The organism is Synechococcus sp. MU1625, from assembly GCF_020514205.1.
In the GTDB taxonomy this organism is placed as follows: Bacteria; Cyanobacteriota; Cyanobacteriia; order PCC-6307; family Cyanobiaceae; genus Parasynechococcus.
The window spans coordinates 1-48290 of sequence record NZ_VTLA01000012.1; the positions used below are offsets into that span (position 1 = coordinate 1).

General features: G+C 62.1%; 48 protein-coding genes and 2 pseudogenes. 24 read left to right on the top strand and 26 right to left on the bottom strand.

Annotation, left to right across the window (positions count from 1 at the left end; genetic code table 11):
• Positions 1-130: 130 nt before the first annotated feature.
• From FZX13_RS12610 to FZX13_RS12625, 4 genes are read right to left on the bottom strand one after another with little or no spacing between them, the layout of a single operon-like run.
• A complete protein-coding gene (locus FZX13_RS12610) occupies positions 131-934 on the bottom strand; it encodes an inositol monophosphatase family protein (protein ID WP_226409838.1) in 804 nt (267 codons plus the stop codon).
• Complete coding sequence (locus tag FZX13_RS12615; protein ID WP_226409839.1) at positions 928-2742, bottom strand: TolC family protein; 1815 nt, start codon at positions 2740-2742, stop codon at positions 928-930. The genes FZX13_RS12610 and FZX13_RS12615 overlap by 7 nt, the downstream gene beginning before the upstream one ends.
• 24 nt (positions 2743-2766) lie before the next feature.
• Positions 2767-4164: a TIGR03279 family radical SAM protein gene (locus FZX13_RS12620; RefSeq protein WP_226409840.1), complete on the bottom strand. Its 1398-nt coding sequence runs from the start codon at positions 4162-4164 to the stop codon at positions 2767-2769.
• Between the two features lie 19 nt (positions 4165-4183).
• Positions 4184-5047 (bottom strand): undecaprenyl-diphosphate phosphatase, encoded by an 864-nt coding sequence (locus FZX13_RS12625; RefSeq protein WP_226409841.1) that lies wholly within the window; start codon positions 5045-5047, stop codon positions 4184-4186.
• 111 nt (positions 5048-5158) lie between these two features.
• Between FZX13_RS12625 and FZX13_RS12630 the strand changes: the two genes are divergently transcribed.
• The 3 genes from FZX13_RS12630 (at position 5159) to nadB (ending at position 8119) form a co-directional block, all read left to right on the top strand.
• Positions 5159-5869, top strand: coding sequence for a DUF3120 domain-containing protein (locus FZX13_RS12630; protein ID WP_226409842.1), 711 nt, complete (start codon positions 5159-5161; stop codon positions 5867-5869).
• Between the two features lie 112 nt (positions 5870-5981).
• Positions 5982-6389 carry a photosystem II complex extrinsic protein PsbU gene (psbU, locus tag FZX13_RS12635; protein ID WP_115025434.1) on the top strand — a complete coding sequence of 136 codons (408 nt, stop codon included), beginning with the start codon at positions 5982-5984 and terminating at the stop codon, positions 6387-6389.
• A gap of 71 nt (positions 6390-6460) precedes the next feature.
• On the top strand, positions 6461-8119 hold the full coding sequence (gene nadB / locus FZX13_RS12640; RefSeq protein ID WP_226409843.1) for an L-aspartate oxidase: 1659 nt from the start codon (positions 6461-6463) through the stop codon (positions 8117-8119).
• 1 nt (position 8120) lies between these two features.
• Here the strand turns inward: nadB and FZX13_RS12645 are convergent, their stop codons facing one another.
• Complete coding sequence (locus FZX13_RS12645) at positions 8121-9050, bottom strand: vitamin K epoxide reductase family protein (RefSeq protein ID WP_226409844.1); 930 nt, start codon at positions 9048-9050, stop codon at positions 8121-8123.
• Between the two features lie 85 nt (positions 9051-9135).
• On the opposite strand from FZX13_RS12645, the gene rimO reads away from it, so the two are divergent.
• Positions 9136-10512 (top strand): 30S ribosomal protein S12 methylthiotransferase RimO, encoded by a 1377-nt coding sequence (rimO, locus tag FZX13_RS12650; protein WP_226409845.1) that lies wholly within the window; start codon positions 9136-9138, stop codon positions 10510-10512.
• Positions 10509-11732, top strand: a complete 1224-nt coding sequence (locus FZX13_RS12655; RefSeq protein ID WP_226409846.1) for an MFS transporter — start codon at positions 10509-10511, stop codon at positions 11730-11732. The genes rimO and FZX13_RS12655 overlap by 4 nt, the downstream gene beginning before the upstream one ends.
• On the opposite strand, the gene FZX13_RS12660 is transcribed toward FZX13_RS12655, so the two are convergent.
• On the bottom strand, positions 11725-11817 hold the full coding sequence (locus FZX13_RS12660) for a cytochrome B6 (RefSeq protein ID WP_115025429.1): 93 nt from the start codon (positions 11815-11817) through the stop codon (positions 11725-11727). The two genes, FZX13_RS12655 and FZX13_RS12660, sit on opposite strands and share 8 nt — an antisense overlap.
• Before the next feature lie 144 nt (positions 11818-11961).
• On the opposite strand from FZX13_RS12660, the gene FZX13_RS12665 reads away from it, so the two are divergent.
• The gene (locus tag FZX13_RS12665) at positions 11962-13536 is read left to right on the top strand and encodes a B12-binding domain-containing radical SAM protein (RefSeq protein ID WP_226409847.1); all 1575 of its coding nucleotides are present in this window, start codon (positions 11962-11964) and stop codon (positions 13534-13536) included.
• A 3-nt stretch (positions 13537-13539) separates the two neighbouring features.
• Here the strand turns inward: FZX13_RS12665 and FZX13_RS12670 are convergent, their stop codons facing one another.
• The 4 genes from FZX13_RS12670 to FZX13_RS12685 form a co-directional block, all read right to left on the bottom strand.
• On the bottom strand, positions 13540-13947 hold the full coding sequence (locus tag FZX13_RS12670; RefSeq protein WP_226409848.1) for a DUF4346 domain-containing protein: 408 nt from the start codon (positions 13945-13947) through the stop codon (positions 13540-13542).
• A 9-nt stretch (positions 13948-13956) separates the two neighbouring features.
• On the bottom strand, positions 13957-15132 hold the full coding sequence (locus FZX13_RS12675) for a GNAT family N-acetyltransferase (RefSeq protein ID WP_226409849.1): 1176 nt from the start codon (positions 15130-15132) through the stop codon (positions 13957-13959).
• 78 nt (positions 15133-15210) lie between these two features.
• Positions 15211-15885: a dihydrofolate reductase family protein gene (locus FZX13_RS12680; protein WP_226409850.1), complete on the bottom strand. Its 675-nt coding sequence runs from the start codon at positions 15883-15885 to the stop codon at positions 15211-15213.
• 8 nt (positions 15886-15893) lie between these two features.
• Positions 15894-16814, bottom strand: a complete 921-nt coding sequence (locus FZX13_RS12685; RefSeq protein ID WP_166018522.1) for a 6-carboxytetrahydropterin synthase — start codon at positions 16812-16814, stop codon at positions 15894-15896.
• Between the two features lie 51 nt (positions 16815-16865).
• Here FZX13_RS12685 and FZX13_RS12690 point away from each other — a divergent pair, with 51 nt between their 5' ends.
• Positions 16866-17441 (top strand): shikimate kinase, encoded by a 576-nt coding sequence (locus tag FZX13_RS12690; protein ID WP_226409851.1) that lies wholly within the window; start codon positions 16866-16868, stop codon positions 17439-17441.
• Positions 17442-17443: 2 nt separating this feature from the next.
• Here the strand turns inward: FZX13_RS12690 and FZX13_RS12695 are convergent, their stop codons facing one another.
• The gene (locus FZX13_RS12695; RefSeq protein WP_115025422.1) at positions 17444-17707 is read right to left on the bottom strand and encodes a chlororespiratory reduction protein 7; all 264 of its coding nucleotides are present in this window, start codon (positions 17705-17707) and stop codon (positions 17444-17446) included.
• Between FZX13_RS12695 and FZX13_RS12700 the strand changes: the two genes are divergently transcribed.
• Positions 17706-18383 (top strand): DUF6816 family protein, encoded by a 678-nt coding sequence (locus FZX13_RS12700; protein WP_226409852.1) that lies wholly within the window; start codon positions 17706-17708, stop codon positions 18381-18383. The genes FZX13_RS12695 and FZX13_RS12700 overlap by 2 nt on opposite strands.
• Here FZX13_RS12700 and FZX13_RS12705 read toward each other — a convergent pair.
• Complete coding sequence (locus FZX13_RS12705; protein ID WP_226409876.1) at positions 18349-19074, bottom strand: glutathione S-transferase family protein; 726 nt, start codon at positions 19072-19074, stop codon at positions 18349-18351. The two genes, FZX13_RS12700 and FZX13_RS12705, sit on opposite strands and share 35 nt — an antisense overlap.
• 59 nt (positions 19075-19133) lie before the next feature.
• Here FZX13_RS12705 and FZX13_RS12710 point away from each other — a divergent pair, with 59 nt between their 5' ends.
• The 5 genes from FZX13_RS12710 (at position 19134) to FZX13_RS12730 (ending at position 23385) form a co-directional block, all read left to right on the top strand.
• Complete coding sequence (locus FZX13_RS12710) at positions 19134-19340, top strand: DUF751 family protein (RefSeq protein WP_226409853.1); 207 nt, start codon at positions 19134-19136, stop codon at positions 19338-19340.
• Positions 19340-19744 (top strand): 30S ribosome-binding factor RbfA, encoded by a 405-nt coding sequence (gene rbfA / locus FZX13_RS12715; RefSeq protein ID WP_115025419.1) that lies wholly within the window; start codon positions 19340-19342, stop codon positions 19742-19744. Before FZX13_RS12710 ends, rbfA begins: the two co-directional genes overlap by 1 nt.
• Positions 19725-21326 carry a glycoside hydrolase family 3 N-terminal domain-containing protein gene (locus tag FZX13_RS12720; RefSeq protein WP_226409854.1) on the top strand — a complete coding sequence of 534 codons (1602 nt, stop codon included), beginning with the start codon at positions 19725-19727 and terminating at the stop codon, positions 21324-21326. The genes rbfA and FZX13_RS12720 overlap by 20 nt, the downstream gene beginning before the upstream one ends.
• A 65-nt stretch (positions 21327-21391) precedes the next feature.
• The gene (locus FZX13_RS12725) at positions 21392-22594 is read left to right on the top strand and encodes a glycosyltransferase (protein WP_226409855.1); all 1203 of its coding nucleotides are present in this window, start codon (positions 21392-21394) and stop codon (positions 22592-22594) included.
• A complete protein-coding gene (locus FZX13_RS12730; protein ID WP_115095389.1) occupies positions 22591-23385 on the top strand; it encodes a uroporphyrinogen-III synthase in 795 nt (264 codons plus the stop codon). The genes FZX13_RS12725 and FZX13_RS12730 overlap by 4 nt, the downstream gene beginning before the upstream one ends.
• Here FZX13_RS12730 and FZX13_RS12735 read toward each other — a convergent pair.
• The 3 genes from FZX13_RS12735 to zds are packed head-to-tail and all read right to left on the bottom strand — an operon-like array spanning position 23364 to position 25751.
• Complete coding sequence (locus tag FZX13_RS12735) at positions 23364-23873, bottom strand: hypothetical protein (RefSeq protein ID WP_226409856.1); 510 nt, start codon at positions 23871-23873, stop codon at positions 23364-23366. The two genes, FZX13_RS12730 and FZX13_RS12735, sit on opposite strands and share 22 nt — an antisense overlap.
• Positions 23848-24285, bottom strand: coding sequence for an SRPBCC family protein (locus tag FZX13_RS12740; RefSeq protein WP_226409857.1), 438 nt, complete (start codon positions 24283-24285; stop codon positions 23848-23850). Before FZX13_RS12740 ends, FZX13_RS12735 begins: the two co-directional genes overlap by 26 nt.
• Complete coding sequence (gene zds, locus FZX13_RS12745) at positions 24285-25751, bottom strand: 9,9'-di-cis-zeta-carotene desaturase (protein WP_115095392.1); 1467 nt, start codon at positions 25749-25751, stop codon at positions 24285-24287. The genes FZX13_RS12740 and zds overlap by 1 nt, the downstream gene beginning before the upstream one ends.
• A 70-nt stretch (positions 25752-25821) precedes the next feature.
• Between zds and FZX13_RS12750 the strand changes: the two genes are divergently transcribed.
• The 4 genes from FZX13_RS12750 to FZX13_RS12765 all read left to right on the top strand — a co-directional run bounded on the left by FZX13_RS12750 (position 25822) and on the right by FZX13_RS12765 (position 28263).
• Positions 25822-26214 (top strand): iron-sulfur cluster assembly accessory protein, encoded by a 393-nt coding sequence (locus FZX13_RS12750; protein WP_226409858.1) that lies wholly within the window; start codon positions 25822-25824, stop codon positions 26212-26214.
• A 49-nt stretch (positions 26215-26263) separates the two neighbouring features.
• Positions 26264-26683, top strand: coding sequence for a hypothetical protein (locus FZX13_RS12755; protein ID WP_115095394.1), 420 nt, complete (start codon positions 26264-26266; stop codon positions 26681-26683).
• Between the two features lie 141 nt (positions 26684-26824).
• A complete protein-coding gene (locus FZX13_RS12760; RefSeq protein WP_226409859.1) occupies positions 26825-27994 on the top strand; it encodes a lipid-A-disaccharide synthase-related protein in 1170 nt (389 codons plus the stop codon).
• Positions 27991-28263: a hypothetical protein gene (locus FZX13_RS12765; RefSeq protein ID WP_226409860.1), complete on the top strand. Its 273-nt coding sequence runs from the start codon at positions 27991-27993 to the stop codon at positions 28261-28263. Before FZX13_RS12760 ends, FZX13_RS12765 begins: the two co-directional genes overlap by 4 nt.
• Here FZX13_RS12765 and FZX13_RS12770 read toward each other — a convergent pair.
• Positions 28211-29140, bottom strand: a complete 930-nt coding sequence (locus FZX13_RS12770) for a TIGR01777 family oxidoreductase (protein ID WP_226409861.1) — start codon at positions 29138-29140, stop codon at positions 28211-28213. The genes FZX13_RS12765 and FZX13_RS12770 overlap by 53 nt on opposite strands.
• 81 nt (positions 29141-29221) lie before the next feature.
• Between FZX13_RS12770 and FZX13_RS12775 the strand changes: the two genes are divergently transcribed.
• Positions 29222-29476: an NAD(P)H-quinone oxidoreductase subunit O gene (locus tag FZX13_RS12775; RefSeq protein ID WP_115025407.1), complete on the top strand. Its 255-nt coding sequence runs from the start codon at positions 29222-29224 to the stop codon at positions 29474-29476.
• Here FZX13_RS12775 and FZX13_RS12780 read toward each other — a convergent pair.
• The 4 genes from FZX13_RS12780 to FZX13_RS12795 all read right to left on the bottom strand — a co-directional run bounded on the left by FZX13_RS12780 (position 29455) and on the right by FZX13_RS12795 (position 34945).
• Positions 29455-31521, bottom strand: a complete 2067-nt coding sequence (locus FZX13_RS12780; protein WP_226409862.1) for a glycosyltransferase family 39 protein — start codon at positions 31519-31521, stop codon at positions 29455-29457. The two genes, FZX13_RS12775 and FZX13_RS12780, sit on opposite strands and share 22 nt — an antisense overlap.
• Positions 31518-32186, bottom strand: coding sequence for a J domain-containing protein (locus tag FZX13_RS12785; RefSeq protein ID WP_226409863.1), 669 nt, complete (start codon positions 32184-32186; stop codon positions 31518-31520). Before FZX13_RS12785 ends, FZX13_RS12780 begins: the two co-directional genes overlap by 4 nt.
• Complete coding sequence (gene cysK, locus FZX13_RS12790; protein ID WP_226409864.1) at positions 32183-33151, bottom strand: cysteine synthase A; 969 nt, start codon at positions 33149-33151, stop codon at positions 32183-32185. Before cysK ends, FZX13_RS12785 begins: the two co-directional genes overlap by 4 nt.
• Positions 33152-33265: 114 nt before the next feature.
• Positions 33266-34945, bottom strand: a complete 1680-nt coding sequence (locus FZX13_RS12795; protein WP_226409865.1) for an iron uptake porin — start codon at positions 34943-34945, stop codon at positions 33266-33268.
• Here FZX13_RS12795 and FZX13_RS12800 point away from each other — a divergent pair.
• Entirely contained in the window at positions 34931-35308 is a 378-nt protein-coding gene (locus FZX13_RS12800; RefSeq protein ID WP_226409866.1) for a hypothetical protein, read from the top strand. The two genes, FZX13_RS12795 and FZX13_RS12800, sit on opposite strands and share 15 nt — an antisense overlap.
• Here FZX13_RS12800 and FZX13_RS12805 read toward each other — a convergent pair.
• The 3 genes from FZX13_RS12805 to FZX13_RS12815 form a co-directional block, all read right to left on the bottom strand.
• A complete protein-coding gene (locus FZX13_RS12805; RefSeq protein WP_226409867.1) occupies positions 35298-36965 on the bottom strand; it encodes an iron uptake porin in 1668 nt (555 codons plus the stop codon). The genes FZX13_RS12800 and FZX13_RS12805 overlap by 11 nt on opposite strands.
• Positions 36966-37186: 221 nt before the next feature.
• A complete protein-coding gene (locus FZX13_RS12810; RefSeq protein ID WP_226409868.1) occupies positions 37187-38701 on the bottom strand; it encodes an iron uptake porin in 1515 nt (504 codons plus the stop codon).
• A gap of 219 nt (positions 38702-38920) precedes the next feature.
• On the bottom strand, positions 38921-39061 hold the full coding sequence (locus tag FZX13_RS12815) for a hypothetical protein (RefSeq protein WP_226409869.1): 141 nt from the start codon (positions 39059-39061) through the stop codon (positions 38921-38923).
• 70 nt (positions 39062-39131) lie between these two features.
• On the opposite strand from FZX13_RS12815, the gene FZX13_RS12820 reads away from it, so the two are divergent.
• The 4 genes from FZX13_RS12820 to FZX13_RS12835 are packed head-to-tail and all read left to right on the top strand — an operon-like array spanning position 39132 to position 44805.
• Entirely contained in the window at positions 39132-40727 is a 1596-nt protein-coding gene (locus tag FZX13_RS12820) for a glycosyltransferase family 39 protein (RefSeq protein WP_226409870.1), read from the top strand.
• 23 nt (positions 40728-40750) lie between these two features.
• Positions 40751-41881: a glycosyltransferase family 2 protein gene (locus FZX13_RS12825; protein WP_226409871.1), complete on the top strand. Its 1131-nt coding sequence runs from the start codon at positions 40751-40753 to the stop codon at positions 41879-41881.
• Complete coding sequence (locus FZX13_RS12830; RefSeq protein ID WP_226409872.1) at positions 41844-43379, top strand: glycosyltransferase family 39 protein; 1536 nt, start codon at positions 41844-41846, stop codon at positions 43377-43379. The genes FZX13_RS12825 and FZX13_RS12830 overlap by 38 nt, the downstream gene beginning before the upstream one ends.
• A complete protein-coding gene (locus FZX13_RS12835) occupies positions 43357-44805 on the top strand; it encodes a DUF2079 domain-containing protein (RefSeq protein ID WP_226409873.1) in 1449 nt (482 codons plus the stop codon). Before FZX13_RS12830 ends, FZX13_RS12835 begins: the two co-directional genes overlap by 23 nt.
• 7 nt (positions 44806-44812) lie before the next feature.
• On the opposite strand, the pseudogene FZX13_RS12840 reads toward FZX13_RS12835, so the two are convergent.
• Positions 44813-46303: pseudogene (locus FZX13_RS12840) on the bottom strand (DUF2079 domain-containing protein); the annotation flags it as partial.
• 29 nt (positions 46304-46332) lie between these two features.
• Complete coding sequence (locus FZX13_RS12845) at positions 46333-47268, bottom strand: hypothetical protein (RefSeq protein WP_226409874.1); 936 nt, start codon at positions 47266-47268, stop codon at positions 46333-46335.
• Positions 47269-47400: 132 nt separating this feature from the next.
• Between FZX13_RS12845 and FZX13_RS12850 the strand changes: the two genes are divergently transcribed.
• A complete protein-coding gene (locus FZX13_RS12850) occupies positions 47401-48096 on the top strand; it encodes a hypothetical protein (RefSeq protein WP_226409875.1) in 696 nt (231 codons plus the stop codon).
• Between the two features lie 51 nt (positions 48097-48147).
• On the opposite strand, the pseudogene FZX13_RS12855 reads toward FZX13_RS12850, so the two are convergent.
• Positions 48148-48290: pseudogene (locus tag FZX13_RS12855) on the bottom strand (photosystem II D2 protein (photosystem q(a) protein)); the annotation flags it as partial.

The following is a 48290-nucleotide window of genomic DNA, read 5'->3' on the forward strand; positions in this document are numbered from 1 at the left end:
TGATCTTGTAAGTCGCCTCAGACACATCAAGGCTTTCGCCTTCAGCGCTTCGGCTTGCGCGCTCGCCTCTCGGCTCCCGCGCAAGACAAAACCATAACACCACAGCTCCACCTCTCGCAACAGGCACCCTTTAGGGCTGCACCAGAGCCTCTCCCCATGGAAGAAAACGAGCTAGATGAGCCCACGAACCGGCCGCCAGCATGGGGAAACCACGTTCAGCAACGTCCTCACCTGGAGAGAGCTGCGCTGGATCCGCACCCAACCAGCGAATCGGACAACCGAGTTCGTCGAGCACCAACCAGGCAGCTGCCAAATCCCAGATCTTGGGAGTGGCCTCTAATGAAGCGATGGTCTGCCCCATCGCCACGCTGACCAGATTGAGGCTGGCGACACCAAGCAGACGAATCTTTCCAGGAAAGCGCTGATCTGGTTTGCGCTGCAGCACACGGATCGAACGACTGCAAAGCGAAACACAGGCACTGGTCGCCAACGCTCGGGTCTCAGAGGTCAACGGTTGGTTATTTCGGGTGGCGCCGCGGCCACGCAGAGCGACAAAGCGTTGCCCCAGTGCTGGCACATCCAGAAAGACCTCACTGGGTCGACCGTCAACAAAACGCGCCACGGAAATCGCCCAATAGGGAATACCAGCCGCAAAATTGGTGGTCCCATCCAAAGGATCCACCACCCAGTACGCCCTGCTGTTCGGGACTGTTTTGGATCCTTCCTCGCTCAGGACGCCCTCCCCAGGAGCAATGCTGGCCAAGCCCTCGACGAGAGCTGCATCACTCCAGCGGTCACAGTCGGTGATCAAGGAACCATCGGGCTTCACATCGGAACCGATCTGGCCAAAGTCCTGGAGCTGACGAGCACGGATGCGATCCAGCAACAGATGAACGGAGCTCAGTTGATCGTCACTGAGCACCAACGTCACCACAGAGGCTGTACAGGACTGCTCTCAGTCTGATTCACCGTCGAACCTGCGGAAGCTACAGATGGACAGGCTGACTTGAGCGGCGTTGGCTCAATAGGAATCAATTGTTGATCTGATTCCGGCTTGGCTGCCGGCAGCGACACGGCATTACAAGCCACCAAGGCATCCAAACCAGTTCGGCGCCTCAGCTGCGCCAGATTGGTGTTGTATTCGCGAATTGCGCCGGCGTATCGCAGCTCAGCGTTGGTGAGATCACGTTGGTTATTCACCACTTCCCGCTGGGTGCTGACGCCAGCTTGGACCCGAAGCTGCGACAGACGCAGGGATTCTCGAGATGAGACCACCTCACTAGACGTGGTCTCAATGCTCTGAATAGCTGTTCGCAGACCGACGAAGCTTTCCTCAACTTCAAGCCGGATCTGATCACGGGTATCGGCGAAATTGAATCGGCTCTCGTCTGCGGCCTGCTTGGAGCGCCGGTATTCGGCGCGGGCTCGTCCGCCATCAAACAAGCGCCAGGTTGCCGTCAACGCCGTGCTGTTCTGAAAGCCGTATGTGAAATCGCCCGTATCAATATCGTTCGACGTCTGACCGGTCTGACCTTGCGTCCGGGTCGTCGTCGTGGAATTGACAAAACTGAGCACGGGCTGAACAGCGGCGAGAGAAGCATTCGCTTGGCTGTTGTTAATGGAGATATCGAGGATTAATTGGTCGAGCTCCTCGCGGTAGTTGTAAGCAGCAACGATGCTCTCTTCGAGCGATGGCTCCCACAAGCCCAATGGGCGAGCAGGTGTCGCTGCAGTTGGAGTCACATCCTGTGGAAGATCGAGCAGCGATGCCAACCGACGACGCGAAACGCTTTGCTCACCCAAACGAGTGGTGAGCAGATTGCGGTCGCGAGCCAACTGAGTCTCTGCCTCCAAAACCTCCAATTTGGTATTGACGCCGGCGTTGTAGCGGGCCCGTGCATCACGCAAACTCACCAACGAAGCCTGAACCGAGACTTGGCCAATGCGGACACCTTCATCAGCTTCTTGCAAATTGAAGTAGGCAGTTGCTGAGTTAAGACGCAGATCTCGCAAAGCGATGAGATAAGAATCGCGCGCCCGCTCAAACCGATCCCGAGCTGCAGCGATCTGGGGAACACGTGCGGGATTAATCAGGTCCCAGCTGACCTGCAAGTTGACATTGAGACGCCACTCCCTGGCGTATCGCTCGTTGTATCCATCCTTTTCAACCGGTCGGGTGAGCGGCTCACCGGTGATGGCATTCACCGATGTCTCCTTACCCGTGAGGGGGCTAATCCGTGTCGTGGGTTTCCGAACAACCCGATCAGGGACGAAATCTGGATTTTGGTAGGAATACGACTTGAAATATTCGGGTAGTCCGCTGGCCGAGAGATCGACGGTGGGGTACCAAGCAGAAATCGCTGCGCGGAGCGCAGACTTGGCCTGATCAACCTGACTGGCAGCAGCCTTGAGCTTCGGACTGTTGAACTCGGCCAGCTGTAGAGCTTCCTCCAGGGTGAGAGGACGCAGCTCATGAATGCGCACCTGTGACGGCGAATCAGGGAGCGCCAGGCTGGGGGGAGCGGCCAAAGGAATGAGGGGAGGCGGCAAAACGTCGAGAGCCGGAGCTACGACAGATGGATCAGCCTTTGGGCGTGCGCCCTTCAAATCGATCGCATCGGGAAGCGTGTTCTGGTCGACCAATGCCGACTCAGACTGCTCATTCTCCTGACTTAGTGCAGAGGGAACACCGGTGGAGACGACGCCCGCAACGAGACAGATACCCGCGGTGATCCGGCGCACAGCAATTAAAAACTTTTGCGGAGCTTAGGAAATTTTTCCTACGGCACTCAAAACTGAGGCCACGACGTCAGCCGCCCCATGAACAATCCGGATGGGGACCGGCAGCTGCGCGGCGACGGCCTCCAAGGTCATGTCATCGAGGAACACAGGCTGCCCCTGCCGCAACATCACCGACGGCAGCAGCAGCTCATCGCCAAGATCTCGCCCCTGCAACCCACTGAGCAGATCCTGTCCAGTCAGCAATCCGGTCACCACTTGGTCCTGCCCCCAATAGGGACTCGGCAGTCCGATCAGGTGAAACTCGACACCTTCAACGCCATTCAACCGTTCTGCCACGGGCTGCAATGCCTGGGCGACGATCTGACCCACCACCCAGCTGCAACGACGGGGCTGCGGAACCGCTCTGGGCAGGTCTTCAGTCGCGGCATCCAGAGCTTCGAGGAAGGCGCGAATGCTGCCCACACCGTTCTCCTGCTGCGGAAGATCCTCGTAGTCATCCCGAGGCGGCAACGGCAACCCAGCCATCAAGTACCACTCATCCGAGAGCCAGGCAAAGCGGGTGCCCAAGGCCGCCTGGAAGTTCTGCTGCATGGGTTCCACCTGGGCAATCACCTGCCGGGCACAGGCCGGATCCACAGGGACAAGGCCATCTTCAGCCGGCCTGAACCGGGTAAGCCCCACCGGCACCACCGCTGCGGACAGCACCGCCGGCCAGGGGCCAGACGCGAAGGACGCCAGATCGTTCAAGGTCCTCTCCAGGGCAGGACCGTCATTAAGCCCTGGGCAGACCACCACCTGGGCATGAAGCTGCAGATCACGCTGGTCAAACCAGGCGAGCTGATCCATCACCTGGGCAGCACGCGGGTTCACCAGCAGCCTGGAGCGCAGGTCGGGCTCCGTGGCATGCACCGATACAAACAATGGAGATAAACGCTGCTCCTCAATCCGCTGCCAATCCGCCTCGCCCAGATTGGTCAGGGTCAGATAGGAGCCATAGAGAAAGCTCAGCCGGTAATCGTCGTCTTTTAGATAAAGACTGTCGCGCCGCCCCGGGGGCTGCTGATCAATGAAACAGAACGGGCAATTGTTATTGCACTGACGCAAGCCATCAAACAAGGCCTCGGTGAAGGCCAGGCCAAGCCCGTCATCAGCCTCCTTTTCCAACTCCACCTGATGCAGAGCACCCGCTGCATCACGCACCTCAAGGCAAAGCTCCTCATCCACGCAGAGGTAGCGGTAATCGATCAGATCTCGTGGTCGAATGCCATTGATACTGAGCAACTGATCGCCCGGCTCAAAACCCAACTCCTCCCCGATCGAGCCGGCCTCTACGGCCGCCACCACCGCAGGCTGCGGCTGGCGACCACTGCTGGTTGGATCCAGAGCTGCTACGGCAACTCCAGCGGATGGCTCATTCCACACAAGCCGACTTCATCTGAACTCAGTGTGCGCCGTGAGCGCCCCACCAGACCAGCAGAAGCAGACCGAACAGCAGCCGGTAGGCAACAAAGATCCAAGTGCTGTGGCGCTGGAGGAACTTCAGCAACCAATCAATCGCCAGCCAGGACACCAGGGCAGCTGAAAAAATGCCTACCAACAACGGCAGGGGGCCGTTGCCAGCACTGGCATCCAAAGCATCCTTGAGTTCCACCAACCCCGCAATCGTGATCGAGGGAATGCCCAGCAGGAAAGAGAAGCGTGCGGCGTCGGCCCGCTGCCAACCATCGAATAGGGCAGCTGTGAGGGTGCTGCCAGAACGGGACACGCCTGGAATCAACGCCAACACCTGCGCCACACCCACCACCAAGCCATCACGCCCTGAAACATCCGGGAGCTGCTTACGACGGGTTCCAGCCCGTTCCGCTAAAGCAAGCAACAAAGCCATCACGATCGAGACGATCGCAATAGAAAGAACACTGCGCAGGGGCGACTGTTCATAACCCTGAGCCCAGAAGAATTTGATGCCCAGCCCGACCACCAGGATCGGCAGGGTTCCCACAGCCATGGCAAGTCCAAGACGCGCCTCCGGTTCCCGCCACTGACCATGGCGAATGGCGCGACTGATTCCCCGCAACACCTGACTGAGATCGCTGCGGAAATAGGCGATCACCGCAACGATGCTGCCCAGTTGAATTGCGGCGGTGACGGAGACGCCAGGGTCGCCCCAACCCAAGAGCACAGGCACAACCTTGAGATGAGCGGTGCTGCTGATCGGCAAAAATTCAGTGAGTCCCTGCACCACTCCCAGCACCAGATCACGCCAGCAGGCCTCAAGCAGGGTTATGGATGCAGAGGGGTCCGCCATCGAGACAACAGATGTCGCCTTGACGGTATCCCCGGCCCGCAAGGCAGGGATGTCGGCCGCGTCACTTGAAGATGTCTTCTAAGGTTCCGTGACTTTCTTCATGAAAAGGATTTGATCGGCGGCACCTGGCAAACCTCAGCCTCCGCACGATCGTGGTCCTTTCCGGTCGCGCGCATCGCTGCAGCAATGGTGGTGCTGCCGGTGTTTCTGCAGGCACCTTGGGTTCGTCTGGATCCTTTCTCAGCAACCCTTTTCACGGGTGTTCTGATTGCAGCCGGCCTGCTGTTGCATCAGAGCCGCTCCCAGACGGCATCCGACCTAGGTTCGCTTCTCGTTGGTTTCAGCGGAAGCTGGCTTGCGGGCTGCATTTTCTGGGGTTGGCTGCGGGCTCATCCCGTGCTGCACCTGCCCGTTGAAGCCTTCGCTGTGCCTGTTGCCCTGGGTGGCCTGCAGGGCCGCTGGCGGCTGGCGGCAACGTTTTATTTGTCATCTTTATTAGGTACAGCCTGCACAGACCTGGCCATGGCGGCCACCGGCGTGATGCAGTTCTGGCCCGCAGTGGTGACCGCTTCCCTGGATCAGGCTCCTCTGCTGCTGCATCAGGCGGGCCTGCATTTGCTGCAGCCCCTGCCCATGGCCACCCTGGTGATTGCTGCTGTGCTGGTCATGATTGTCGGACGCCGACTGAACCCGAATAACAGCAATTCCGACGGCGACACCGGAGCCATGGCAGCTGCTGTATTGATCACAACCCTGTGGGTAGACGGATTATTCCTGCTCTCCGCGTTGCTGCAGCCTGGGCTCAGCGGCCTAATCGAGTGAAACGAACTGCAAAAGCTGCGGCAAACTAAAGGCTTGAACGGGGCAACGACTTGTAGTCTTCCCGAGCCGGCAACGCCGGTCGTCCCGTTCTGACCCCTGATCGAGAGTTGAGATGAAGCGGCTTCTGAGCTGGCTGACCGGCGCACTGGTGATGGCAAGTCTGATGGCAGGCCTTGTGCTTCCCAACAGCGTTTATGCCGACGACGACCTTCGCAGCAAGTACTCCGGCAACGAGATCCGCAACGTTGTGGATGACAAGATCGCGGAACGTGAAGGCAAGGTTGACCTCAACAATTCCTCCGTGCGTCGCTTCCAGCAATTCCCTGGCATGTATCCGACCATGGCCGGGAAAATCGTTCTGGGCGGCCCCTACGACAGCGTTGACGACGTGCTGTCTCTCGATCTGACTGATCGTCAGCAGGAGCTGTTTGCCAAGTACCGCGACAACTTCACTGTCACACCCCCCTCCATTGCTCTGAATGAGGGCGACGACCGCATCAACGACGGCCAGTACCGTTGATCCTCTAATCCCGTCACAATGCCTGTGACTGCCTGAACCGCCGGACCACCGGCGGTTTTTTTGTCCCCGTGATGGCCCAGCCCCGCAGCTCTGATCCCATCCCCTCAGGTCCCTGGGACGTGGTGGTGATCGGTGCCGGGGCAGCTGGGTTGATGACCTGCCTTGATCTGCCCCCAGAGCTGAAGGTCTTACTGCTCAACCGCAACACGGGGCGGCGTTCCTCCAGCCGCTGGGCCCAGGGCGGCATTGCTGCGGTAACGCGGAAGGAGGACAGCGCCGAAAGCCATGCCGAGGACACCGTTCTGGCCGGAGCTGATCTCTGCGATGGCGATGCAGTCCGACTGCTGGTTCAGGAGGCACCGCATTGCGTGGAGCGACTTGACCAGCTGGGCATGGCCTTTGACCGGGATCAAGACGGTCTTGCCACCACCCTGGAAGCAGCCCACAGCCACCGGCGAGTCCTGCATGTGCAAGACCGAACCGGACGGGCTCTTGTGGATGTACTGCGGGATCGTGTCGAGCAACGGCCGGGGTTGCTACACCGCCGTGGCGTCCGGGTGACTCAGCTGCTGGTGCGCGATAGGCGCTGCTGTGGCGTGCAGGTGCTGGATGGGGCGAATCTTCACGGCATCGAAGCCCGCGCCGTGGTGCTGGCCAGCGGCGGGGGCGGCCATCTGTTCGCCAATACCACCAACCCTGCCCAGGCCTGCGGCGAAGGCATCGCCCTGGCCTGGCAAGCGGGGGCTGCAGTGGAGGATCTGGAATTCGTGCAATTCCATCCCACGGCCATCCGCCTGGATGACGCCCCCTGCTTTCTGATCTCCGAAGCCGTGCGCGGTGAAGGTGGAGTACTGGTGGATTCCCTCGGGGGAAGCCCTGTGGCCCATCTGCGCCAACGCGACCTCTCACCGCGGGATCAGGTGAGCCGCGCCTTAATGCAAGCCATGCAGCGGCAGCAGGTGAAACAGATGTGGCTGGACTTCGCCGCCATCCCGCGCGACCAAGCGGAGCGACGCTTCCCAACGATCCTGGACCGCTGCGATGAACTCGGACTCAATCCCTTGGAACGGCCGATTCCGGTGGCCCCGGCTGCCCACTACTGGATGGGAGGAGTCGCCACGGATCTGCAGGCCGCCACCACACTGCCGGGGCTTTATGCCGTGGGGGAGGTGGCCTGCACAGGCCTGCATGGGGCCAACCGTCTGGCCAGCAACTCCCTGATGGAGTGCCTGGTGTTCGCCAATCGACTCAAGGAGATCGAGCTCGGGCCAGCCCTGCCGACACCTACCACCGGCACAGCCCAACCCCTCGAGCTCGATCTAGACGGCAGCAGTAGTTCGCAGTTGATCGACGCGATCGAACAGCTGCGACAGCTCTGCTGGCGGCGGGCGGGTGTGGAGCGGTCCGCCTCCGGACTGCGCAGGGCCCTCACCAAGGTCAAGGAGGACGAACAGCGTCTGGAGCAGCAGGCTCTGCTTCAGGCCTTGCTGCGGCAGGACCACTGTGCTCCTCGCCTACTGGCGGAAAGCAGCCGACGCGATCTGAACCTGTTGCTGGATCTGCACCACCGGCTGTTGACCAGCCGTCTGATGCTGGAGGCCTGCCTGTTTCGCGGCGAAAGTCGAGGCGGTCATTACCGCAGCGATGCTCCGGCTCCGCTGCCGCAATGGCGGCAGCATTCCAGGCAGCAACGAGAGCAGGGCATCTTCACCCGAGCCGTGCGCCCCTGATTTAGAAGTCGGTGTCGCCCTCGTAGCCGCTGAGTTCCGCCAGGGTGCCGAGCCCTTTCACGCCGGAATCGATGCTGCCATTGATCTCCCAGCTGGGGAAACCCTCTAATCCTTTACTGCGGCAGAGGTCAGCCTGATTGTTTTCACCATCCGGCGCGCACTCCACCACCTTGAGCTGATCGGAAGCCTGCTTGCCGAAAAGCTCCTTCTGGTCATGGCAATGGGGGCACCAGTAAGCGGAATACATCACCGCACCACTGCTGGTGAGGTGCTCGGCCAAAGCGATTGACGCAGGCGTGCTCTCGGTCGTGACGAGCGGAGCAACGCCTCTACCGCTGGCCACGGTCTCGGGCCGATTGGGATCGACCACCGACGCCCAAATCAAGCCCCCCAGCAGCACGGCCAGGGCCAGGAGCACCCCGCGGAACAGCAGCTGACCCAGATCCTCCCAGCCGCCTCCGATGATGGAGAGCACCAACAAAGCCAGGGACAGCGCCGCGGAGAGAACGCAGAAGAAACAGAACGCCTGAATCTTGAGCAGCATCACGCCCAGCAGCACACCGCTGAAGACGGCCATCGCTAGGGACACCGTGAACAGGCCCCACCAGGTGCGTCGCGAGAGGTCGGCCTTGTTTTCCTGCAGACCTGGCAACAAGGGCAGCAGCGCCATCAGAAGTACCGCGCCATAGGCCAGCACTCCTATCAGCGAAAGAGGGATCTCAGCGAAGACCGTCCCCCAGGCGCTGTTGAGCACCTTGTCGCAACCGTCAGCCCCCATCGGACAGGTGAGGTTGCCAAGCAGGCCCCAACGCTTGAGGGTGATCGAACCGGTGTCGATCAGCCCAGCAGTGGCCAGCACCGCCATGGCGATGCGGGCCCATTTCGCGCCTGAATCTTGGCGTCGACGGCTAATGAGACGGGTGGTGCCCATCCTTGATCTTCAAGTGTTCGAATTCTGTCAGTTCCGGCGTGATCAAGCCGCTTCGTAGGCTGAGAGATGGCCTGCCGGCGACGTGATGACAAGCACCCCGACAAAACCGACGGTCGCGTTCGCCCACCTGGGGTGCGAGAAGAATCGGGTCGACACCGAACACATGGTGGGGCTGCTGGCGGAAGCGGGCTATGGCGTTAGCACCGATGAAAACGATGCCGCCGTGGTGGTGGTGAACACCTGCAGCTTCATCCAAGACGCCCGCGAGGAATCGGTGCGAACCCTGGTGGGACTGGCAGAACAGGGCAAGGAGCTGATCATCGCGGGATGCCTGGCCCAGCATTTCCAGGAGGAATTACTGGAGTCGATTCCGGAAGCCAAGGCCATTGTGGGAACCGGCGATTACCAGCACATCGTTGACGTGCTGCAGCGGGTGGAAGCAGGGGAGCGGGTTAACCAAGTGAGCGCCGTGCCCACCTTTGTGGGCGATGAACATCTACCGCGCCAGCGCACCACCGATCAGGCCGTGGCCTTCCTCAAGGTGGCTGAGGGCTGCGACTACCGCTGCGCCTTCTGCATCATTCCGAAGCTGCGGGGAGATCAGCGCAGCCGGCCGATTGAATCGATCGTGGCTGAAGCCCACCAATTGGCGGAGCAGGGAGTGCAGGAGCTGATCCTGATCAGCCAGATCACAACCAACTACGGGCTCGACCTCTACGGCAAACCCAAGCTGGCGGAGCTGCTTCGGGCCCTGGGGGAGGTGGAGATCCCCTGGATCCGGGTGCACTACGCCTATCCCACCGGCCTGACCCCGGATGTGCTGGCGGCATACCGGGACGTGCCGAATGTTGTGCCTTATCTCGATCTGCCGTTGCAGCACAGCCATCCAGAGGTGCTGCGATCGATGAACCGCCCCTGGCAAGCGGATGTGAACGACCGCCTGCTGGATCAGATCCGCGAGCGACTCCCCGACGCGGTGCTACGCACCACGTTGATCGTGGGATTCCCAGGTGAAACCGAGGAGCATTTTCAGCACCTCATGGGTTTCCTCGAGCGTCAGCGCTTCGATCATGTGGGAGTGTTCACTTTCTCGCCAGAGGACGGCACCGCAGCAGCCGACCTGCCTGATCACGTCGATCCAGAGGTGGCCCAGGCCCGCAAAGATGCCCTGATGGCGCTGCAGCAACCGATTTCGGCGGAACGCAACAGCCGCTGGGTGGGCCGCACCGTGGACGTACTGATTGAACAGCACAACCCCCAGACCGGCGAGATGATCGGCCGGTGCGCCCGTTTTGCTCCAGAGGTAGACGGCGAAGTGCGGGTCCAGCCCGGCGCAGACGGTCAACAGGCCGCACCCGGGAGCCTGGTGCCGGTGGAGATCACCGGAGCCGACATCTATGACCTCAGCGGGCGGATTGTCGGTGCCCGCGCCATGGTGGCCGCAGCGAGACGCCAGGGTTGACCCTTCTCAAACTGCGGGCCGAGCAGCAGCGCCAGCTTTTTCTGATCGCCTCTGGCGTCAGTACAGCAGGGTCTTTCGCCGGCATCACCGCCAAGGGCTGGATCCTGATGAAAGGGGGCGTGGATCCCTTCGTGCTGGCGCTGAACTTCGCCGCGCTGTCGCTGCCGACCCTGCTGGTGAGCGGACCAGCGGGAGTGCGCACCGACCGCGTGGGCTGTGAAGGGGTGCTGGTGCAGGCGCAATGGGCGCTGCTGGCCGCCTCGGGCCTGGGGGCACTGGCCATTCCTCTCTTGGAGGGCACACCCCAGGTGCTGCTTCTGCTCTGCAGCACCCTGCTGGTGGGCATCGCCGGCGCCTATGAGCTGACGGCCCGCAACAAGTACTGCTCGATCCTGGTGGAACGGCCAGAACAATTGGCGGGTTACCTCACCAGCTTTTCGGTGGTGTTCAACGTGGGAAAACTGGTGGGTCCTCCGATCGGCGGCTGGTTACTGGCGGCTACGGGCCCAGCCTGGGCCCTGGGGATTGATGCGGCCAGCTACCTGCTGCCGATTGCCAGCGTGATGTTTCTGCTGAACCCGAATCGGGCTCTGGAGGTGCGCAGCAGCGGCGGCAAGGACGCCAGCCTGCTCAACGCCTGGCGCCACTGCGGCAGCACCCTGCAGGGGGTGCTCAGTTTCACCGCGGTTCTCTGCCTGATTGGCTTCTATCACCCTGGGCTGGCCCCATTGATCGCCTTCGATCAGCTGGGGGACAAGCCCACGGATCTGGGCCTGTTCACCAGCGTTCTGGCGGGCGGAAGCATCGTGGGCGGTGTGGTGCTGCAGCGCAATAGCCAACGCTTCTGCCGGCGCCCGTTCCTCACCCTGGGGGGCTTCGGACTGATCACAGCGTTGGGTCAGCTGGGGATGGCCTGTACGCCTGGGCCGAGCTTGAGCCTGGCCATGGCCTTCCTGATCGGCACCGGCACAGCAGGGCTGCTGAGCAGCTGCAACCTGATCAGTCAAATCGGCTCACCGCAGGTGATGCGTGGTCGCATGGCCGGCCTAAGCCAGATCGCCTTCCTTGGCGGAGGCGGACTCAGTGGATTGCTGGTGGCACTGCTGGTGATGACCACCAGCTTGTCAACGGCCTTTGCACTCACCGGAGGTCTCAGCGCTGCTGTGGCTGTGCTCTGGATGCGAAAACGAGGGGCGAAGCGTCTGGAACAGCTCAGATGAGCTTGATTCCCTTGAGGATCTTGGTGAGCACAAAAGCCGTCACCAGACCAGAACCAACCAGGCCGAGATAGATGCCGACGCCCATGTGCAAGTACTGAGGTGACCACTATTAGATCAGACATTCGCCTGGGTTCATGCCATTGCGCTTAGGGTTTGTGAACAGCCGATACCTATTGAGAGGTATCTCTAACCGGGCCAACCGGACGTCCATCCATCAACGCCCGACGCCATGCGTACCCTTTTTGTTTACCCCGAGTTCCCAAAGACCTTCTGGAGTTACGAGAAGATCCTTGAGCTGGTGAACCGCAAGGTGTTGCTGCCTCCCCTGGGGATGTGCACGGTAGCTGCGCTGCTGCCCCAGGACTGGGAGATGAAGCTGGTTGACCGCAACGTGCGGGAGGTGACAGAAGAGGAATGGAGCTGGGCCGAGCTGGTCATCATTTCGGGAATGATCGTTCAGAAGGACGACATGGCCGTGCAGATCGGCAAGGCCAAGCAGCGAGGCCTACCAGTGGCCATCGGGGGCCCCTTCGCCAGCTCCACACCGGATGCACCCGAACTGGATATGGCGGATTTCAAGATCCTCGACGAGGGAGAAATCACCCTGCCGATGTTCCTGGAAGCCCTGGAACGGGGTGACACAAAGGGTCGGTTCACCTCAGAGGGAGACAAGCCGGACGTCACCGCCACACCGATTCCCCGCTTCGATCTGCTTCAGCTCGACGCCTACGACTCGATGAGCGTTCAGTTCTCCCGCGGCTGCCCCTTCAACTGCGAGTTCTGCGACATCATCGTTCTCTACGGCCGCAAACCCCGAACCAAAACCCCAGAGCAATTGGTGGCGGAGCTGCAGTACCTCTACGACCTGGGCTGGCGACGGTCGATCTTCCTGGTTGACGACAACTTCATCGGCAACAAGCGCAACGCCAAGCTGCTGCTACCTCAGATCCGCACTTGGCAGGAGGAGCGAGGGTACCCCTTCAGCTTCGCCACTGAGGCCTCCGTGGACCTGGCCGACGATGACGAGATGATGCGGATGATGCACGACGCGCGGTTCGAAAGCGTCTTCCTGGGCATCGAGACACCAGATGAAGCCAGCCTGGAAACAGCCCGCAAGGTGCAGAACACGCGCAACCCGCTCGATGCTGCTGTTGACCGGATCACGGCGAACGGCATCCGAGTCATGGCTGGCTTCATCATTGGTTTTGACGGCGAAAAGGATGGAGCAGGCCGCCGAATCGTGGACTTCGTGACCCGCACCGGCATTCCCGCCGCGATGATGGGCATGCTTCAGGCCTTACCCAAGACAGCCCTTTGGGCGCGGCTGGAGCGAGAAGGTCGGCTGATTCAGGGAGAAGATGCCGCCAAGGGCGTGAATCAGACCAACTTGCTCAACTTCGAGCCCACCCGACCGATCCGAGACATCGCTAACGAGTACGTGGAAGCTTTCTGCGCGCTCTACGAACCCAATGCCTATATGGATCGGGTCTACAGCTACTACCTGAAGATGGGTGCCCCCCGCTGGAAAGCTGCTGCCAAGCTTCCGACGTGGATTGATATCAAGGCTTTGAGCACCGTGGTGTGGCGTCAGGGGATCAAACGCAATACCCGCAGTCGCTTCTGGAAGTACATGTTTGGTATGGCCCGCCATAACCCTGCTCTGCTGGAGCAGTTTTTGGTCGTGTTGGCCCACAACGAGCACTTCCTCGAGTACCGCTCGATCGTTCAGCAGGAAATCCGCGAACAGCTGGAATCCTTGCCGCCTGAAGAACCCACTGCTCCAAAAGAATTACAACCCGTCTAAAACTCAGTCCTGCACATAGTCCGTGCCGTCTCGGAGACACTGCTCGGCCTTCTGCAACTCTCGCCCGAGATAAAGGGCGTGATCGAGACGACTAAGCGGATGAGGCTCATCCCCCTCAGTGAGCTGAATGCCAAGCTGTTTTGCTGTACGGCCGCGATAGACAGCTGAGGGACGCCGGGGAGAATTTCCCCCGTCACAACGCAACACCTCACCGGTGTCTGAATCTCTGGCCAGCCCTTTGTCATCAATGGTGTTGCCGTAGTGCTCCAGCACCAGTTCAGCCGCATCACGATCCAGTTTGATCAGGAAATATCCGCTCGGGTCCAAGGCGATGAAGCGCTGAGACAGGCGCTGATCCAGGGCATCCATCGCTGCGGCGGTCGATGCCGGTGCTTCAGGGGTTGTGGTCATGCCTTCAACCTACAAAGCCAAAGCAGGAGGTTCTGCTTTGAAGGGCAGCTCCGCATTGATGGCCTCGATCTCCTCCATCATCAGGCCGTTCACCTTCGGCAACCAGGTGCGGATCAACTGATCCATTTGGGGCTGGTACCACCGGTGCAGGCTGGCGTGAGGGCGTGCCACAAAGCCCCGGCGGCGTTTGTGACTGCCACCGGCTCCAGGGTCAAAACTGGTGATGCCGTTGGCCAGGGCCCATTCAATCGGGGCGTAATAACAGACTTCGAAGTGGAGACAATCAATTTCCTCGTTGCTGCCCCAGTACCGGCCCCACAACTGACGCCCGTCCTCGACGCACATCGACATCGCCACCGGATCGTGAGGATCACCGCGGTGGGCTGAAAAGAGCACCAGCTGATCGCGGTGCAGCCGTGCCAGCGCTTCGAAAAAACCCTCCTCCAGATATTTGCTGCCCCATGGTCCCCAACGGGCACAGTGCTGCTCATAAAAGCGATGCATGGTCTGAAGCAGCTCCCGGTCGAGCTGGTCTCCGCTGAGCGGCGTCACCGTGATCCCAGCCTTGGCTACAGCCTTGCGCTCTCGCTTGATGTTGCGGCGCTGGTTGGCATTGAAGCCCTTGAGGTAGTCCTCAAAGCTCTGATCATCGCCTCGGCTCCAGAGGCTCTGCTGGTTCAGCCAGGCGGCGCAACCTCCCGCTTCCGCCAAGGGCCGCCACTGCGGATCCACATAGAGAAAATTGCAGCTGAGGATGCCGTTCTGTTCGCAGAAGCGATCAATCGCCCGCAACAGCTCCCTGGTGAGCAGAGCCTCGTCTTCTCCAGGCCGCACATGAAAGCGATACCCCAGCACGGGGCTGACCGGGCTCATCCCAAGGAGCTTGGGGTAGTAGCGCAAGCCAAGATCAGAGGCGAGGCGCGCAAAGGTCTGGTCAAACACAAACTCGCCGTAGCTGTGCCCCTTCAGGAAAAGAGGGGCCACAGCAATCGGAATGTCATCTCGCCAGAGGGCCAGATGCAGGGGCTGCCATCCCTGTTCAGGAATTGTGCTTCCGGAGCTTTCCAGGGCCTCCAGCCAGCTCCAGCGGTAAAAGGGGATCGCAGCATCTCCAACCAGGCTGTTCCACTGCTGCTCAGGGATCTCGTTGATGGAGCGATGCCAGCGGGCCGTGAGTGACGTCATTCAGACGGTGTCATTGGCCATCGCTGATGACCCTAACCAGAGAGAACCACGGGCTGATTAAAGGCGCAGGAAAGTTCCCTAGCGGATCCTCTGGTAGCGAAGAAGCCACTCCCCGTGACCGAGGTCCTCAACGCCATCGGACTGCCAGGCGCCCGGTTGCACCAAACAAGCAGGCAATGACGAATCCGTGAGTGGCAACCAGCTGAAGGGACCGCCAAGAAGCTGAGGCACCACTGTGAGCTGGAGAGCATCGACGCAGTCCGCTGCCAGCAGATCTGCGGTGAGTTGAGCGCCACCCAAAAGCACGAGCCGCTGAATCCCAGCCGCGCCCAGCGCTTGGAGCCGCTCCGGCCAGGTTGGCGCCAAAGGGAACCAACGATCAAAGCCCTGATGCATGGGTGCCGGAGCCAAGAGCCAACGCTGAAGTGGCTGGTCAAAGAACTGCCAGGTGCGCGAGAAGCCGAGCGATCGGCTGACCACCACAGCGGCCGGCTGCTGTGGTCGCCCCTCCTGCAGGCGCTGCTCCAATAACTGAGGGTTACGGATCAAGCAGGTGCACTGATGGGCGCGCAACGTCCCAGCGCCAATCAGGCAGGCATCTGCCCAAGCCAGTGCCTGCTCCAAAGCACGCCGGTCTCCGGCTCCACCCAGCTGGGCAGCACCGCCTTGAGGCGGTGCCAAGCGGCCGTCGAGGCTGATGGCCAGCACCAGCCGGACCGTGGGGCATTGAGAGGTGGAGAGTGGGGGCGTCAAGCCGTCAGTCAGACGGCCGCCACTGCATCGAGTGCAGCCGGTGACATCTCCAACTGCGGTGCTTCGGCATAGACCTCAGCCGCATTGTTCGGACTTTCCTGCAGCCGCACCTTGTGCAGGCTGGCACCAATCGCCTTGATCGGGCTTGAGAGACGATCGGTGATGTGCAAAGCGATGTTCTCAGCTGTGGGCACACACTCTTCGAAGAACGGCACGTCCTTGTTGAGGAAGGTGTGATCGAAAGGCTCCACCACCAGATCATCCACGAGGCGTTGCAGGGCGGACAGATCGCAAACCATTCCGGTGCGGGGATCAATCTCACCGCGCACGGTCACATCCACCAGATAGTTGTGGCCATGGCCATGGGGGCGGGCGCACTTGCCGTAGATCGCTTCGTTTTCCTCCTGGCTGAGCTCTGGGCGAGCCAGGCGGTGGGCAGCAGCGAAGTGAGTGCGGATGGTGAGGAAGGCGTCCATGGGATGTCCGAGATAGTCGGCCCAAAGGCCTGGTTGTTCGTAGAGGCGCAGAGCCGTAATCGGCAGATGCGGGCTGAGGCGCTGCCAAATCACCCGCACCAGGGCCTCAGTGGTGGGGAGACAGCCGGAAGGACCGGACACATCAAATTCCGGCCAGGCCTCATTGAGGAAGCGGAAGTCGAGCTGGCCGGTGACCTCGTTACGAATGGCGTGCTTCACCTCCGAGAGGTTGAGCACCATGCCGTCGGCATCCAGTCCGCCGGCCATGGACACGATCAGTTCGTAGTTGTGACCATGACCTGGTGCCAAAGCACAGGGCCCAAAACGGGCGGCGTTGTCATCGGCGGATAACTCCGGCAGCCAATAGCGATGGCTGGCGCTGAAGCAGGCCCGCCGGGTAATGACACAGCCACGACCTTGGCCGTGCCGCGCTGTTGACTTCATTTCAGTCATGTGACGTTCCGGCCGCGAGGCATCCTAATGAGCTAATGCCGATTCCGAGTCATGGCGGATTCCACCCCCACCCTTAAGCAGCGACTGAGCGGGCGAAGCCTCTACTTGGTGGGAATGATGGGCAGCGGCAAGACCAGCACCGGAAGGCCTCTGGCCGAACGCCTGGGTTACGGCTTTGTCGATGCTGATGCTGTGATCGAAAAGGCAGCGGGCTGCAGCATCCCGGAAATCTTTGAGCGGGATGGCGAAGCAGGCTTCCGCAGCCTGGAAAGCCAGGTGCTCAATGCCATCAGTCAGCGCCACTCGCTGGTGGTGGCCACCGGCGGTGGTGTGGTGACCCAACCGGAGAACTGGGGGGTGCTGCACAGCGGCATCGTGATCTGGCTCGATGTGGTCCCCGACCAGTTGATGCAACGCCTTAAAGCCGACAGCACGGTGCGTCCGCTGTTGCAGACCGCCGACCCAGAAGCGGACCTAAAGGCGCTGCTGAACAAGCGACAGCCCCTTTACGCCGAAGCCGATCTCACGGTGGTGATCAACGACGAAACCCCTGACGCGGTTGCCGATGGGATTCTGCAGCTGCTTCCGAGCCTGCTGAAAGATCCGACCCAGCGCCGCACGGACTGAAATCAAACCGTTGGCGGCTCCAGCCGTACTGCAAACCACTGCAAGGTCACCCCGGGGCTGATCTCCAGATCGCAGGCCGTGTCGATCAAACGCTGAGCAGCTGATTCAACATCGGGTTGATCGGCAAGATCGGCCGGCAGCTGATCGAGCGAGCGCAACCAACCGCTCAGCCATGTCAACGTGTCGGCAGCGCTGAGCAGCTGCTCCGGCTTGCCGGGCTCCAGCACCACATAGTCATCAAGGGCACGGATTAGGGGATCAGACATGGAACGGCGGTTGTGGATGCTGCTGATCGGCCTCACCATCCTGCTCAGTGGTGGTCCCGTCTGGGCTCAGGGAAGCCTCGAACAACGGTTGAACAATTGGCCCGACTGGAGCCTTCCGGCACCGTTGCCACGGCCCTCGAATCGGGACGACCTGATTTACCCCGACTGGTTTGACGGGCTTTGGCAAGTGGAAAGCATTGATCTGGATGCCCCAGGCGATCCAGCTCTGCTCCACCAGGCACGGTTCCAGGCCGACCAACGCGGTCGCCTGATCGGCGATCGAAGCTTCAATGCCACAGCCATTGGCCGAGCCCTGCTCGGGGAGCAGCTGCTGGGGGTCGAGGAAGACCCCGACTCCGCCAATCGCCAGATCGCTCGACTGAAAGGCGACCTGTTCCTGGAGACAACGGTGACGGGCCGCCGCCAGGAGAGCCCGAACCCAGAGACTTTCCTTGCCGACGAACTGGTGCTGCAGATCTTGCATGCCCCAGGACCTCCGCGGTTGAGCAGAATCGAAACCCTCAGCCGCTACAGCCGCTGCGGCGAAGACATCTGCGCTGAGCAGTGGCAAGGGCGCTATGCATCCCCAGGCGAAAGCCTGCGGGATAAGGCCATTGCTCAGCACCACTACAAACTGCGCTTCACACCTCTTCCAGCGTCCGCTCCATCAGTTTGAGTTCGAGCTGGTCACGCCATTGGAACAACGGCTGCAGCTTGGGGTGATCACTCAACCCGGGCACACCCTTGCCAGCCAGGGCGGAACCCGCGGACGAGGGGAATCGAAGCAGCGACAGCTGGGCGGCCACGGCGATATCGGCCAAGGTGAGGCTGTCGCCAACCAACCAGGGGCTGGATTGCACCGAGGCGGCGAGCTGCTCAAGGCTGGCAAGAAGCTCGGTGCGTTCCTTCTGGTTGACCAGCTCGGTGATGTTGCTGACCCAACCGCCGGGGATCACACCCATCACCGAACGCACGGGATCGGGAAGATCGTCGGGCAGCAGTGCAACACGTAGCTCGGGGTCTAGCGCCGCGGCCTGCACCAGGGACGAGCGACCGGCCATCGCCAGGGTGTTATCGGCCCAGTCCTCCAACAGATGCACCTGGGCAGCCTGACGTGGATCAGCCGGCATCAACGCGGGGTCGGGCTCACGTCGATTCAGGTGCAGCGCAATGGCACTGGAGTCGGCAATCACCTGCTCCCCATCCACCAGCACAGGCACCTGCCGTTGCCCGGACAGCCGGAACACGGCCACCTGCCCAACGCCAGGGGTCACCTCCACGGTGCGGAAACTCAGACCTTTGGCCTGCAACACCATCCGCACCTTGAGGCAGAAGGCGGAATGGCGGAATTGATGCAGCTCCAGCATGTCCAAAACAGCCATAGGCCCGGCAGAGTAGCCAGCACATTCCGAAGCTCGCCAGAACCATGCGGGAGTTTTTTCTCAACGTCTCCCGTTACCCCCGCTACTTGGTGGCCTTCACCCTCGGGGTGATGAATTCCGTCGCCGAACCCCTAATCGCACGCCGGAGCAATCCCGTCACAGCCGTCGCCTTGATCGGCGCCCTGATCAGCGGCGGAATCAGCCTCATACTTGTGCTGCGTGCCATGGTGAATTCAGCACCGATGGCGTGATGGCACAGGGGCGTCGAGTGGAGCGGGTTGCCGCGCTGATCCGAAAGGAAGTCAGTGAACTATTGATCAATGGCATTCGGGATGAACGGGTGCACCAGGGCATGGTGAGCATCACCGAGGTGGAAGTGTCCGGCGATCTGCAGCACTGCAAGATCTTTGTGAGCGTGTTCGGAGAGGCCCAGGAGCGCGCACAGGTGCTCGAAGGTCTTCAGGCCGCCAGCGGTTTCCTGCGGGGAGAACTGGGGCGGCGGCTGCAGATGCGCCGCTCCCCCGAGGTGGTGTTCCAACTAGACCGCGGCCTGGAACGCGGCACCTCCGTGCTGGGGCTGCTGAATCGCCTCGAGGATGAACGGCAGCAGCGAGGTGAGGTTCCACCGGGGAGTGATGAACAGCCCAGCGAGTAGCAACCTGCGTCGCCAGGTGGCTGAGCTGTTGGTGCTGCGGGCCAGTGGTCATCTCAGCGACCACCAGCGCCGTTACCCGCAATGGGAACTGCCCAACAGCACACTTCAGCGTCTGCTGCAGGAAGGTGTCGGCGGCGTGATTCTGCTGGGGGGCACTGCTGTGGAGCTGCAGCAGCGCACCCAGCAACTGCAGGGCTGGAGTAGCCAGCGGTTGCTGTTCTGCGCAGACGTGGAGGAGGGCGTGGGCCAACGCTTCGAGGGCGCCAGCTGGCTGGTGCCGCCCCTGGCCCTTGGCCGCCTCTACTGGGACGACGCCGAGCTTGCCATGGCACTAAGCGAACGCTACGGCCGCTGCACCGGCGAACAGGCTCGCCGCTGCGGCCTGAACTGGGTGCTGGGACCGGTGTGCGACGTCAACAACAACCCCGCCAACCCCGTCATCAATGTGCGGGCCTGGGGCGAGGATCCCAGCTGTGCCAGCGCCCTGGCCGTGGCTTTTCAGCGGGGGCTATCGCAGGCCGATGTGCTCGGTTGTGCAAAGCACTTTCCCGGCCACGGCGACACCGCCAGCGACTCCCATCTCGACCTGCCGGTGTTGCCCCACAGCCGCGAACGGCTGGAACAGGTGGAACTGCCCCCATTCCGTGCCGCCATTGCCGCCGGCATTGACAGCGTGATGACGGCCCACCTGTTGCTGCCGGAACTGGATCCACAACAGCCCGCCACCCTCTCCAAGGTTGTCCTCACCGATCTGCTGCGGCGCCAGATGGGGTTCAACGGTCTGGTCGTAACCGATGCCCTGGTGATGGAAGCGATCAGCGCACGGCATGGCGCAGCAGAAGCGGCCGTCCTGGCCTTTGAAGCCGGAGCCGACCTGATCCTGATGCCAGCGGATGCCGATGCCGCCATCGATGGCCTCTGCGCTGGCTTCAAAAGCGGACGACTGCCCCTCGAGCGGTTGGAGGAGAGCCGTCAGCGCCGTGCCCATGCTCTGCAATCAATCCCAATCAGCGCCCCTTCAGGGCCGATTGTCACGGCAGCCGACCAGGCTCTGGAAGCGGAGCTGGTGCGCCACAGCCTCACCATCCGCGATGCAGTGGTGCAGGCTGACGCAGGGATCAACCTCGTGCGGGTGGATTCACTGTTACCCGGCGCAGCCGCCCTCAGCGGCTGGTCACCGGCCCTGCGCATTCCCGAAACCCAAGGATTTCGCTCGGTGGTGCTGCATGGAGAAGGCCTGTCGCCCTGGAGCGGCCAGCCGGAGGCACCCCTTGCACTGGACCGCCTGGGGAATGGCCCAGTGATGCTGCAACTGTTCCTGCGGGGCAACCCCTTCCGCGCTGGGCGGGACGCGCAGGAGCCCTGGGCTGCAGCCATCCAACAACTGGTCGTCCTCAACCGACTGGCCGGGGTCGTGATCTACGGCAGCCCCTACCTCTGGGAGAGCCTTCAGGCCATTCTGCCCAGCGGTTGCCCGGCCGCCTATTCCGCTGGCCAGATGCAGGAGGCCCAGCGCCAGGTGCTCACCGCGCTGTTTCCCACCAGTTCACCGGCTGGCGGAGGCGGTGCATTCACCGACTGACCACATCCAATCAACCGCAAGGGCCAACCGCATCTAACCTCTCGCCAACTTCCAGCCGGCCGGCCATGCTCAGCCTCTCGATGATCGTGCGCGATGAAGAGGCGCGTCTCGGGGAGTGTCTGCGCTCCGTGCAGGGCTTTGCCGACGAGCTGGTGGTGGTCGACACCGGTTCCAGCGATGCCACGGTGGCCATTGCCGAAGCCGCCGGAGCCCGGGTGGAACGCATCACCTGGCCTGGGGACTTCGCCCCGGCCCGTAACCAGGCCATGGAATTCCTCAACGGTGACTGGGTGCTGGTGCTGGACGCCGATGAACAGCTGCGCCCCGAGGCCGTCCCCGCCCTGAAGGCTCTGATGGCCCAGCCCGATGTGCTGGTGATCAACCTGCTGCGCTACGAGGTGGGAGCCGCCATGGCGCCCTATTCCAGCGTCAGTCGCCTGTTCCGCCGCCACCCCGCAATCCAGTGGAGTCGGCCTTATCACTCGATGATCGACGACAGCGTTCGCGCCCTGCTGGAGACGGAACCCCAATGGCGCATCGCCGATTGCAGTGAACCTGCGATCCTCCACGACGGCTACAGACCGGAGCTGCTGGAGGGCAGCGACAAGGCGGATCGGCTACGGCAGGCCATGGAAGACGACCTGCGGGACCGCCCCGGTGATCCTTACGCCAGCGCCAAGCTCGGGGGTCTATTGATCAGTGAAGGCAAGACCGACCAAGCCATCCCCCTGCTGCAAAGCGGCCTGAAGCAATGCGATGCGGCCAGTGCAGAACGCTATGAGCTGCTGCTGCACCTGGGATTGGCCCTGACCCCCAGCGATCCCGCCCAAGCGGTGCGCTGCTACCGGCAAGCGCTGGAGATTCCCCTCGACACCCGGGTGAGTCTGGGAGCCCGACTCAACCTGGCGGCCCGACTGATGGAACAGGGCGACCTTGAGGAAGCCATCAGCCTCACCCAGACCGCCGCCCAGCGGGCCCCAGAAGTAGCCCTGGCCTGGTACAACCTGGGGCTGATGCAACGGCGGCGCGGTGATCTCGCTGCGGCCCTCGAGGCCTACGGGCGCGCCCTCGCCCTGGATCCCAACAACGCCGCGTGCCATCAGAACAACGCGGTGGCGCAATTGCTGGGCGGCAACATCGATGCGGCCCGCAGCAGCTTCATCCGCGCCATCAGCCTGCTTCAGACGCAGGGGCAATCCGACGCGGCCGACGAGCTCCGGGAGAAAGTGCAGGGGGTCGTGAAGCTGAACGGGGAGGCTGTCGCTTGAGCCATCCCTTGAAGAGCCGAACGGTGATCATCACCCGCGCGGCCGACCAGCAGGGGGCCGCGCGTCAGCTGCTGGAGCAGCGAGGTGCCACGGTGCTGGACCTTCCGGCCCTGGTGATCGGACCACCCGACCACTGGGGCCCCCTGGATGACGCCCTTGAGGAGCTGGACAGCTTTCACTGGCTGGTGTTCTCCAGTGCCAATGGCGTGCAGGCCGTGGAGCAGCGGCTGCAGCGCATCGGCCGTTGCCTGGCACGGCGCCCCGCCAGCCTCAAGATTGCGGCGGTGGGCCGCAAGACGGCGCAAGTGCTGGAGAACCTGGGGGCTGCGGCGGATTTTGTGCCCCCGAGCTTCGTGGCCGACAGCTTGATCGATCACTTCCCGGTATCGGGCTGGGGCCTCAAGATGCTGTTGCCACGAGTGCAAAGCGGTGGTCGCACCCTGCTGGCGGATGCCTTCGGCGAGGCCGGAGTGCGGGTGGTGGAGGTGGCGGCCTACGAATCCGGATGCCCCTCCTCGATGCCGGACCCAACAGCAGCCGCCTTGGACGAGGGCAGCGTCGATGCCATCGCCTTCAGCAGCGGCAAGACGGCGGAGCACACCGCTCAACTACTGGAGCAACGCTTCGGCCCAGGCTGGACCAAACGACTGGAGGGGGTGAAAGTGATTTCGATCGGCCCCCAGACCAGCCGCAGCTGCCGGCAATGCTTCGGGCGGGTGGATTCCGAGGCCGACCCCCACGATCTCGAGGGACTGGCCGACGCCTGTGCTCAGGCGATGCAAAAGTCCTGAGGTTCGTCGTTCAGCGACAGGCGGATGCAGCCGCTCACCATATCGATGCTGAGCACCGACCATCCCGTCGGCAGAACCAGCGGAGCGTCATCCTCGCAGCGGCCATCGGCACCCACACAGATCACACCGCTGCCGCTGGCGGTGGTCACCATGGCTCGTTTCTGATTGCCCACCATCAGAACTCCCGTCACTGTCGGAGTGATGACGGACGTGCCGTCCTGAACATCCGCACCATCCGCACCGGACAGTGGACCGAAGGGATCGACCCGTCCCCCAGGGGCAGCCTGCTGCACCTCCTCGACCGAGGGCAATGGGGTCAGGCCGATAGCTAGAGCTGCGGGAGCAGACGCTTCGGGCGACGGCGCAGGCTGCACTGGAGCTGATGGCAATGCTGTGGCCGTTGGCGTTTCACCACCACAGCCGGCCACGGACACCAACACAACAACGGGAAGAAGCCAGCACTCAGCCGCCTGCTTCCACCAGGTCACGGAAACGGTCAAGATTGGCCTGAAGCTCCTTGGTCACGATGCCCCCCAGGATGCTGGGTTCCATTAACGGTGCCAAGACCCGCGGCAATTCGTAGGCCACGCTCAACTTGACCACCGTGCGGTCGTCGGCTTCGGGATAGAAGCGCACCGCCCCCTTTGTGGGCAATCCGCCCACGGATTCCCAATGCAGTTGCTGGGCTTCAACCCGCTGCGTGATCCGGGCTTTCCAGCTGAAGCGAAACCCTTGGGCCGCCAGGGTCCAATCGGTGAGATCGGGATCCTCCAGGGGCTTGACCGACTCAATCCAACGCATCCAGCGAGGCATCGCCTCGAGATCACTCCAGACCTCCCAGACCTTGGCGGCCGGTGCCTGCACCTCGGTGGTGACCGTGTGTTCGAGCCAGCGTCCCATCAGGCCACCGCCGCGTTGGTGGCCAGCTTCACAGGCCGATCGAGAATCGCCGCCGCCGCCAGATGGCCGCTCATCGTGGCCCCCTCCATCGAATCGATGTAGTCCTGGCGGGTGTAGCTGCCGGCAAGGAAGAAATTAGAGATCGGTGTGCGCTGCTCGGGGCGGTAGGGCTCCATCCCCGGGGCTTCCCGGTATAACGACTGGGCCAGCTTCACCACGTTGCTCCAGGTGAGCTTGAGGTTGCGGGCTGAGGGGAATAACTCCCGCACCTGACGGTCGGTGTGGGCCACGATCTCGTCGACCGACTTGGGAATCCAGGGATCCCCCGGAGTCAGCACACATTGCAGCAGGGATCCTTCTCCCTCCTTGCGGTAGTCCTCCGGGCTCGCCAGAGCCAGATCAGCGAAGCAGCTGAAATCGGCATCGGCGGTGTACAGAAGATTGTTCAGACCTGTGGGGGTCGCCACGTCCCGACGCTGGGCCTCCTGGGCATCCCCCAGCTCGGTCACCCAGCCGTCGTAACGGAGCTGAACCGTGGCCACTGGCACGGCCTCCAGCTGATGAATCGCCTCGAACTGCGGGTACCGGTTCCACGCTTCGGGCAACAACTTCTGAATCCCCGGCACGTCACAGGCCGCCAGATAGGCATCGGCCTCAACGCGAATGTCTCCCTCAGGCGTTCCAAGCTGGAGGCCAGTGATCACGGGCACCTCGCCCTCGCTGAATTCCACCTGCTTCACCCGGTGGCGCAGATGCAGCTTGCCGCCACGCTGCTGGATGTAGTCAAAGATCGGCCCGGTGAGCCAGCGGTGGGGGGATCCCTTCAGCAGGTTGAGCTTGGAGGCCTCTGTCTTGGCAGCAAACATCATGAAGATGGTGAGCATGCAGCGGGCGGAGATGGCCTCGCAGTCGATGAAACCAAGGGCGTAGGCGACAGGGTTCCACATCCGCCGGATGCTTTCCGGGCTGCCGCCATGGCCCACAAACCAATCCTGGAAGCTGACGGAGTCGAGGGCACGAATGGTGCGCATCGCTCCCTCGTAATCCACCAAACCACGCACGATCGGGCTGGTGCCCAGGGCCAGGGCATTGCGCAGCTTGTCGATCCAGCTCAGCTGCGGCGTGGTGAAGAAGGCCTTGAGGCCATTGAACGGCGCACCAATGGGGAAGCGGAAATCCAGCTCCCGCAAATCACCACCCTTGTTGACGAACAGGTGCGTGTGCTGCTTGGGCAGCAGGTTCTCAAACGCCCCCACCTTGCGCATCAAGGCGAAGAGGTTGGCGTAGTTGAAGAAGAAAACATGCAACCCCATCTCGATGTGGTTACCGCCCTCATCCACCCAGCTGCCCACCTTGCCGCCCATGAACGGACGGGCTTCGTAGAGATTCACCTCATGGCCTGCATCCACGAGGTCAACAGCAGCGGAGAGGCCGGCGAGGCCGGAACCAACGATCGCGACCCGCACAAGATCTGGACAACTATGGCGACTCTATGTATGAGCGTTCATAGAGTGAGAGCACGAGCCTGCGTCGACCATGACTTCCACCCCCGATACTGCGCCGGCCCATACCGCCAAAGACGGCAAGGGCATCCTGATCACCGAACCGGCGATGCAGCAGCTGGCGAAGCTGTGTGGCGAACAGGGTGACAACCAGGTGCTGCGCGTCGGCGTCCGCTCCGGGGGCTGCAGCGGCATGAGCTACACGATGGATTTCGTGCCCGCCTCAGACACCCTCGACGACGACGAGACCTACGAGTACATGGCCGCGGATGGCCAGAACTTCCGGGTGATCTGCGATCCGAAAAGCCTGCTCTACATCTACGGAATGCAGCTGGACTTCAGCACAGCCCTGATTGGTGGCGGCTTCAACTTCACCAACCCCAACGCCAGCCAGACCTGTGGCTGCGGCAGTTCCTTTGCGGTGTGAGCGAAGCCACGTGGGACTCTGAGAAGAGATCACTGCCCTCTCCCTGTTGATGGAGACTTCCCAGGACAGCCTGTTTGAGCAGGCGATGGCCCGTTACCAGAGCGGCGCTGCTGCCGATGAGGTGCTGCCTGATTTCGCCCGCATCGTCGAAGCCGCCCCGCGCCAGTCGGCAGGGTGGACCTGTCTCGCCTGGCTGCAGCTGCTCTGCGATCAGCCGGAGGAAGCGCTGCGATCAGCACGCTTCGCCGTGAAGCTCAACGGCCAGGACCCCCAGGCCAGGATCAATTTGAGCCTGGCGTTGCTGGAGACGCAATCCAAGGGCGTGCGGGACCACATCCAGGTGGTGCAGCAAGTGATGACCCTTGCCCCGGAGGTGTCCAGCGAACTCAAGGCCTCAATCGCCGATGGCCTCGAGCGCAAACCAGGCTGGAAGGCTCTCGAGAAAGTGAAAGCCTGGCTTGAGCTCTGAGTTCAACCGCCTGCTCGTCCAGAACCCGGATGCGCCCTCTGCCTGCATGACAGCCACCTCGACCATCAGCCGACTGCCGTCCCAGCGCACGAACGGCATTCCGGATCCGAGCACCTGGATGTGGTGAGAGAGAACCCTTCAATGGCACGCATCCTTCTGCTGAGCAATGGCCACGGCGAAGACCTCTCCGGCGCCCTGCTAGCCCAAAACCTTCAGCAGCAAGGGCACAGCGTGCAGGCGCTCCCCCTGGCGGGACTCGGCAGCGCCTACCGCAAGGCCGACGTGCCGCTGCTGGGACGCAGCCATGAATTCAGCACCGGCGGCATCGGCTACACCAGCCTTCAGGGTCGCCTGACAGAACTGCTGCAGGGGCAGGTGCTGTATCTGCTCAGACGCCTGATTCGTCTGCTGCGTCATCGGCAGCGCTTTGATCTGATCCTGGTGGTGGGGGATGTGATTCCCGTGATCGCTGCATGGCTCAGTCACCGCCCCGTTGCGACCTACCTAGTGGCCTATTCCAGCCACTACGAAGGGCAGCTGCGCCTGCCCTGGCCCTGCGCCGCTCTGCTGAAAAGCAAACGGTTTAAAGCCGTGTACAGCCGCGATCAACGCACCGCTGAGGATCTCAGTCACCAACTGCATCGGCCGGTGACCTTCCTGGGCAATCCGTTCATGGATTCAGTGCTGACAGGGGCAGCCATAGCGACAGCCAGCGGTCAGCGCATCGGTCTGCTGCCCGGCAGCCGCCGACCGGAACTGGAGCAGAACCTGCAGCTGCTGCTGCAGCTGATGGAGCTGCTGCCCACCACACCACCCTGCAGCGTGGATCTGGCCTTGGTGCCCAGTCTGGATGACGTCAGCCTGCAGCGACTGAGCAACAGGGTCGGCTGGCGGTTGACGAATGGCGAGCTGCATCGCGATGGATCCGTGTCGATCAACGTGCGCCGCGGGGCGTTCAATGCCGTGCTGCAGAACAGCGATCTGATGATCGGTATGGCGGGCACCGCCATCGAGCAGGCCGTTGGACTGGCCAAACCGGTGCTGCAGGTGTTAGGCCAGGGGCCGCAATTCACCGCGGCGTTCGCAGAAGCCCAGCGGCGCCTGCTGGGCCCCACCGTGTTCTGCGCCTCCGGGGAGAGCGGCAGCCGTGAGGCCCTCAAGGCCTCAGCAGAGTTGGCCTTGGCGCTGCTGGATCGCTTCCGAAGGGATCCAGGCTTCCAGCAGCAATGCCGAGTGGAAGCAAAACGACGCCTTGGAGAGGCGGGTGGAGGCCCGAGAATGGCGGCAGCCATCAGTGCACTGCTGCCATGAGTGCCCCTTCAGAACCGGCCTGGAAACGCTGGCTGGACCGCCTGCTGATGGTGAACGTGCTGCTTGTGTTTGTCGGAGCGGGGGTCTTTGCGGTTGCGGTGGTGCGCCAAAGCCAAGGAGATGACTGGCTCATGGACCGGGTTCAGGTGCTGTGGCAACCCCTATTCGCACCGGCCATCAGCCTGCTAATCATGGCGGCCCTGGTGAGCGGCATCTTCAGCTGGTGGCAGCGGCGAGTGCTGAAGCCAGATCGGGGTAACGGAAGCTGAAGTTCATGGTGTCCAGCCGCTCCGAAGCGACCTGCTGACCCTCCAGCACCACCTTGGCGCCATCCCCCAGAAGCACCTGGAGCACCGGTCCAGGGACCGGCAGCAGGCTGGGGCGTCCCAGGCTGCGTCCCAGCTGCTTGCTGAAGGCCGCCATCGACACCGGCTCGGGAGCAACGGCATTGATCACGCCACTCCAGCTCTCGTCCGTGAGGGATTGAAGGATCAGAGCGCAAAGGTCACTGCGGTGGATCCAACTCATCCACTGCCGGCCACTGCCGATCGGACCGCCAAAACCCGTACGAAACACCGGAAGCATTTTTCCGAGCGCGCCGCCGTCGGCGGCCAGCACGATGCCGATCCGCAGGGTGACCTGCCGCACCGAAGAGGGAACTGCCGCGGCAGCCGCCTCCCAGCGCTGACACAAACTGGCGAGAAAGTCGTTGCCGGGTTTGCTCGATTCGAGAAAACGCTGCTCCAGGCTGGAGCCGTAGAAACCGATCGCCGAAGCGTTCACCAGCACCTTCGGCGGGGTTGAACAGGCCTCGATCGCCTTCACCAGCTGCGAGGTCGTCTGCAGACGGCTGGTCTCCAGCAACTGCCGGTGAGCTGGGGTCCAACGCTTCTCAGCAATCGGTTCCCCCGCCAGGTTGACCACCGCATCGGCCTGGTTCAGAGCTTCCAGAAGCCCAGCATCGGCCCAGGTGCTGCTGCTGGAGGGGTCGAGCTGCATCCAGATCAGTCGCCCATCCGCCCGTTCAGTGTTGTAACCACGGGCCAGCCGACGGCTGACCACGGTGAGCTGATGGCCGGCCTGGAGCAGGAGCGGCAGAAGCTCACGGCCAACGAAACCAGTGCAGCCGAACAGCAGCAGACGCATGAAAGCGAGGGTGGGGCGGCTGGGAGGCTAAGGGGTTCGTAGGCGATTGGTTTTAGCCTGGGGCCATCACCATTTCTTGTCATGGCCGAATCCGACGCCGCTGCTCCCGCCAAGGCCAAGCCTGCTGCGCTGCGGAAAGGTGCTTTGGTCAGGGTGAACAAGGCCGCCTACAGCGCCAGCCTTGAAGCGGCTGCCAGCGACCCCACGGCACCCGCATACATCTTTGAAGGCCCCGGTGAGCTGCTGCTGGTCAAGGGGGAGTACGGCCAGGTGCGTTGGAATCGCCCGGTACCCGATGTGTGGCTACGGATGGATCAGCTGGAAGCCTGCTCCTGATCCTGCTCTTGATTCGAGGGGGTCTCCAGCGCCTCCTCCACGGCTGTGACGGCCGCAGGAACTGACGTCATGGCGGCGGGGATGCGCCAAACGGCACCCGACAGGACCCCGCTGAGATCCCCCAAGGCCACGAGCACTGGGTTCGAGACGGTAGACCCGTCTGCAGCTGCTGCGGCCTGCCAGGGTTTCCAGCCCGCCAGGTTGACCACGCTGCGGTAAGCCGCTGGCCAGGGGTTATCGGGCAACAGGCGTTGCAAGGCCTCGAACTGCTCTGAAGCCTGCGCCGGTCGGTTCTCAAGCACCGCCAGCAGCGCCAGGGTCCAGCGCGGTGGAATCGCCTGGGGATCCTGGGCCAATGCCTCCAGGGCCTCTGAGCGCACCGGGTCTCGATAGCTGAAATGGCCATCGAGCATGTGCTCCTGCCCGACCGCTGCGAACACTGGATCCAGCCCCACCGGCCCAGCGGCCAGCCCGGCGGCGAGGCTGGGGAAGCGATCCGCAAAGGATGGTTCTGCAATCGGGTGGGTCAAGCGGCGGCGCCAGAGGGAATAACTGCCCCCCCTGGGACGCTGAAACTGATCCACCAGCTCGAACACACCGCTGCTGCGCACGGCTTGATCCAAGCGCCGTGCAGCCTTGCGCACCGATCCCTGGTTCCCTTCCGCCAACACCACCCATTCCGCCCGCTCCAACACAGGCTCACGGTCACGGCGGCTGCCACCCAGCTGGCGTCCAACGGTTTGCCCCCCCCGGCGACGGCCGTAGAAGCTGACGTTGTGCTGGTTGAGATCAGAGGTACTGGGCACCACGATCAAGGTGGCGGGAGGGCTGCTGGGGTCTGCACCTCCAGCAGCCTCCACCAGAGCCTCCACCGGGCCGCGGGGACGATCTTCAAAACGATGCAGCTGATGGGCCCAGCCCGCGGGCACACAGGCCAGCAGCCCTGCCCCAAACAGAGGCCATACCAACGCTGAGCGTCTGGCCTGCAACCAATGCCCCCACTGCCACCAACCCCGGGCCAGCAGCAACAGCAGAGCGGGAAGCAGGGGAGCGATGTAGCGATCGCCTTTGTTGGGGCTCAGGGTGGTGAGCACCCAGGCCGCCACAAGATTGATGACGAGCCAGCGCCAAGACCAGGCGTGATCGGTTGAAACCTGCTGGCGCTGCCAGCACCAGAGCAGCACCCCCGACAGACCAACCAACAGCAGCACACCGCCCAGCTGCTCCGGCAACAGGCGCGGATACCACAGCCAACTGGCCAGGCTGAGCACGCCGGGATCCCCTTCCCGGGCAGCCGACTCGAACACCGCCCGGTTGGTACCGCCGAGGCTGGTGATCCAGTTGTGCCGCAACCAGGGGCCAACGAGCGCAGCCGTGAGGAAGGGCAAGAGCAGGGCCTGACGCAACCAAGGTCCACGCCGGCGAATCGCCATCCCGGCGGCCCAGAAACCGGCGGGCACAAGCACCAGCAAGGCGCTCTGCTTCACCAGCACCGCCGCCAGAGCCGCCACGGTGCATCCCCAGGCCTGCCCCCAGTGGCCACCGGTCTGGGGGTCGCACCAGACCCCGAGACGCCAGATCGCCAGACTGCAACTGGCCACAAGGGCCATCTCAAGCACGTAATCCGTTCGCAAATCCAGGAAGGCCGGCGTCAATGCCGCCAAAAGGCAGGCGATCAGGGCCAAGCCCTCCCCCTGCAGCCGTCTCCCCCAGCCCGCCATCACGACAAGGAGCAGACCATGCCAAAGGCTGAGACTCCAGGCCGCCTGCTCCGGGGCATCGCCACTCAACGCCATCACAGTGCCGTTCACCAATGAGGCCAAGGGCGGAATCTTCGGGGAGAGATCCAGCAATGCCTGCCACCCCTGCCAACCGCCACCCGGCAGCAATCCCAAAGCGCGGCCGTGGTCCATGGCGCTGTTGAGGTAGTCAGCCTGATCCCAGGCAGGGACACCGGTCTGCAGGGTCCACCAGAGCCGATCCACCAGGGTTGACAGCACCCAGATCAGGCCAACCCAGGCCCAAAAACGCCAGCGCTGTTTCACACGATCTCCAACCGACGCCGTTCATCCTGGAGCCGCTTGCGTCGCTGCTTGGCCTCGCGCAGCATCTCGCGACCATCGTGGAGGTAACCATCCACGTAGCCCATGGTGTAGCGCTCCAGCTCTGCCAGAGCGTCCTCCACTTCTGAGAGGCAGTGATACAGGCTGAGGCCGAAGCCACGGGCCGAGGCCGGCGTGGGCAATGACTGGAACAGTTGTTTGACCTTGTCCATCCGGCGTCCGCTCGCCTCGAGATAGCTGCAGAACGCCTCCATCAGCTCGTCGTCATAGGGATCAGCCGACAGTGCTTTGAGTTGCTTGGGGAAAGGATTGATCACCTCCCCGAGCATGCGATCGATCGGGGCGTAGACCCGCCGCAGCCACTCCACCAGCGCATCGTCGGCCGCTACAGAGCGCTCGTGGGCACGGCTGGCGCGGCGCAGATCCGCCGGAGATGCGGCACGCCCCGGCTGGGGCCGCGTGCGATCAAAGGCCTTACGGCGCTCGGCATCGCCAAGCACTTCCCAGGCGGCATTGAGGGCCAGCATCTGCTGATCGTCGCCGCCGGCATCGGGATGGTGCTGCTTCACCAGCTGGCGATAGGCAGCTTTGATCTCAGCGTTGCTGGCGGTGCTGCTGACGCCAAGCACGGCATAGGGGTCGCTCACAGCTGGCCATCCCTCCGGGCGGGAAGCTGCGAAGCAGCACTGAACATCGGTGTTGAGAGATATCTCTCGCCATAACTAGCCAGCATCACCACCAGCCGTTTGCCAGCCATGGCGGGATCCTGGCCAACGCGGAGGGCCGCTGCCATGGCTGCTCCACTGCTGATGCCGTAGAGCAGACCTTCCTCCCGGGCCAGTCGTCGTCCCACCTGCATCGCCTCCTCATCGCTCACCGTGAGGATCGAATCAATCCGATCCAGTTCCAACACCGCAGGAACAAAGCCGGCCCCGATCCCCTGAATGCGATGGGCACCTGGAGGCTTCCCAGACAGCACGGCACTGGCCTCGGGCTCGACGGCAATCACCTGGAGCTGCGGCTGACGCTCTTTCAGCAGCCGGGCACAGCCGGTGATCGTGCCACCGGTCCCCACCCCTGCCACAAAGGCATCGATCTGGCCCTCCGTATCGCGCCAAATCTCCTCGGCCGTGGTGCGTTCATGCACGGCTGGATTGGCGGGGTTGTCGAACTGCTGGAGCAGATAAGCGTTAGGGATCTCCGCCACCAACTCCTTGGCCAGGGCAATCGCCCCATTCATGCCCTGGGCACCGTCGGTGAGCTGCAGCTCAGCGCCATAGGCCCGCAGCATCGCCCGTCGCTCGGTGCTCATCGTGTCCGGCATGGTGAGAATCAGCCGGTACCCCCGGGCCGCCGCCACCATGGCCAGGGCGATACCGGTGTTGCCGCTGGTGGGTTCCACCAGCACCGTTTGTCCGGGAACGATCGTGCCGGCCTGCTCCGCCTCCAACACCATGGCGCTGGCGATGCGGTCTTTGACCGAGGCCGAGGGATTGAAGCTCTCCAATTTGGCCAGGATCTCGGCCTGGCAGCCACAAGCCTGAGGCAGGCGGTTCAAGCGCACCAGGGGCGTGCCGCCGATCAGGGCCGTGATATCAGGCGCAATGCTCATGGGTGCAGCTTGCCCGCGGAACAACCATAAAAAAAAGCCCTCCGCAGGGGAGGGCTTGATGTGTGTGTGTGAGGAAAGTTGTTCTGTTGGCCCAACGAAAGTCAGGCCAAGAGATCAGAACTTGAAGGTGGTCTGAACCAGGCCACCGAAGACGCCGAGGGACTTGTAGTCGCCGTTGACGTTCTGGGTGTTGTCACCGTAGGGACGGCTGAGCCAGTAGATGGCTGGGGTGATCTGGATGTTGTCGGTGACCTGGAAGCTGTACCAGAGCTCCATGGCATAACCGGCATCGGCCACGTCACCACGTTCGACTTCATAGACGAACTGGGGCTGACCCACGGCATAACCGAGGGCGTTGCCTTCGAGGAAGACGTCGTTCCAGGTCAGACCCACCATCCAGCTGGCCATGGCCCGCTTGTTGGTGTTGTCGTCCCAGTCGTCGTTGCCATTGAGGTACGACTTACCAACACCAGCGCTGATGGAAGGCATCCAACCGGAATCTTCCGGACGCCAGAAGCCGTGGAAGGACCAGCTGTGGCTATCGGCGTTGCTGCGGTCGTCAGCGTCACCAACGGTGCAAGGGGTGCCGAACTTGTCGCCAACGGCGTACTCCGTACCGGTGCGGAACTTGGCGCCGCACTGCCCGTAGCGGTAACCGGCAGCAAAGCCCCACTGCTTGTTGCCATAGGCAATCTGAGAGGTGATGTTGCCTTCGGAGTTGTCGGTCATGAAGCCACCCGTGTTGGGGTTGCTGTCATTGGCCTCACCGGCATCAGCAACGTAGTTAGCAGCGACGGTGACGTAGGGGTTGCCCTTCTCCACTTGCTTCTTGTTGCTGTAGATGGCACCGAAGCCACCGCCGCCCTCCTTGTTCCACACACCGGGGGTACCCATGGAGCCCCCGAAGAAGTCGAGAATCTTGGTACCGCCCTTGGCGTATGCCGTGGCCTTGTAGCCCATCATGTCCGTGTTCTGGGTCAGAGGACCGACCTGGACAGTGAAGCTGTCGCCGACGGGGAAGCGGTAGTACATACGATCAATTCTGACGTTGTTGCCACCAGGGCCCGCTATATCGAGTTTGTTCATGCTGACGCCGTTGCCACCCCAAACGTTGGAGGTACCGATGTTTCCAGCGCGCAGGCGGGTGTAGAGCAGATCCTTACCGCTGAAGGAGGTCTTCAGGCCAAGACGCAGGTCGTAGCTGAAGGAGAAGCCGCCGTACTCAGCGTTGTAAGCAGCGCGTGCACCCTTCTCGCCACCGGTGTTGTAGTTGTCGCCTTTGGCGCGCGTCGCACCAGCCAACCATGCGGTTTGAGCGCTGAGCTTGGTGGTGGTGGAGAACTGGGTTGCTTCCAGTTCGCCAACACGGGCCTCGAGGCCGTCAACGCGACCCTTGAGGATGGCCAGCTCGGTTTCGAATTCCTTGAGCAGGCGACGCAGCTCGTCGGTCACTTCAGTGATCCGGTCGAGGCAAGCGTTCAGCAGGGCAGCCGCTTCGTAGCGGGTCATGGCCCGGTTGCCACGGAAGCTGCCGTTGGGGTAGCCGGCCACGCAGCCGTACTGCTCCACCAGGTTCGCCAGAGCCTGATAAGCCCAGTCGGTGGGATAGACGTCGGAGAATTGGGTGACGCTGGTCACCTGATCAAGGCTGTTGCCACTGGATGTGGCCGCGTAATCAGAAACGCCGTTGATGTTCAGCTCAGTGGCATTTGCTGCTGGGCTGTTGACAACAGCCAGAGGGGCCAGAAGGCCAAGGGCGGCAGGAGCCACCAACAGTTTATGAACAAGCTTCATAAGTACCCTTCAACGCTCATACTTCTAGGCAAATACACTCAAAAAGCAAATCCTTCAATTGTTTTTTTTACAAGACCAAAGGAAATTCAACAAACACGCCAACGCGAAGCCAAGGCCACCGACAAAATCATTTTCGGAACAGGGGCGGCCCAAAACCAAACAGCAGCGTCCTCAACAACACCAACCATCTCGCAGACCACGAACCAGCTGAAGAGGGAATACATCGAGACAGCAGAACGTCGTCAAGCAACTTTCACCCCAGCAACAAGAAAGCCCTCCGCACGGGAGGGCTTGGGAGATGTGTGTGTGAGGAAGGTTGTTCTGAAGGCCCAACCGAAGTCAGGCCAAGAGATCAGAACTTGAAGGTGGTCTGAACCAGGCCACCGAAGACGCCGAGGGACTTGTAGTCGCCATTGACGTTCTGGGTTTCGTCACCGAAAGGACGGCTGAGCCAGTAGATGGCTGGGGTGATCTGGATGTTGTCGGTGACCTGGAAGCTGTACCAGAGCTCCATGGCGTAACCGCCATCAGCCACAAAGCCATCCTCGACGTCGTAAACGAACTGGGGCTGACCCACGGCATAACCCAGAGCATTGCCTTCAAGAAGGACATCGTTCCAGGTGAGGCCCACCATCCAGCTGGCCATACCGCGCTTGTTGGTGACGTCATCCCAATCGCTATTGCCGCTCAGGAAGGACTTACCAAAACCGGCGCTGATGGAAGGCATCCAACCAGAATCTTCGGGACGCCAGAAGCCATGCAGCGAGACGCTGTTGCTTTGCGCACCGGAGCGATCCATGATGTCTTCACCATCAGCATCGGTCCCAGTGGCGACGCTGCAAGGGGTGCCGAACTTGTCGCCAACGGCGTACTCCGTACCGGTGCGGAACTTGGCGCCGCACTGGCCGTAGCGATAACCGGCGGCAAAGCCCCACTGCTTGTTGCCATAGGCAATCTGAGTGGTGATGTTGCCTTCGGAGTTGTCGGTCATGAAGCCACCCGTGTTGGGGTTGCTGTCATTGGCCTCACCGGAGTCGGCAACGTAGTTAGCAGCCACGGTGAAGTAGGGGTTGCCCTTCTCCACTTGCTTCTTGTTGGTGTAGATGGCACCGAAACCACCACCGGTCTCCTTGTTCCAGACGCCGGGGGTACCCAGGGAACCACCGAAGAAGTCGAGAATCTTGGTACCGCCCTTGGCATAAGCCGTGGCCTTGTAGCCCATCATCTCGGTGTTCCGGGTCAGAGGACCGACCTGGACAGTGAAGCTGTCGCCGACGGGGAAGCGGTAGTAAATACGATCAACTTCGACGATGTTGCCGCCGGGGGCAGCCGTGTCGAGTTTGTTCAGGCTGACGCCGTTGCCGTCCCACACGCTGGTGTCGCCCATGTTGCCCGCGCGCAGGCGGGTGTAGAGCAGATCTTTACCAGAGAAGGAGGTCTTCAGGCCAAGACGCAGGTCGTAGCTGAAGGAGAAAGCGCCGTACTCAGCGTTGTAGGCAGCACGGGCACCCTTCTCGCCACCGGTGTTGTAGTTATCACCTTTGGCGCGCGTCGCACCAGCCACCCAGACGGTTTTGGCTTTCAGCTTGGTGGTGGTGGAGAACTGGGTTGCTTCCAGTTCGCCAACACGGGCCTCGAGGCCGTCAACGCGACCCTTGAGGATGGCCAGCTCGGTTTCGAATTCCTTGAGCAGGCGACGCAGCTCGTCGGTCACTTCAGTGATCCGGTCGAGGCAAGCGTTCAGCAGGGCAGCCGCTTCGTAGCGGGTCATGGCCCGGTTGCCACGGAAGGTGCCGTTGGGGTAGCCAGCCACACAGCCGTACTGCTCCACCAGGTTCGCCAGAGCCTGATAGGCCCAGTCGGTGGGGTAGACGTCGGAGAATTGGGTGACGCTGGTCACCTGATCAGCGGAAGAGGCGTAATCAGAAACGCCGTTGATGTTCAGCTCGGCGGCATTTGCGCCACTGGCCAGAAGGCCAAGGGCAGCAGGAGCCACCAGCAGTTGCTGGAAAAGCTTCATGGGGGTTCTCACACCAAGAGAAAGGCGCCGGCAAGACATGCCAGCGGCCTCACGCTATGGGTACGTCCTCCCTTTGGGGATAAGGCCAACTCAAGAGTTGTTTAGGTGTCGGTTAAGACCATCCACCAACCGCGTCATGCACAAAAAAGCTCCCCACCGAAGTGGAGAGCTGAAATTTCTGAAATGGTTGAGGCCCCATAAAGGAGCCTCGAAACCAATGATCAGAACTTGAACTGTGTCTTGATCAGACCGCTCATGGCGTTCATGCCATTGGAGTCCTGAGAAGGGAAGGGCTTGCTCAGGTAGGTGATGGCAGGGGTCACGGAGATGTTGTCGGTGACCTGGAACTTGTAGAAGAATTCCCAGGCGTAGCCGGCACCATCTTCGACAGCGTCGCCATCAACGTCGGCGACAAAGGTGGGTTGACCAACAGCCATACCGAAGGAGTTGCCTTCCAGGAAGACGTCATCCCACTCGAGGCCCACGTACCAGGACGCGGAGTAGCCGTCGGCGTTGTTGCCGTCGAACCAGGTCTTGCCAGCACCAGCACTGATGGAAGGAATCCAGCCGGAATCTTCAGGAGTCCACCAGGCACTCAGGCCAACGGAGTTGGTCTGACTACCAATCCCAGAAGCGATAGCAGCTTGAGGGTTGGCATTGCCGATGTAGAGCTTCTCGCTGTTGCCGGAAGCCTTGGTGTAGCCAGCAGCAACACCCCAGTTCTCAGGCGCATAGGCGATCTGAGTGGTGGCAGAGAAATCGGCGCCATCGGTACCGATGCCACCCGTGTTCGGGTCGCTCAGGTTGCCGTTTTTGGAGAGGTAGCTGGTGGAGATGCTGAAATCATCAGACTTCCAGTACACACCAGCACCAGCGCCGAGGGCCAGGTTGTAGACACCAGGCGCACCTGCGTAGGTGAAGAAGTCGTACGTCATGGCAGACGGATAGGCACTAGGCCACACCGGCAGCATGTCGTCCATACGAACCATCGGGCCACCAACCACGGTGAAGTTCTCACCGATGGGGAAGCTGTACCACATACGGTTGACCTTGACAGCGTTGTCAGAGTCGAAGCCGTACTCCTGAGCGAACAGGCCATAGGTGCCTGCGCCGCCGTAGACGTTGTTCATGTTGCCCGCACGAAGACGGGTATAGAGCAAGTCCTTACCGGTGAAGCTGGTCTCCAGGTTCAGCGCCAGGTTGTAGCTGAAGGAAGTACCACCAGCTTCGGCTGCGAAAGCATCGCTGCGCTTGCCGTGAGCTTTGGCAGCACCGAAGACCCAGTCAGCTTTACCTTTGAGCTTGGTGGTGGTGGAGAACTGGGTTGCTTCCAGTTCGCCAACACGGGCCTCGAGGCCGTCAACGCGACCCTTGAGGATGGCCAGCTCGGTTTCGAATTCCTTGAGCAGGCGACGCAGCTCGTCGGTCACTTCAGTGATCCGGTCGAGGCAGGCGTTCAGCAGGGCAGCCGCTTCGTAGCGGGTCATGGCCCGGTTGCCACGGAAGGTGCCGTTGGGGTAGCCGGCCACGCAGCCGTACTGCTCCACCAGGTTCGCCAGAGCCTGATAGGCCCAGTCAGTGGGGTAGACGTCGGAGAACTGGGTGACGCTGGTCACCTGATCAGCGGAAGCCGCGTAATCAGAAACGCCGTTGATGTTCAGCTCGGCGGCATTAGCGCCACTGGCCAGAAGGCCAAGGGCGGCAGGAGCCACCAGCAGTTGCTGGAAAAGCTTCATTGAATTCCTCACACAGGAAATAGGCGCAACTACGCCATTTCCAGATTGTGAGAGGCAGCCATCGAACATCCAAGTCGACTTGTGCCGGTCTTTACATCGACATGTATCAACAACGACTGTTTGGGCCGAGCAGAGGGCTCCTAAAAACGATGCCCCCGCCCGGTAAACCGGGCGGGGGCTCTCGCCGGGTCCGCTTTTGCCGCGGAACCGGATGATCAGTCAGAAGGCGCCGTTCAGCCGGCGTTCTCCGCGATCAGCAGACCCTGAATCAAACAACTGGAAATCATGGACACCTCCTCCTGAAGGATTGTGAATGCCGGCCACGCCTTCGGAATTGTGTTCGCTTCCCGAAGGAAGCATTCACCACTCCACGTCGCTGCATCCTGAACACCCGGACCATACTCAGTTTTTGATGCGATGAGGAGCACCCATGCGCTCCGGCTCAGCTCCTGACCCAGCCCCCTGGATCGCATTGATTGGTCTCGGCTTTATCGCTGCAGTTCTGGCTCTGATTGGCCTCGGAGATCTCCCCCTGCGGGACTTCGATGAGGCCACCGTGGCCAGGGTGGCCCTCGAACTTCGCCACGAACTCGGTGAAGCCCCGTTGCTGCCCACCCTCTGGGGCGCGCCGTACCTCAACAAGGCACCAGGACTGCACAGCCTGATCGCACTGGTGATCGGCGCGACGACGCAGCCCAACCAGCTCCCCTCGGAGTGGACCATCAGGCTGGCGCCGGCCTTGCTGTCTTGCTTGGTAGTCCCCCTCGGAGGTTGGCTGCAATGGACGCTGCGGCCGGGAGATCGCTCCAGCGCCATCGCTACCAGCGTGATCCTGCTATCGCTGCTCCCAGTGGCTCGGCACGGACGCCTGGCCATGCTGGATGGCACTCAGCTGACGGCCATGGCTCTGCTGTGGTTGGCCTTGCTGCAACTCAACCAACGCCGATGGAGCGGCCTCTGGGGCATGGTGGCCGGCCTGATGGCCAGCGCGATGCTGCTGCTCAAGGCACCCCTGCTGGTGCCCTCGGCCGTGGCCGCCGGCCTGGCGCTGGTCTGGGGCCAGGAATGGAAAGCCTGGAACAACCGTGCCACGGCTTGCACTGGGATCATGCTGGGCCTGGCACCGGGAATGGGCTGGCATCTGTGGCATGCCCACATCCGGGGGGCCGAGGCGCTCTGGCTCTGGGGTGGTGATGGCGCAGGGCGGGTTCTGCTGGATGCCGGCGAAGGCAGTGATCTGGGGTGGCGAGTCCCCGTGATCGAAATCGTGGAAGGGGGCTGGCCCTGGTTGCCCCTGGTGCCCTTTGCCCTGATCTGGGCCTGGCGGTGGCGCCAGAGCCGCTGGGGACGATGGTCACTGGCCAGCCTGCTCACCCTGGCCGGGGCAATTCTGCCGCTACGCACCCAGCTTCCCTGGTACAGCCACCCGCTCTGGCTGCCGATCGCCCTCCTCTGCGCGCCGCTGCTGGTCTGGCTGGTAGAGCGACCCTCCTCGTCTTCAGTTTCACCGGACAGCCCAAGGCCACCCTGCCGCTGGCTGCTGTTGCAGCTTCCATCGTTTTGGTGCGGACTCGGCCTGCTGCTCCTGCTGCTGTGGCTGAGCAGTTTCAGCAGCATCGGCAGCAGCCTTGCGCCCTATCGCGGACTAGCGGCCGTACTGGGCTTCGGCTGGTGTGCCGGCGGATGGTGGCTGCGATCCGCCTCTCCGGGTCAACGGCGCCTTGGGGTGATCAGCCTGGCCTGCGGCAATGTGGCGGCTCTGGCTCTGCTGTTTCACTCCCCACTGTGGTTGTGGGAACTCAACGAAACCTGGCCCGTGCGACCCGTTGCGGCCTTAGCCCGAGACAACTCTGGGCCTGAGTTAACTCTGAAGGGCTACGACGAACGTCCCAGCCTGAACTGGTACGCCGAACAACGTATCCAGCGTTTCAAAGGTGGCAGGAGTCGGCGTCTCAGCGACAAACCTCAGGAGAACTGCATCATCGAGGGGCAAACGGAGCAATGGAGCCTGGCCGACTGTCGGTAGCCTGAGCCCGACTGGAGCGCACTGTGTCGTCCACCGCGGAACGTGAAGGACAGACAAGCCACAGCGGCCTGTCCATCGTGCTGCCCACTTTCAACGAAGGCGGGTCGATCCGCCAAGTGATCGAATCACTCTTGCGGCTGGGGACCGATCATCCGCTCGAAATCCTGGTCGTCGATGACGATTCCCGGGACGGGACCCCTGATCTGGTGCGCAGTCTGGCCCGTCAGGACCCCAGGATCCGGATCATTCAGCGGGTGGGACGCTCCGGACTCGCCAGCGCCATCAAAGAAGGACTCATCGCAGCCCTCTATTCCACCGCCGTGGTGATGGACAGCGATGGCCAGCACGAGCCCAGTTCCGTTGGGGAGGCAGTGCGACTGCTTGAACGCGACGACCTGGACTTGGTCGCGGGGAGCCGATTCCTAGACCACTCCGAAATTCGCGGCCTCAGTGATCGACGCACCGATGGTTCCACCCTCGCCAACCGTCTGGCCCGTTGGAGTCTTCCAAAGTCCTATCGGCACCTGACCGATTGCATGAGCGGTTTCATGGTGCTGCGGCTCAACAGCTGTCTACCACTGGTGCGCCAGGTGGACGTCAACGGCTTCAAATTCTTCTACGAGCTCCTGGCGATCAGCAGCGGCCGCCTGCAGGTGGGTGAAATCCCCCTGAGCTTTCAGCCGCGTTTGCATGGCAACTCCAAGCTCGACCTCGCCATCCTCTGGGACTTCCTGGTGTCCCTGATTCACACCGCAACCCTGCGGCTGCTGCCGCGGCGGGCGATCAGCTTCGGGCTTGTTGGCGCCTCGGGTGTGGTGGTTCAGCTGATGTCCACCGCTCTGCTGATGGGCCTGCTCAACCTCTCGTTTCAGCAGGCTCTGCCAGTGGCCGTGATCACAGCAGCAAGCTCGAACTATCTGGTGAACAACGCTCTCACTTTTCGCGATCGGCGTCAGAGCGGACGGCAACTGATTCGGGGGTTGCTGAAGTTCCTGCTGGTGGCCTCCCTGCCGGCACTTGCCAACGTCGGCCTGGCCACCAGTTTCTACACCCTGATCCAGGCCCATGCGCTCTGGGCCCAATTAGCGGGCATTGTTGTCGTCTACGTCTGGAACTATGCGGCTTCATCCCGCTTTGTCTGGAATAGCCCCTAGGCCGGCCTGGCTGCCCATCGGCCTGGGAAGCCTGCTGAGGCTGGTGCAGATCTGGATGCCGGTGCTCGGCATTCACAGCTGGCGGCAGGCCGACACGGCAGCCATGGCTAGGCATTTCAGCCAGGCGGGCACACCGATCTGGCTACCTCAGATCGACTGGAGTGGGGCCAGTGCCGGCTTTGTGGAGTCGGAATTTCCCATCTACCCCTTTCTGGTGAGCCGCCTCTACACCCTGATGGGCGTGCAGGAATGGCTGGGTCGCGGTCTGTCGGTGCTCTGCAGCGGGCTGACCATCTGGCTGGTGATGCGACTCGGCCGGCGTTGGTTTAGCCCCGAATCCGGTTGGTGGGCTGGCCTGGCTTTTGCCATCGCACCCTTGGGGGTGTATTTCGGGCGCGCCTTCCAAGCCGAAGCCCTGCTGCTGCTCTGTGCCGCAGGGGCCCTGGAAAGCCTGAGCCTTTGGCGTGAACAACGATTGCCATGGGCTCTAGCGCTGAGCTGGCTTTGCTTCACCACAGCGGGCTTGATCAAGGTGATTCCCCTGCTCTGGCTGGGACTGCCCCTGCTGATGGTGCAACTCAGCACCAACCCCCAGAACCATGCCACCCCTTGGAAAACCCTGCTCAATCGCTTGATGCGACTGCTAAGGCATCCAGGATTTTGGTTTTACATCAGCACCAGCCTTGGGGCGATCGCCGGCTGGTACTGGCATGCCCATCAACTGGGACAAGCCAGTGGGCTGAGCTTTGGGTTCTGGGGGTCGGGAGCCGATCGCAGCAGCCTCAGTCTTCTGTTGGACCTCAACGGTTGGATCAACCTTCTGCTGCGGATTGGCCTGCGTCTCCTGGCACTGGTGGGAGTGCCCTTCCTGCTGCTCGGCCTCAGGGCGAGCTGGCGCAGCGGAGGCGGACAGATCGCCATCAGCGGACTGCTGGGCGTTCTGCTCTGCACAATCGCCACCATGCGCTCAAGCACGATTCATGAGTATTACCAGCTGCCGCTGCTTCTGTTCAGCTCTCCGCTCATCGGCCTCGGCTGGCAGAACTGGAAACAACATCGCCCCCGCTGGCAACGTCGGCTGTTGCTCAGCCTTGCCCTGGTGGTGAGTCTCACGGTGCTCTCGCTGGATTACTGGGCCGTGGAGCATCGGCAACGTCAGGCATGGATGCCCCTAGCCCTCACCATCCGCAGGGATCTGCCGATCGACGCACGGATCGTGAGTGTCACCAGCACCGATCCAACCTTGCTCAACCTGGCCCGCCGTCAGGGCTGGCTGATCTCCAGCAAGCAACTCACACCGGAGCGGATCCAGCGCTGGAAGAAGGCCGGAGCCAGCCATCTCGCCGGCAGCTTCATGTGGGACAAGACCTACCGGCCGATGCCGGAGCAGCGGCAACGAATTCTGCGGGAGATGGTGGATGCAAGCCCTGGCGCCTGGGTGGACCCGCGCAGCCAGACCTACCTGATTCCGATTGATGAGCTCCACCCCCAGGGCTAAATCCCAACCATCGCTCCCCCCTAGCTGCCCCCAGTTGCTGGTGGTCTTGAGTGCAGGCCTGGGCCTGCTGCTCTGGGGTGTTGCGGCGGCGCGGCATGGCCTGCTCCAAAGCAATGCGTACGACCTCGGACTGTTCGACCAATGGGCCTGGCTGATCGGATCTGGAGCCGCACCGATTTCCTCGATGGAGCAGGTGCATGTGCTGGCCGACCACGGAGCTTGGATGCTGTATTTGGCCGGGGGGGCCTATCGGATGTTGCCCAGCCTGCATTGGCTCTTGGGCAGTCAGGCCCTGGCCCTGAGCTTCACAGCGCTGCCGATCTGGTGGCTGGCGGAACAGGCTGGGTTATCGCGACGACGCTGCTGGCTGGCTTGCAGCCTCTGGTGGTTGCAGCCGGTGGTGTTCAACGCCGCTTTGTTTGATTTCCATCCCGAAACCTGGGTGATGCCCGCCTTTGCTCTGGCGCTCTGGGCCGAACGCGAAGGCCGCCCCCGGCTCTGGTTGGCACTGCTGCTGCTGCTGCTCGGCTGCCGCGATGGCCTTGTGCTGATCACATCCGGCATGGCCATCGATCTTGCCTGGCGCCGGCGTTGGCGCTGGAGCCTTGCGGCGGGCGGCCTAAGCATTGGATGGCTGCTCATCCTCAGCCGTTGGCTCTATCCACTGCTGCGGAACGGCGAAGGGCCCAAAGCCGCATCACGCATGTTCAGCCATTTAGGTGGCGATCCAACCACCGTTCTCAGTGGCCTCGATTGGAGCGGTGGTGCGGAATACCTGCTGCTGCTCTGCCTGCCCTGCATCTGGCTGTGGCGTCGGGGCTCCGTCAGCACATTGCTGATCGGGCTGCCCTTGGTGCTGGTGAATCTGCTCTCTGCGGCCGCCAGCTATCGGACTCTGGTGCATCACTACAGCCTGCCCCTTGCGGTGGTGGCCGTGGCGGCCTGCATCGATGGTCTGCAGCAGCAACACCAACCCCAGCGGACGTTTCCCTGGATGCTGTGCTGGGCTGTGGCCTGCTGGCTCGTGCTGGCCAAGCCCTGGTTCTTCACCGGGCCCTACCTGGCCCGACTGCCCCAGCTGCAGGCCGTTCACGAGGCCAAGGTCCTGATCCAACAAGAGGACGCGGTGCTCACAACCAGCTATCTGGTACCGCAGCTCAGCCAGCGCACCACCATCAGCTTCCCCAAGAAAAAGCAGAGCATGCCCCACGACGCTGCGGCCTGGAACGTGCTGCTGCTCAATCCCAGTGACCCGGGCTGGGGATCGAGCCGAAAGGTTCAAAAAAGCTTGCTTACTCAAGCCAGGGACAGGAACTGGACCTGTCGGAGCTGGCCATCGGGCCTGGAGCTGTGTCGAGCCCCTGCCGCTGCAAAACAACAGCCCCGCCATGGCAATGCACCAAGCGATAGTCACCCGTCTCCTTGAGCTGCCGCAGTTCCCGCTTAATGCGCTGCTGTTTGTTGCGCGAACCCTTGAACACCTCAGCCAACGGCGTGTAGTAACCGGGCAGGGCGACAACCCAGTCCACCGGTTGAACGCGTCCCTGGCGATCGCGGTAGTGAACATGCCGAGGGAAACGAATCACCGCCTCCCGCTGTGCCAACAACGGCAGCACAGGCGTATCCGCAGAAACGCTGGCATTAGCTGGAATCAGAGCCACAGCCTGTGAAGCCGCCTCGCGGCGGTCCAGCATTTGCTGCGGTGACACATAGGCCCAAGGGGAAAAACTGTCGGGGATCACGGCCGAAAAGGTGCGATGCGGGTTAGCCACCAGCGTGAGCACAAGGCCAAGGGACAGGGCCCCGGTCCAACAGCGACGCAGCCACAACTTCGACCAGACCTCCGGATGCCGTTGCCACCAGAGCACAGCACCGAGATAGAGCCCGGGTACCAGGGCAAGCACGTAGCGCAGCGTCACCGACAACGCCGATCGCCCCTGGGAGAGCAACGCAATCAGCAACGGAGCCAACATCAGCAAAGCCGCATCCACCGAGAGCAGGGGCACCAACACGAGCGGCAGGCTCAACGCCAGCACAAAGCCGAGGGTTGCTCCCGGCGGCGACACCAAGGCGTCCAGCAAGGCCAGGGGCTGGCGCAGCATCGCCCAAAGCACAGCAACGGTTCCCCCCGACGGATCGTCCACCAGATGGCCGAACTTCTCCTTCAGAAAGCGATCCGACAAGGAGGAGTCCACCATCGGTTGAATCCATCCGGTGACCAACACAACCCACGCAAAGGAAACGAGCATCAGCAGGGCGCCGGTGATGCGTTGACCGGGACGACGGACCAAGGCCCAAAGCCCGAGTGAAAACAGCAACAAACCACTGTCTTCTCGCACCAACAGCAACAAGGCACCAAACAGCCACACCCGCCAACGGCAGCCATCGAGCAGGCCTCCCACCACCAGGAACGCCAACAAAGGCAACCAAACCAGATCGTGAAAGTTCTCGAGGGCCGGACCAATCACCGCGCCACTGAGGAAGTAAGCCAGCGTGATCCGCTCCGCCAAGGGGCGCGGCAGTCGCGAGTCGGCCAATCTCCACAACACGAGCCCCGCAGCGGCGAGAAGCCCCACCTGAAGCAAAGGAAGCGCCCACATTCCGAACACAGCCACCAGGGGGGCCATGAGCACGGTGAGGACGTTGGCGTGCTGCCCCAAGTGCAAGTAATCGATGGACGGAAGGCCATCGCCGACCACCACCGCTCCGGACAACACGGATGAAAGGCTGCTTTCAAAAGGTCGCCCCTGAGCGGTGGCCCAGAGTTCCTGCAGAAACAGGGCTTGGTCATAGGTCGCGCTGAGGCTGAAGAGCCTCCAGGCCTGCAACGCAAAGCAGATCAGGGCAAACAGGCCCGCCATCGCGAACACGTTGCGTGGCCACCGTGTCGTGGAAGGCGCATCAATGCCGCTGGGTCGACGCATGCAGCCGTCCTGGATGGATTTTGGGCAGGTTACGGAGCGTCCTGCACGGGGCCAAGCAGCACCCGCGTCCGCAGCAGCAAGAGATAGATCGACGCGTACAGCACCAGCTCACCCCACTCCTGATCCCGGTTGAGGATCACGTCGGAAAAGGTCCGCGTGGCAATGAAGAACGCCAGTGCAGAAACCGCCAGGAACAACGGCCAGCTGTAGGAAGCGGGGGTGAGGGCCCTGGCCACGGCCGCCATCGGCTCCGAACACTGTTTGGTTAGAGCTCGCATCCAGCGAGGCGCCAAAACCACAACAGCCAAAACCCCAAGGGTCGCGAAGAACGTGCCGACATCCAGTCGATCCTGAAACCAACCGATGTTGTGCAGGGTCGTCTCGTTCTGGGCATTGATTTCGTTCAACAAGGGCGGAGTCCGCCAACTGAAGATCACCTGACCCCAGGCGAGTTCCTCCATCAAGACCAGGGCCAGGCATCCGGCACCGATCTGGAACAGGTGCCCGGGTCGGCGTTCCTCCAGACGTGCATTCAAATCAGTGCCGATCAGCCAGGCCGCTCGGGTGGCGAGCACCAGGACAAGCACTTGGCTCCACTCGACCAGCCCCCCTTCGCCAAACACCAGATTTTTGTAGGCATCACGATCCGCCGAGCCGGTCTTCAGCGCCACCACAAGCAAAACCACAAGAGCCAGGAGCCCCCAGACCGCGCGGGAACGCCCTTGATGAGCCAAGGGATCGGCAACCGACAGCAACCGCAGTAACCACTTGGAGCGGGCAGCCCAGATCGCCATGGCCGTAGTCACCCCCGCTAAGACACCCCAACCGAGATCCAGGGAAGATCCGCCAGACGCAGTGCTCACCAGTTGCACCACCACCGTCAGTAGAGACGCTGCCGCAATCACCACAAACAATCTGGTAAGAGCGGTCTTGAGGCCGCGACCCCGTGTGTAGATCACTGCCACCAACCCGTCTCTTGCGCGAAGCGCAGGTTAAGCAGAGGTTTAGAACCGAAGAGCGGGGCCGTTGTTCGTCCTCCGCACCATCCAATCGTGACTCAGCAATCCAAAGCAGCAGACCACAGCCAAGAAGGGATCATGCCCCTCACTCCCAGGTCTGTTCGCAACCTGCTGCTGGCCATCACCGCAGGGTTTCTGGTGGCCCACTGCGTCGTTCAAGTGGGCATTTATGGCTTCGGGGCCGAGAAGCATTGGCTCGACAGCCTCAACATGGACCGGGAGCTCAACCTGCCCACCCTGTTCAGCAGCTCGCTGTTGCTGATATCAGCACTGTTGATGCAGCGACTGGGTCACAACAGCAACCCCGACGCAGCAGATGACTGGCGTTTGCTGTCGAAGATTTTCATCTTTCTGGCGCTCGATGAAGCACTGCAGATTCACGAGATCCTGATCATTCCAGGGCTACGACACCAGGTGCACCCCGCCCTGGCATCCACCTGGGTGGTGCCCTACGCCGCCCTCGCCCTCATCATGCTCTGGACATTTCGAAGCTTTCTCGGGTCGATCCCCAGAGCAACGGCAACAGGGTTGCTGCGTTCAGGCGCCGTCTATGTGGGCGGAGCCATTGGCATGGAGATGATCGGCAGCTTTGCTGTTCGATCGAGTCTGATCCGCCTGCATAGCCCCTGGTATGGCGCCATCACAGGCCTCGAAGAAGCACTGGAACTGGTTGGGATCATTCTTCTTATCCATGCGCTGATGCTTGCACTGCTGGCCCAACAGGACAGCGTCGACATCACTCTTCGTTTGACTGCCACTCAAGACGACCAATAAACCAAAAAAAACCGCCCTGTTGGGCGGTTGATGGAAACAATCTTCTTGCGATCAGAGGGCGTTGCCGCGGGGCAGAACCTCTTCAGGGAAGACGAAGTTTTCGTGCGGCTGGTCAGCCGGTGCCATCCAGGCACGCAGACCTTCATTCAGAAGGATGTTCTTGGTGTAGAAGGTCTCAAATTCGGGATCTTCTG

What these genes read in the sequence shown, in the direction of transcription:
- FZX13_RS12820 (WP_226409870.1), top strand. Translation starts at nt 39,132, where the DNA reads ATGCGCTCCGGCTCAGCTCCTGACCCAGCCCCCTGGATCGCATTGATT.
- FZX13_RS12765 (WP_226409860.1), top strand. Translation starts at nt 27,991, where the DNA reads ATGAGTGCCCCTTCAGAACCGGCCTGGAAACGCTGGCTGGACCGCCTG.
- FZX13_RS12770 (WP_226409861.1), bottom strand. Translation starts at nt 29,140, where the DNA reads ATGCGTCTGCTGCTGTTCGGCTGCACTGGTTTCGTTGGCCGTGAGCTT.
- FZX13_RS12795 (WP_226409865.1), bottom strand. Translation starts at nt 34,945, where the DNA reads ATGAAGCTTGTTCATAAACTGTTGGTGGCTCCTGCCGCCCTTGGCCTT.
- FZX13_RS12700 (WP_226409852.1), top strand. Translation starts at nt 17,706, where the DNA reads ATGGAACGGCGGTTGTGGATGCTGCTGATCGGCCTCACCATCCTGCTC.
- psbU (WP_115025434.1), top strand. Translation starts at nt 5,982, where the DNA reads ATGAAGCGGCTTCTGAGCTGGCTGACCGGCGCACTGGTGATGGCAAGT.
- FZX13_RS12695 (WP_115025422.1), bottom strand. Translation starts at nt 17,707, where the DNA reads ATGTCTGATCCCCTAATCCGTGCCCTTGATGACTATGTGGTGCTGGAG.
- FZX13_RS12705 (WP_226409876.1), bottom strand. Translation starts at nt 19,074, where the DNA reads ATGCTGGAGCTGCATCAATTCCGCCATTCCGCCTTCTGCCTCAAGGTG.
- cysK (WP_226409864.1), bottom strand. Translation starts at nt 33,151, where the DNA reads ATGAGCATTGCGCCTGATATCACGGCCCTGATCGGCGGCACGCCCCTG.
- FZX13_RS12725 (WP_226409855.1), top strand. Translation starts at nt 21,392, where the DNA reads ATGCTCAGCCTCTCGATGATCGTGCGCGATGAAGAGGCGCGTCTCGGG.
- FZX13_RS12740 (WP_226409857.1), bottom strand. Translation starts at nt 24,285, where the DNA reads ATGGGACGCTGGCTCGAACACACGGTCACCACCGAGGTGCAGGCACCG.
- FZX13_RS12660 (WP_115025429.1), bottom strand. Translation starts at nt 11,817, where the DNA reads ATGGGCGTCGGCATCTATCTCGGCCTGGTTGGTTCTGGTCTGGTGACG.
- FZX13_RS12810 (WP_226409868.1), bottom strand. Translation starts at nt 38,701, where the DNA reads ATGAAGCTTTTCCAGCAACTGCTGGTGGCTCCTGCCGCCCTTGGCCTT.
- FZX13_RS12760 (WP_226409859.1), top strand. Translation starts at nt 26,825, where the DNA reads ATGGCACGCATCCTTCTGCTGAGCAATGGCCACGGCGAAGACCTCTCC.
- FZX13_RS12645 (WP_226409844.1), bottom strand. Translation starts at nt 9,050, where the DNA reads ATGGGCACCACCCGTCTCATTAGCCGTCGACGCCAAGATTCAGGCGCG.
- FZX13_RS12805 (WP_226409867.1), bottom strand. Translation starts at nt 36,965, where the DNA reads ATGAAGCTTTTCCAGCAACTGCTGGTGGCTCCTGCTGCCCTTGGCCTT.
- FZX13_RS12755 (WP_115095394.1), top strand. Translation starts at nt 26,264, where the DNA reads ATGGAGACTTCCCAGGACAGCCTGTTTGAGCAGGCGATGGCCCGTTAC.
- rimO (WP_226409845.1), top strand. Translation starts at nt 9,136, where the DNA reads ATGACAAGCACCCCGACAAAACCGACGGTCGCGTTCGCCCACCTGGGG.
- FZX13_RS12830 (WP_226409872.1), top strand. Translation starts at nt 41,844, where the DNA reads ATGCGGCTTCATCCCGCTTTGTCTGGAATAGCCCCTAGGCCGGCCTGG.
- FZX13_RS12675 (WP_226409849.1), bottom strand. Translation starts at nt 15,132, where the DNA reads ATGACGTCACTCACGGCCCGCTGGCATCGCTCCATCAACGAGATCCCT.
- FZX13_RS12775 (WP_115025407.1), top strand. Translation starts at nt 29,222, where the DNA reads ATGGCCGAATCCGACGCCGCTGCTCCCGCCAAGGCCAAGCCTGCTGCG.
- FZX13_RS12835 (WP_226409873.1), top strand. Translation starts at nt 43,357, where the DNA reads ATGAGCTCCACCCCCAGGGCTAAATCCCAACCATCGCTCCCCCCTAGC.
- FZX13_RS12850 (WP_226409875.1), top strand. Translation starts at nt 47,401, where the DNA reads ATGCCCCTCACTCCCAGGTCTGTTCGCAACCTGCTGCTGGCCATCACC.
- FZX13_RS12720 (WP_226409854.1), top strand. Translation starts at nt 19,725, where the DNA reads ATGAACAGCCCAGCGAGTAGCAACCTGCGTCGCCAGGTGGCTGAGCTG.
- rbfA (WP_115025419.1), top strand. Translation starts at nt 19,340, where the DNA reads ATGGCACAGGGGCGTCGAGTGGAGCGGGTTGCCGCGCTGATCCGAAAG.
- FZX13_RS12750 (WP_226409858.1), top strand. Translation starts at nt 25,822, where the DNA reads ATGACTTCCACCCCCGATACTGCGCCGGCCCATACCGCCAAAGACGGC.
- FZX13_RS12665 (WP_226409847.1), top strand. Translation starts at nt 11,962, where the DNA reads ATGCGTACCCTTTTTGTTTACCCCGAGTTCCCAAAGACCTTCTGGAGT.
- FZX13_RS12800 (WP_226409866.1), top strand. Translation starts at nt 34,931, where the DNA reads ATGAACAAGCTTCATAAGTACCCTTCAACGCTCATACTTCTAGGCAAA.
- FZX13_RS12685 (WP_166018522.1), bottom strand. Translation starts at nt 16,814, where the DNA reads ATGACTGAAATGAAGTCAACAGCGCGGCACGGCCAAGGTCGTGGCTGT.
- FZX13_RS12690 (WP_226409851.1), top strand. Translation starts at nt 16,866, where the DNA reads ATGGCGGATTCCACCCCCACCCTTAAGCAGCGACTGAGCGGGCGAAGC.
- FZX13_RS12815 (WP_226409869.1), bottom strand. Translation starts at nt 39,061, where the DNA reads ATGCTTCCTTCGGGAAGCGAACACAATTCCGAAGGCGTGGCCGGCATT.
- FZX13_RS12625 (WP_226409841.1), bottom strand. Translation starts at nt 5,047, where the DNA reads ATGGCGGACCCCTCTGCATCCATAACCCTGCTTGAGGCCTGCTGGCGT.
- FZX13_RS12670 (WP_226409848.1), bottom strand. Translation starts at nt 13,947, where the DNA reads ATGACCACAACCCCTGAAGCACCGGCATCGACCGCCGCAGCGATGGAT.
- nadB (WP_226409843.1), top strand. Translation starts at nt 6,461, where the DNA reads ATGGCCCAGCCCCGCAGCTCTGATCCCATCCCCTCAGGTCCCTGGGAC.
- FZX13_RS12710 (WP_226409853.1), top strand. Translation starts at nt 19,134, where the DNA reads ATGCGGGAGTTTTTTCTCAACGTCTCCCGTTACCCCCGCTACTTGGTG.